This is a genomic window from Actinotalea alkalitolerans, assembly GCF_023369855.1.
In the GTDB taxonomy this organism is placed as follows: domain Bacteria; phylum Actinomycetota; class Actinomycetes; order Actinomycetales; family Cellulomonadaceae; genus Actinotalea.
On record NZ_JAMBPP010000007.1, the window covers coordinates 1 to 57,671 of the forward strand.

General features: G+C 73.6%; 47 protein-coding genes (1 of these 47 running past the window's edge). 20 read left to right on the top strand and 27 right to left on the bottom strand.

Annotated features, from left to right (window positions below; all coding sequences use genetic code 11):
• Positions 1-242: 242 nt before the first annotated feature.
• Positions 243-1,817, bottom strand: a complete 1,575-nt coding sequence (locus M1R94_RS09925) for a M20/M25/M40 family metallo-hydrolase (RefSeq protein WP_249381539.1) — start codon at positions 1,815-1,817, stop codon at positions 243-245.
• Between the two features lie 245 nt (positions 1,818-2,062).
• Positions 2,063-2,257 carry a hypothetical protein gene (locus M1R94_RS09930; RefSeq protein WP_249381540.1) on the bottom strand — a complete coding sequence of 65 codons (195 nt, stop codon included), beginning with the start codon at positions 2,255-2,257 and terminating at the stop codon, positions 2,063-2,065.
• A 141-nt stretch (positions 2,258-2,398) separates the two neighbouring features.
• On the opposite strand from M1R94_RS09930, the gene M1R94_RS09935 reads away from it, so the two are divergent.
• The gene (locus M1R94_RS09935) at positions 2,399-3,649 is read left to right on the top strand and encodes a sensor domain-containing phosphodiesterase (RefSeq protein WP_249381541.1); all 1,251 of its coding nucleotides are present in this window, start codon (positions 2,399-2,401) and stop codon (positions 3,647-3,649) included.
• 63 nt (positions 3,650-3,712) lie between these two features.
• Here the strand turns inward: M1R94_RS09935 and M1R94_RS09940 are convergent, their stop codons facing one another.
• Positions 3,713-8,266, bottom strand: coding sequence for a hypothetical protein (locus M1R94_RS09940; RefSeq protein WP_249381542.1), 4,554 nt, complete (start codon positions 8,264-8,266; stop codon positions 3,713-3,715).
• Positions 8,267-8,490: 224 nt separating this feature from the next.
• Between M1R94_RS09940 and M1R94_RS20915 the strand changes: the two genes are divergently transcribed.
• Entirely contained in the window at positions 8,491-8,739 is a 249-nt protein-coding gene (locus M1R94_RS20915) for a hypothetical protein (protein WP_374109455.1), read from the top strand.
• Here the strand turns inward: M1R94_RS20915 and malQ are convergent.
• Together malQ and M1R94_RS09955 are read right to left on the bottom strand one after the other, a co-directional pair.
• Positions 8,624-10,456: a 4-alpha-glucanotransferase gene (gene malQ / locus M1R94_RS09950; RefSeq protein ID WP_249381543.1), complete on the bottom strand. Its 1,833-nt coding sequence runs from the start codon at positions 10,454-10,456 to the stop codon at positions 8,624-8,626. The two genes, M1R94_RS20915 and malQ, sit on opposite strands and share 116 nt — an antisense overlap.
• A 387-nt stretch (positions 10,457-10,843) precedes the next feature.
• Positions 10,844-11,248, bottom strand: coding sequence for a DoxX family protein (locus M1R94_RS09955; RefSeq protein WP_249381544.1), 405 nt, complete (start codon positions 11,246-11,248; stop codon positions 10,844-10,846).
• Between the two features lie 157 nt (positions 11,249-11,405).
• Between M1R94_RS09955 and M1R94_RS09960 the strand changes: the two genes are divergently transcribed.
• Genes M1R94_RS09960 through M1R94_RS09980 form a run of 5 tightly spaced genes read left to right on the top strand, consistent with a single transcriptional unit; the run spans position 11,406 to position 17,084 of the window.
• On the top strand, positions 11,406-12,548 hold the full coding sequence (locus tag M1R94_RS09960; protein ID WP_249381545.1) for an ABC transporter substrate-binding protein: 1,143 nt from the start codon (positions 11,406-11,408) through the stop codon (positions 12,546-12,548).
• Positions 12,545-13,528 carry an ABC transporter permease gene (locus M1R94_RS09965; RefSeq protein WP_249381546.1) on the top strand — a complete coding sequence of 328 codons (984 nt, stop codon included), beginning with the start codon at positions 12,545-12,547 and terminating at the stop codon, positions 13,526-13,528. Before M1R94_RS09960 ends, M1R94_RS09965 begins: the two co-directional genes overlap by 4 nt.
• Positions 13,525-14,451 carry an ABC transporter permease gene (locus M1R94_RS09970; RefSeq protein WP_249381547.1) on the top strand — a complete coding sequence of 309 codons (927 nt, stop codon included), beginning with the start codon at positions 13,525-13,527 and terminating at the stop codon, positions 14,449-14,451. The genes M1R94_RS09965 and M1R94_RS09970 overlap by 4 nt, the downstream gene beginning before the upstream one ends.
• A gap of 9 nt (positions 14,452-14,460) precedes the next feature.
• Positions 14,461-15,531 (top strand): ABC transporter ATP-binding protein, encoded by a 1,071-nt coding sequence (locus tag M1R94_RS09975; RefSeq protein ID WP_249381548.1) that lies wholly within the window; start codon positions 14,461-14,463, stop codon positions 15,529-15,531.
• Positions 15,528-17,084 carry a metallophosphoesterase gene (locus tag M1R94_RS09980; RefSeq protein WP_249381549.1) on the top strand — a complete coding sequence of 519 codons (1,557 nt, stop codon included), beginning with the start codon at positions 15,528-15,530 and terminating at the stop codon, positions 17,082-17,084. Before M1R94_RS09975 ends, M1R94_RS09980 begins: the two co-directional genes overlap by 4 nt.
• A gap of 9 nt (positions 17,085-17,093) precedes the next feature.
• On the opposite strand, the gene M1R94_RS09985 is transcribed toward M1R94_RS09980, so the two are convergent.
• Positions 17,094-17,912: an endonuclease/exonuclease/phosphatase family protein gene (locus M1R94_RS09985; protein WP_249381550.1), complete on the bottom strand. Its 819-nt coding sequence runs from the start codon at positions 17,910-17,912 to the stop codon at positions 17,094-17,096.
• A 137-nt stretch (positions 17,913-18,049) separates the two neighbouring features.
• Between M1R94_RS09985 and M1R94_RS09990 the strand changes: the two genes are divergently transcribed.
• Positions 18,050-19,537 (top strand): AAA family ATPase, encoded by a 1,488-nt coding sequence (locus tag M1R94_RS09990; protein WP_249381551.1) that lies wholly within the window; start codon positions 18,050-18,052, stop codon positions 19,535-19,537.
• A 33-nt stretch (positions 19,538-19,570) separates the two neighbouring features.
• Here M1R94_RS09990 and M1R94_RS09995 read toward each other — a convergent pair whose 3' ends face one another.
• Positions 19,571-20,530 (bottom strand): anti-sigma factor RsbA family regulatory protein, encoded by a 960-nt coding sequence (locus M1R94_RS09995; RefSeq protein WP_249381552.1) that lies wholly within the window; start codon positions 20,528-20,530, stop codon positions 19,571-19,573.
• A 252-nt stretch (positions 20,531-20,782) separates the two neighbouring features.
• Between M1R94_RS09995 and M1R94_RS10000 the strand changes: the two genes are divergently transcribed.
• Positions 20,783-21,253, top strand: coding sequence for a dsRBD fold-containing protein (locus M1R94_RS10000; protein WP_249381553.1), 471 nt, complete (start codon positions 20,783-20,785; stop codon positions 21,251-21,253).
• 44 nt (positions 21,254-21,297) lie between these two features.
• On the opposite strand, the gene M1R94_RS10005 is transcribed toward M1R94_RS10000, so the two are convergent.
• The 4 genes from M1R94_RS10005 to M1R94_RS10020 form a co-directional block, all read right to left on the bottom strand.
• Positions 21,298-21,666: a DUF8129 domain-containing protein gene (locus M1R94_RS10005; protein ID WP_249381554.1), complete on the bottom strand. Its 369-nt coding sequence runs from the start codon at positions 21,664-21,666 to the stop codon at positions 21,298-21,300.
• An 88-nt stretch (positions 21,667-21,754) separates the two neighbouring features.
• Entirely contained in the window at positions 21,755-22,408 is a 654-nt protein-coding gene (locus tag M1R94_RS10010) for a DUF2231 domain-containing protein (RefSeq protein WP_249381555.1), read from the bottom strand.
• Positions 22,409-22,485: 77 nt separating this feature from the next.
• The gene (locus M1R94_RS10015; protein ID WP_249381556.1) at positions 22,486-23,178 is read right to left on the bottom strand and encodes a cation efflux transmembrane domain-containing protein; all 693 of its coding nucleotides are present in this window, start codon (positions 23,176-23,178) and stop codon (positions 22,486-22,488) included.
• Positions 23,178-23,594: an ArsR/SmtB family transcription factor gene (locus tag M1R94_RS10020; protein WP_249381758.1), complete on the bottom strand. Its 417-nt coding sequence runs from the start codon at positions 23,592-23,594 to the stop codon at positions 23,178-23,180. The genes M1R94_RS10015 and M1R94_RS10020 overlap by 1 nt, the downstream gene beginning before the upstream one ends.
• A 102-nt stretch (positions 23,595-23,696) precedes the next feature.
• Between M1R94_RS10020 and M1R94_RS10025 the strand changes: the two genes are divergently transcribed.
• Complete coding sequence (locus M1R94_RS10025) at positions 23,697-24,638, top strand: 5'-3' exonuclease (RefSeq protein ID WP_249381557.1); 942 nt, start codon at positions 23,697-23,699, stop codon at positions 24,636-24,638.
• Positions 24,639-24,662: 24 nt separating this feature from the next.
• On the opposite strand, the gene M1R94_RS10030 is transcribed toward M1R94_RS10025, so the two are convergent.
• Both M1R94_RS10030 and M1R94_RS10035 read right to left on the bottom strand, forming a co-directional pair.
• On the bottom strand, positions 24,663-25,322 hold the full coding sequence (locus M1R94_RS10030) for an AIM24 family protein (RefSeq protein ID WP_249381558.1): 660 nt from the start codon (positions 25,320-25,322) through the stop codon (positions 24,663-24,665).
• A 63-nt stretch (positions 25,323-25,385) separates the two neighbouring features.
• Positions 25,386-25,910 (bottom strand): flavodoxin family protein, encoded by a 525-nt coding sequence (locus tag M1R94_RS10035; protein WP_249381559.1) that lies wholly within the window; start codon positions 25,908-25,910, stop codon positions 25,386-25,388.
• An 89-nt stretch (positions 25,911-25,999) separates the two neighbouring features.
• Here M1R94_RS10035 and M1R94_RS10040 point away from each other — a divergent pair, with 89 nt between their 5' ends.
• A complete protein-coding gene (locus M1R94_RS10040) occupies positions 26,000-26,539 on the top strand; it encodes a DUF1697 domain-containing protein (RefSeq protein ID WP_249381560.1) in 540 nt (179 codons plus the stop codon).
• Between the two features lie 28 nt (positions 26,540-26,567).
• Here M1R94_RS10040 and M1R94_RS10045 read toward each other — a convergent pair whose 3' ends face one another.
• The 4 genes from M1R94_RS10045 to M1R94_RS10060 form a co-directional block, all read right to left on the bottom strand.
• On the bottom strand, positions 26,568-27,260 hold the full coding sequence (locus M1R94_RS10045) for a M50 family metallopeptidase (RefSeq protein WP_374109457.1): 693 nt from the start codon (positions 27,258-27,260) through the stop codon (positions 26,568-26,570).
• Positions 27,261-27,326: 66 nt separating this feature from the next.
• A complete protein-coding gene (locus tag M1R94_RS10050) occupies positions 27,327-29,351 on the bottom strand; it encodes a putative bifunctional diguanylate cyclase/phosphodiesterase (RefSeq protein ID WP_249381562.1) in 2,025 nt (674 codons plus the stop codon).
• A 120-nt stretch (positions 29,352-29,471) separates the two neighbouring features.
• Positions 29,472-32,888, bottom strand: a complete 3,417-nt coding sequence (locus M1R94_RS10055; protein WP_249381563.1) for an EAL domain-containing protein — start codon at positions 32,886-32,888, stop codon at positions 29,472-29,474.
• Positions 32,873-36,262 (bottom strand): EAL domain-containing protein, encoded by a 3,390-nt coding sequence (locus M1R94_RS10060; protein WP_249381564.1) that lies wholly within the window; start codon positions 36,260-36,262, stop codon positions 32,873-32,875. The genes M1R94_RS10055 and M1R94_RS10060 overlap by 16 nt, the downstream gene beginning before the upstream one ends.
• A gap of 334 nt (positions 36,263-36,596) precedes the next feature.
• Here M1R94_RS10060 and M1R94_RS10065 point away from each other — a divergent pair, with 334 nt between their 5' ends.
• Positions 36,597-38,108 carry a DEAD/DEAH box helicase gene (locus tag M1R94_RS10065; RefSeq protein WP_249381565.1) on the top strand — a complete coding sequence of 504 codons (1,512 nt, stop codon included), beginning with the start codon at positions 36,597-36,599 and terminating at the stop codon, positions 38,106-38,108.
• 64 nt (positions 38,109-38,172) lie between these two features.
• The gene (locus M1R94_RS10070) at positions 38,173-38,808 is read left to right on the top strand and encodes a 1-acyl-sn-glycerol-3-phosphate acyltransferase (protein WP_249381566.1); all 636 of its coding nucleotides are present in this window, start codon (positions 38,173-38,175) and stop codon (positions 38,806-38,808) included.
• 7 nt (positions 38,809-38,815) lie between these two features.
• Here M1R94_RS10070 and M1R94_RS10075 read toward each other — a convergent pair whose 3' ends face one another.
• From M1R94_RS10075 to M1R94_RS10085, 3 genes are all read right to left on the bottom strand, one after another.
• The gene (locus M1R94_RS10075) at positions 38,816-39,583 is read right to left on the bottom strand and encodes an anti-sigma factor (protein ID WP_249381567.1); all 768 of its coding nucleotides are present in this window, start codon (positions 39,581-39,583) and stop codon (positions 38,816-38,818) included.
• Positions 39,580-40,182 (bottom strand): ECF RNA polymerase sigma factor SigK, encoded by a 603-nt coding sequence (gene sigK / locus M1R94_RS10080; protein WP_308199898.1) that lies wholly within the window; start codon positions 40,180-40,182, stop codon positions 39,580-39,582. Before sigK ends, M1R94_RS10075 begins: the two co-directional genes overlap by 4 nt.
• A gap of 102 nt (positions 40,183-40,284) precedes the next feature.
• On the bottom strand, positions 40,285-41,574 hold the full coding sequence (locus M1R94_RS10085) for a hypothetical protein (protein WP_249381568.1): 1,290 nt from the start codon (positions 41,572-41,574) through the stop codon (positions 40,285-40,287).
• Between the two features lie 186 nt (positions 41,575-41,760).
• Between M1R94_RS10085 and msrB the strand changes: the two genes are divergently transcribed.
• Together msrB and M1R94_RS10095 are read left to right on the top strand one after the other, a co-directional pair.
• Complete coding sequence (gene msrB, locus M1R94_RS10090) at positions 41,761-42,171, top strand: peptide-methionine (R)-S-oxide reductase MsrB (protein WP_249381569.1); 411 nt, start codon at positions 41,761-41,763, stop codon at positions 42,169-42,171.
• Between the two features lie 32 nt (positions 42,172-42,203).
• Positions 42,204-42,803, top strand: coding sequence for a hypothetical protein (locus M1R94_RS10095; protein ID WP_249381760.1), 600 nt, complete (start codon positions 42,204-42,206; stop codon positions 42,801-42,803).
• 176 nt (positions 42,804-42,979) lie between these two features.
• Here the strand turns inward: M1R94_RS10095 and M1R94_RS10100 are convergent, their stop codons facing one another.
• From M1R94_RS10100 to M1R94_RS10120, 5 genes are all read right to left on the bottom strand, one after another.
• Positions 42,980-43,978, bottom strand: coding sequence for an NUDIX hydrolase (locus M1R94_RS10100; protein ID WP_308199899.1), 999 nt, complete (start codon positions 43,976-43,978; stop codon positions 42,980-42,982).
• A complete protein-coding gene (locus M1R94_RS10105; protein WP_249381570.1) occupies positions 43,975-46,389 on the bottom strand; it encodes an RNA degradosome polyphosphate kinase in 2,415 nt (804 codons plus the stop codon). Before M1R94_RS10105 ends, M1R94_RS10100 begins: the two co-directional genes overlap by 4 nt.
• 93 nt (positions 46,390-46,482) lie before the next feature.
• On the bottom strand, positions 46,483-47,439 hold the full coding sequence (gene mshD / locus M1R94_RS10110; RefSeq protein WP_249381571.1) for a mycothiol synthase: 957 nt from the start codon (positions 47,437-47,439) through the stop codon (positions 46,483-46,485).
• Between the two features lie 31 nt (positions 47,440-47,470).
• Positions 47,471-49,516 carry an acetate--CoA ligase gene (gene acs / locus M1R94_RS10115; protein ID WP_249381572.1) on the bottom strand — a complete coding sequence of 682 codons (2,046 nt, stop codon included), beginning with the start codon at positions 49,514-49,516 and terminating at the stop codon, positions 47,471-47,473.
• A 129-nt stretch (positions 49,517-49,645) separates the two neighbouring features.
• Positions 49,646-50,494, bottom strand: coding sequence for a hypothetical protein (locus tag M1R94_RS10120; protein ID WP_249381775.1), 849 nt, complete (start codon positions 50,492-50,494; stop codon positions 49,646-49,648).
• Between the two features lie 214 nt (positions 50,495-50,708).
• On the opposite strand from M1R94_RS10120, the gene M1R94_RS10125 reads away from it, so the two are divergent.
• The 3 genes from M1R94_RS10125 to M1R94_RS10135 all read left to right on the top strand — a co-directional run bounded on the left by M1R94_RS10125 (position 50,709) and on the right by M1R94_RS10135 (position 53,431).
• Positions 50,709-52,109: an L-lactate MFS transporter gene (locus M1R94_RS10125; RefSeq protein ID WP_249381573.1), complete on the top strand. Its 1,401-nt coding sequence runs from the start codon at positions 50,709-50,711 to the stop codon at positions 52,107-52,109.
• Between the two features lies 1 nt (position 52,110).
• Positions 52,111-52,284, top strand: coding sequence for an MFS transporter small subunit (locus M1R94_RS10130; protein WP_249381574.1), 174 nt, complete (start codon positions 52,111-52,113; stop codon positions 52,282-52,284).
• Positions 52,285-52,345: 61 nt separating this feature from the next.
• Positions 52,346-53,431, top strand: a complete 1,086-nt coding sequence (locus tag M1R94_RS10135; RefSeq protein WP_249381575.1) for an NADH:flavin oxidoreductase/NADH oxidase — start codon at positions 52,346-52,348, stop codon at positions 53,429-53,431.
• 37 nt (positions 53,432-53,468) lie between these two features.
• On the opposite strand, the gene M1R94_RS10140 is transcribed toward M1R94_RS10135, so the two are convergent.
• Positions 53,469-54,863, bottom strand: a complete 1,395-nt coding sequence (locus M1R94_RS10140; protein ID WP_249381576.1) for an NAD-dependent malic enzyme — start codon at positions 54,861-54,863, stop codon at positions 53,469-53,471.
• An 87-nt stretch (positions 54,864-54,950) separates the two neighbouring features.
• On the opposite strand from M1R94_RS10140, the gene M1R94_RS10145 reads away from it, so the two are divergent.
• A complete protein-coding gene (locus M1R94_RS10145) occupies positions 54,951-55,826 on the top strand; it encodes a Fic family protein (RefSeq protein ID WP_249381577.1) in 876 nt (291 codons plus the stop codon).
• A gap of 360 nt (positions 55,827-56,186) precedes the next feature.
• Here M1R94_RS10145 and M1R94_RS10150 read toward each other — a convergent pair whose 3' ends face one another.
• Positions 56,187-57,014, bottom strand: coding sequence for an HAD family hydrolase (locus tag M1R94_RS10150; RefSeq protein WP_374109458.1), 828 nt, complete (start codon positions 57,012-57,014; stop codon positions 56,187-56,189).
• Between the two features lie 144 nt (positions 57,015-57,158).
• Between M1R94_RS10150 and M1R94_RS10155 the strand changes: the two genes are divergently transcribed.
• A protein-coding gene (locus M1R94_RS10155; protein ID WP_249381579.1) for a P-loop NTPase crosses the window boundary here: on the top strand, positions 57,159-57,671 show its 5' portion. 390 nt of this gene lie beyond the right edge of the window; the window shows 513 of its 903 coding nt (coding positions 1-513); its start codon is at positions 57,159-57,161; its stop codon lies off the right edge, out of view.

Genomic DNA, 57,671 nt, shown 5'->3' on the forward strand with positions numbered 1-57,671 from the left:
GCCAGCACGCGGGAGAGGCCGTGCACGATCCGTGCGCGCTGCTCGTCGGGGATGCCGATGTCGACAGGGATGCTCATGGGTTCTCCTCGGGTGGTGTGCGCGACCGCGCCATGATCGCCACGGTACTCCGGCCGCCTCGCCGGTGAGGTGAGGACGGCCGAGGAGCCCGCCGCCCCGTGGGGACGACGGGCTCCCGACCTTCGTGCGGGCTGCTGACCCGAGGGGACGTGGTCGCCCCTGGCTCAGGAGGCCTTCTGCTCCCAGACGTGGCTCGTGCCCGGCCCCTTGCCGTGCCCGGGTCCGTGACCCTTGCCGTAGCCCTTGCCGGGACCCTTCCCATGGCCCCGACCGTGACCCTTGCCCGGACGGTCGGGGGTGGTGACGCCGTTGACGGCGGAGGTGTCCAGGCCGAGGCTGTACGTCGCGAACGCGATCGCCTTGCTCATGATGCCGAGCGCCTCAGGGTCGACGTTCGACAGGTCGTCCTGCGGGGTGTGGTAGTTCGGGTCGTACGGGATGCCCGCGGTGCCGCCGAAGAGCGCGACCTCGTCCTCGGTCTTGGACCCGTCGGCGCCCGTGAACAGACCCGAGGCCGGGACCCCGTTGACGATGAAGGCCTGATAGTCCGACCGACCCGAGAACTCGGTGTCGACCCACGGCTGACCGATGCTGTCGAGGTAGTCGGTGAAGACCGCCTCGGTCGCGATCGAGCCCTCGGGCACCTCGACCGGGGCCGGGTAGGTGGACTCGTCCGCGTCGTACACACCGATGACGTAGTTCGGCGAGCCGACCATGTCGAAGTTGAGGTAGGTCGCGATGCGGTCGAGCTCACCCTCCTGCTCGGCGAGCTCCTCGACGTACGCGGTCGAGCCGATCAGCCCGAGCTCCTCGGCGCCCCACCAGGCGAAGCGCACCGCGTTGGGCAGCTTCTTGCCCTTGGCGAGCTGGACCGCGACCTCGAGCAGCGCGGCCGAGCCCGTGCCGTTGTCGTTGATGCCCGGGCCGTCCTCGACGCTGTCGAGATGCGCCCCGAGCATCACCACGTTGTCGGCGCGACCGTGGCGGGTCTGGGCGATGACGTTGAAGCTCTCGGCCTCCTCGACGTGGAACCGGACGTCCAGGGTCAGGCTCACCGGTCCCTCGGCGGCAGCCGCGAGCACCGCCTGCCCGTCGGCCAGCGTCGTCCCGGCCACCGGGATCCCCACCACACCCTCGGCGCCCAGGGTCCCGAAGAGCATGCCCTCGGTGTTGTTGTGGACCACGACGCCGATCGCGCCCGCGGCCTCGGCGTTGACCGCCTTGTCGGCGAAGGCGCAGACACCGCGGCCGATCACGGCGATGGTGCCGACCGCGTCGACCCCGTCCCAGGTGTCGGCGGTGCAGCCCAGGCCGTCCGTCGGCGCCGAGGCGTTCCCGGTGACACCCCCCTCGGGGCTGCTGGGGGAGAACTGCATCTGGTCGACCTCGACGGTGAAGGGCTCTGCGGTGCCCACGGTCAGGCTCGCGGCGTCCACGACCTCGAGGTCGAAGGTGAAGTGGTCACGCTCGGTCCGGTACCCGGCGCGCCTGAGTGTGGTCTCGACGTACTCCGCGCTGGCCTCGTATCCCGGGGTCAGTGCCGCGCGGTTGCCGTCGTGGGTGTCGGCGATGGCCTGGAACCTCTCGAGGTGCCGCATCACACCCTGTGTGGTCACACGGTCGGCGAACCGCTCAGGTGTGTGGGGGTTCCCGTGCGCCGTCGCAGGGGATGCCATGAGGGTGCCCGCGGCCAGTGTGCTGGCGGCAACGAGGGCGACGAGGTGTCGGCGTGCTGTCACGATCTGCTCCTCCTCGGCGGGGGTGCCGGCGCCTCTTTGACACCGGATCTCCCGTCCCAATGCTGGCCAAGGTAGGCGCGGTCCGAGGAGTGAGGGAAGCCCCTGGGAGAAGTTGGTCTCTCACCCGGGTCGCAGCCGTGATGACGATCGCGCCCCGTCCTGGCCTGCGCGGACAGGTGGTTGAGGTGCGGCACGGGTCAGCACGAGACGGCTCCTGTCACGGAGCCGATGACCCCGTTGGTGGGCTAGGCGGAGATCGCGAGCTCCTCGACCTGAGCCTCCGCGGGGAGCTCGAGCGTGGTCCCGTCCTCCAGGACGACCAGGACGGCGTCGGTGCCGTCCTCCTCGACCACGTACATCGCCAGCTGCCCGCAGACGCAGGCCAGCTCCGCCTCGCCGTGGTCGTAGAAGACGCAGGTGTGGGTGTCGGTGGTAGCCATGCTCCGACGGTATGTCGCACCACTGACACGTCCGTGGTGCGACATGCGCCGCGCCGGTCCTTTCCCCGACTGCTCACCTGCGGGCCGGCGCAGCCGATAGGTCGACCGGACGGGAGACGCCGTCGTGGGCAGGAGGTGCACATGGCGCAGCGGACAGCCGCCGAGCAGCAGGTCGCCGAGCTGCTGCGCACCGCCAAGAAGGCCCTCGGGCTGAGCGTCTCCTTCCTGACCCGGATGGACGGCACCACCCAGCACCTCGAGGTGGTCGACTCCTCGATCCCGTTGCTCTTCCGCGAAGGGCTCGAGCTGCGTCAGGAGACCACCTTCTGCCAGGCGATCCACGACGGGCTGCTCCCTGCGGTGATCCCCGACGTGCGTGACCACCCGGCCGCGATGGCCCTGCCGGCCGCACGGTTCCCGCGGCTGCGCAGCTACGTCTCGGTCCCGGTCACCCTGAGCGACGGGACGTACTACGGCACCTTCTGCGCTGCGGGGCTGACCTCCGACAAGGGTCTCAACGCCCGGGACAAGGCCCTGATGGAGGTTCTCGCCTCGGCGGCCGCGGTGATCATCGAGCCCGGTGTGGTCGCCGGTGCCCTCCGCGCCGAGATCCAGGGCAGGCTCGGCCCGGTGCTCCGGGCTGGTGGCCCGACGGTCGTCCTGCAGCCCATCGTCGACCTCGCCACCGGCCGGCGGACCGGGGCCGAGGCGCTCAGCCGCTTCCCGGCGAGCTGGGGCAGGGCGCCCGACGTCGTCTTCGCCGAGGCGCACAGCGTCGGTGCCGGGCACGAGCTCGAGCTGCTGGCGCTCGAACGGGCCGCGGACCACCTCCCGGCTGTCTCGGGGTACGTCGCGATGAACGTCTCCCCCCAGACGCTGCTGACCCCGGGGTGTGCCGACCTGCTGTCCCGGCTGCCGGCGGCGCGCATCCTGCTCGAGCTCTCCGAGCACGACCAGGTCGAGGACTACCAGGCCCTGCACGCGGCCCTCGAGGGGCCGCGCGCCGCCGGCATGCGGCTGGCGATCGACGACGTCGGCGCGGGGTTCTCCTCGCTGCGCCACATCGTCCTGTGCGCTCCCGACGTCATCAAGCTCGACCGCAGCATCGTCGACGGGCTCAGCCACGACCCGGTGCTGACCACGCTGGTCGCGGCGCTGGTCGCGTTCGCCCACGGCAACGGCACCCAGGTCGTGGCCGAGGGTGTCGAGACCGCGGCCGACGTCGACGCGTTGCGCACCGTGGGGGTCGACCTCGCCCAGGGGTGGTACTTCGGGCGGCCAGGCCCACCCGAGGCGCTCGAGGAGGCCGTGCCGTCGGGCGCGGTCCTGCCCCGCCCCCGGGGGGCCGCGGCGCCGGAACCGACCTCGCACCCCGGCGTGCTCGCGACCTGACGAGGCCCGGGCCCGACAGGCGTCAGACCCGACGAGCCCAGGCCCGAAGCCACCGGGAGGGCGTCACTCCCAGCCGCGGGTCGCGTCCCGGAACCGGCCACGCGTCGAGCGGGCCGCCGCACGTCCCCGTTCGACCAGGGTGGCTGCGAGCACCGAGACGAGCCCCACCCCGGCGACCAGGAGCCACAGGCCGGCGTCGCCCCAGGCCGGGAGCAGCGCGACCAGCGGTACTGCGACCAGCACGACCGTCCCGGCCAGCACCACCAGCGCACCCGTGGCCACGCGTCGCCGCACGCGGGTCAGCACACCCCAGCCGATGACGGCCAGCCCGAGGGCCGTCGCGACCAGCGCGTGCAGCAGCGACTCGGTCACGGCCTGCACGAACGAGGCACCCACCACGAAGGCGACCCCGACGAGCTCGAGGGCGACGATCTCCCCTGAGGACGTGTCGGCGCCTCGTGCCCTGCGGTCCCGACGCCACAGCGCGACGACCGTCAGCAGGGCCAGGCCCACCGCCACCGTGTACCAGTGCGGCCCGTCGGCGAGGGCCGCCGGGACGGCGAGCAGCCAGGCGGCGCAGGCCAGGGCCGGTGAGGCCATCTGCAGCCCGACGGAACGCCACGCGACGCCGAGGGCGGCGACCTGGACCGCGGCCGTGGCCAGCACCGGGACGAGCAGTGCCGTGTCGGGCAGGTGCGCCGCACCCATGAGCGCCGCGATCACCGCGGCGGCCCCGGACAGACCGGTGGACGGTCGTGCCCAGGGACTGCCCGGTGCACGCACCGCCAGCGCGAGGGTCACAGCTGCCAGGAGGGCCGCCAGCCCGGCGAGCACCCCCACCCGCGCCGAGGCGGTGACCTCGCCGACGACGAAGGCGAGCAGCAGGGCTACCAGGACGGCGCCCGCGGCGACGTCGCGGAGCACGGGGAGCCGCAGCGGGGAGGCGGCGGTGACCAGGGCGGCGGCGACGAGCAGCACGCCGAGCACCACCCAGGGGCTCGGTGCGACCTCGACGGGTGACAGGTCGGCGACCCGCAGGCTGGCCGACGTCGCGACGCCCGTCACGGCGAGCGCCGCACCGCCCCACACCATGGGCCAGGACCGCTCGACCTGCCGCACGTGGGCCAGCCCGCCGATGAGCAGCGCCAGGCCGCCCGCACCGGCGGCCGAGACGTCGATCGAGGTCTGGGCCGACCACGCGAACCAGCCGAGCGCCACCGTCCACGACGCGAGGGCCGCGCCCACCCCGACCAGCTGACGCAGGATGTGCTCGTCACCGGTGGCCCGCACGGCCAGGGTGGTGTGCACCGCGGCCAGCCCGAGCAGGGCGAGCGCGAGCCAGCCGCTGCCGGCCTGCGCCGCACCGGCGAGGATCAGCACGGTCCCGGTCCAGCCGAGGACCTCGGCGAGTGCCCGACGGGTGCGCAGGCGCACCGCGACGACCACGGTCAGGGCGCCCACGACGGTGGACGTCGGGACGAAGGCAGGGGTGCCGAAGGCGACCAGCAGGGCGGTCAGCGCGACCGGGACGGCGGCGGCCAGCACCGGGACGTCCCAGCGGCTCCACCACAGCCGGTCGGGGGACGCCCGGTGCAGGGCCTCGGCGCACGCCAGGACGCCGGCGGTGACCAGGACGGCGATCCACGGTCGGTCCTCGATCTGGGGACCCGAGAGCCAGAGTGCACCCCACCATGCCGTGACGACGCCGAGCCCGCCGAGCAGTCCCGCGCGGGCCAGCAGCCCGACGGCGACCATCACCCCGGCACCCACGACGAGCAGCGTCCCGGCCGGGCGCGCGGGCACCAGCACGGCCGACATCAGCAGGCCGGCTCCCAGGCTGGCGCCACCCAGGGTGGCCGGGGCGATCAGGGCGCGCCGGCGGGGGATGGCGTGAGGGACCCACGACTGCCCCCGGAGGTCGGCCGCGGCAGCGCCGACCACCTGCGCCGCCCCGACCACCACGAGCGTGGCAGCGGTAGCGGTCGTGGCACCGAGCCCGGCGAACCAGGGCACCGTCTGCCAGGCCAGGAGCCCGAGCAGAGGAGTCGACGCCAGCCAGCCGACCCAGCGGACGGGCTCGGGGCGACGGTGCGCGGGGAGCAGCACCACGGTCAGCACCAGGGCGGCGAGGCCGGACACGGCAGGCCACGCCGCACCCGGGGTGGTGGCGCCGAGGACCGCTGCGACGACGGCGACCCAGGCCAGGGTGGTGCCGCGACGCACGGGGCGGTGGATGCGTGCGAGCCCCGCGTACAGCAGCGCGGTCGCCGAGACGGCGGCGGTGGCCCAGGGGCCCGAGAGCGGGACCAGGCCGGACTCGTCGAGGGCCAGTGACACGACGACCGGGAAGCCGATCGCGCCGAGGACCCACGGCAGGTGGCGTGCGAGCTCACCGCTGCGGGCCAGCGCCGCGCCCACCGGCGAGCGGTCGGAGTCGTCACGGACGGCCGTCACCAGGACGCCTGCGGTCGCCAGGCCCACCACGGCGACCGTCGACCAGCCGCCACCGGCCACCACCAGCGAGACCCCTGCGACCAGGTGGCCTGCACCACCCAGGTGGCTGCTCACGGAGCCCGGGCCGTCAGCTGCCACCCGTCGGGGGAGGTGCGCGCCCACGACCATCGCCAGTGCTGCGACGCCCAGGACGGTGCCACGCACGAGGTCCGGCACCTCGGCGGTCGAGCAGGCCAGCAGCCAGGCGGCCACGAGGGGAACGGGCACGGCCCACACCCTCACGGTCGCCGGCAGGGGTCCGACCGCCGTGGTGGCGGCCAGGGCGAGCAGGCAGCCGACGGCGACCCACTGCTCGGTCGGTGAGGCCGCCCCCAGCGTGCCGTCCAGGACGCGCGGCGCCCCCAGGAGCAGCGCGGCGGTGCCGACGACCGGGGACGCCACCCTCCACCAGGTGCGCCAGAACGCGTCGCCCGTGCCGCGGTCCAGCACAGGACGGGTCGCCAGGAGCGTGGCCAGCATCACGAGCGCCGTCGCGGCGACCACGGAGGTCATGAGGTCGGTCGCCCGGCCCAGGGCCACGACGGCAGCCACGGGCAGCACCGCGGCCGCTGCGTCGAGGGCCGTGGTCGTCTCCCGGGCGTAGGGCCGGGTGCGCCGGACCGCGGCCCAGCCGGCGACACCGGCGAGCAGGCCCGCGGCCCACGGCGCCTCCGGCCACGCAGCCACCAGGGCGATCCCCAGCCCCACCGCGGGCAGGGCGACGGCCGAGGGCGGACGGTGCCGCCGCCCAGCGACCTCCAGGAGCACGAGGAACCCCGCCGCGGACACCGTGGCGACCACGGCTCCGGGCAGACCCGGGACGAGCGCGAGGGTGACGACGGCCCACCATGCCGGCACGACGAGGTCGAGCACCTCGTCCGGGACCCGCGGGCGCAGCAGCGGCAGCGCCGCGAGGAGGAAGACCCCGGTGAGGCCGATCTCGACCGGGGGCCAGCCCTGCGCCGCCCAGGTCAGGAGGGCCAGGAGGGCGACGACGAGAGTGCCGGGCACCCCGGCGCTCACGGTCGGTCCGGCGAGACGCGCTGCAGGTCGCAGGCGTGCGGCGGCCAGGGTCAGCACGAGCGCGCCCGACAGCGCGGTGACCTGCGCGCTGCTCAGCACGGCCACCTGCTCCCCGACCGGCACCGGGCGCCCGACACCGAGCGTCGCGCCCGCGGCGGCGAACCAGAGCAGGGGGGCGACCAGGTAGCGCAGCCCGCTGGCCGGGTGCCGCTCGGACCACCAGGCGTAGGCCAGCGCGCCCACCAGGCACACCGTGGTCACCGCCACGACGAGGGACGAGCCCTGGAGGTCGGGCGGGAAAGGGTAGCCGTCCAGCACCGAGGTGATCACCATGACGGGCAGCAGCAGCCCACCGACCACCTCGAGCGCCCTGCCGACGACGGCGGCCCCGTGCCCGAGCAGGAGTCGCGCGGCGAGGAAGGGGACCGACGCGGCCGCGAGCTCGGCGACGGGGCGCATGGCCGGGGCGACGTCGGCGAAGGCGAAGGCCACCAGCCCGAACAGACCGACGAAGAGCAGCAGCACGCCCAGGTACGCGAGGCCGTGCACGGTCAGGTCGGTACCCACCACGTGGCGGGTGCGTGACCACCACCGGGCCAGCGGGGAGGGCTGTCGCGGCGCAGGGGCGCGCACCGGGGCCGGACGGCGGGCGGCGACGGGGGGCGTGGCGGCGGTGGCCGGGCGGGCGGCGACGGGGGTCGTGGCGCGGGCGGTGGCCGGGCGGGCGGCGACGGGGCGTGCGGTGGCCGTGGCGACCGCGACGGCGCCCGGCTGCGGACCGGTCCCCGTCCCACCCGCGGCCTCGGCGCGGAGCTCGGCCACCAGCGCGAGGAGTGCTGGCTGCTGGCCGACGGTCAGGATCCCGCGGGCCTGTGCCTCCGGGAGGAGGACCTCCTCGACCAGCTGGAGAGCGTCGTGGTCGGACGCGACGAGGGCACGGCGGACCGGGGTCGCGTCGGCCCAGACGGACCGACCGTCGCTGACCCACCGGGTCCAGCCCGCGCCGGACCAGAACCGCAGCGGAGCGCGCCGCATCGGATCGGGTGCCCACCACCCGTCCGTGCCGTGCTGGTCCGCCGAGCCCGGCATCCCTGGTGGCACGAGGGCTCCTCCGAGCGATGCTGGGGTGGGGTCGTGCTCCGGACGCGTCGCAGGCTACACGCACGGCGGGTCGTCGCGAGGGCGTCCTGCACAGGCCTGCGGGTGGTCGGTGTCGACGCCTCAGTCGCTCTCACCACTGCCGATCAGCAGGACGTGGACCCCGACGAGCTGCCTGATCTCGCTGCTCAACGAGATCAGGCGGCTTCGGCGGTTCGCAGGTGGTCGTGCCGGCCGCGACGAACCGGGCCGACACCCTCGACCCCGCACTGACCCGACCGGGCCGGCTCGACCGGCAGGTCCAGGTGCCCAACCCGGACCGCGCAGATCGACGCCGAGGGGTTGCGTCGAGGCGGGCCCTCAGGCCGTGCGGCCGTGCGACCCCAGGACCGCGGCGAGCTCGTGGGCGAGGGGCTCGTCCAGGACGTCCTCGACCGGTCGCGGCAGGCTTAGGCACCAGTTGGGCCACTCGGTGACGGTGCCGGGCATGTTCGGTCGTTCGGCGACCGCTCCGACGTCGTCCAGCGAGGCGAGCACGACCCGGGCCTTGCACGCCGCCAGCCGCTCGTACTGCGCGAGCACGGCACGGTGGATCTCCGCGGTGCCGATCGGCCCGTCGGGGTCGACGCCGGCTGCCGCTGCGAGCTCGCGGCGCACCCCTTCGAGCTGCTCGAAGTTCGCGGACTTGCCGATGCTGCGCAGGTCCTCCATGTCCGACCCGGTCAGCGTGCCGGCGATCGTGGCCTGGTCGTGGGTCGACGACGCGCCCATGACCGGCTCGGGGAACTGGTCGACGGGCAGTCGCAGGGCGGCGCGGTACCCGAGCATCCCGACCCGCTCCATGGTCTCGCGGACGCCCTCGGCGACGGTGCCCATGTCCTCGCCGACGACCCATGCGCCGGTCCGGTCGGCCTCGACCCGCAGGATCGCGAGCATGGCCTCGGTCGGGTAGTGGACGTAGGCGCCCTGCCCGGCCGCCGCGCCGGCAGGGACCCAGAACAGGCGCCAGAGCTGCATCACGTGGTCGATCCGCAGCGCGTCGGCGTGCCGCAGCGCCGAGCGGACCATCTTGATGAACGGGTCGAAGTCGGCGGCGACCAGGGCGACCGGGTTGAGCGGGGGCAGGCCCCACTTCTGCCCGTCGAGGTTGTGGCGGTCCGGCGGGCAGCCCACCTCGAAGTCGAAGCAGACCTCGTCCTGGTGGCCCCAGGCGTCCGCGCTGCTCGAGTCGAAGCCGACGGCGACGTCGGCGACGACGCTCGCCCCGGCGCGGCAGGCGGCACCGAACTGGGTGTCGGCGACCCACTGCGCCCACGCGTAGAAGGCGATCCGGTCGGCGTGCTCCGCGGCGAAGTCGACCGCGCCGCGGGGGTGGTGGTACTGCTCGGGCCACTCACGCCAGTTGCCGGTGCTGTAGGTCTCGGCCAGGACGCACCAGGTCGCGAAGCGGGTCAGGTCCTGACCGTGCTCGCCGACCCAGACGTCGTGCTCGACGGGCAGCTGGTACCGGGTGGCCTCCCAGATCCGCTCGAGGGCTGCCCGCTTGAGGGTCCACACGGTGTCGCGGTAGATGCGCCGCTGCTCGTTGAGCCCGCGGCCGGCCTGCGAGAGGTCGGTCAGGTCCACCTCGCTCGCGCCGGGGACGTCCTCGATCGCGATGTGCAGCAGCTGGAGCCACTGGCGTGAGGCGGGTGAGTAGGGCGAGGCCTGCTGGGCGGGCACGGGTGCGGCGGCGTGGACCGGCGAGATGAGCACCGACCGGGCCCCGGCGTGCTGCGCGGCCCGGGTGATGGTGGTGAGGTCGCCGAAGTCGCCGATGCCCCATGAGTCACGTGACCGGGCGGCGTAGAGCTGCACGGCCCATCCCCAGCCGCGCGGCGGCTGCGGGAGGCGCTCGGGGGCGCTGATCACCAGGCGGCGGGTGCCCTGCCGGGAGACGAGGTGGTAGTAGCCGGTCTCGGGGGCCAGGCCGTCCGGGGTCGCGACGACGTTCTCGTGCTGGTCGAGCAGCTCATCGGGGCCGTCGAGAGCGGGGTGGTGCTGCCCGGGGACGCACACGAGCGGCTGTTCGACGACGGGCCCGGCGCCGACAGCGGCGGCCATCGCGGCCAACGTCTGGGCGGGCGGCGTCTGGACGTGGCCGTGCGCGTCGACGTAGCTCTCCGGGATGCCGAGCTCGTCCAAGGTGTGCATCGTGCTCTCCAAGACGGGTGATGGTTCCGAGATGGTGTGCTGTGCCATGGGAGGACACACCTGACCCTTCGAAGCTGGGAGCTACGCTCGCTTGCAAGTTTCAGAAAGCGTAGACGAGTGTTGCAGACCCTGGCGGGACCTCATACCCCTGCCAGCGAAGTCGTCCAGGTGGAACCTGACCGGTGCGACCTCCGCTGCGCGGGGCCTTGTGAGGATGAGAGTCCCCGGGCGCCCAGTGATGACGCGAGCACCGGTACAACGGTCCCCGGCCAAGGGGTGTTCCCCACCAGTTCGTGATATTCGGCCCGTGCAGGGGGACCAACCTGCCACATCCACCTGGGAACGGTCTGCGACGGACCGGCGCGGGCACCCCGCCGACCCGGTCCCTCACCCCGCCCGGGGGGCCTCGGCAGCCACCCGCAGCGCCCACCGGACCAGCGGGACCTGCAGCGGGAGGCGCCCCCAGGCGACCGCCCGAACCAGCGCCGACCCGGCCCCCGAGCGTGCGCGCAGGGCCATCGTCACGTTCCCCGGGAACACCCCGACGAACAGTGCCGCGGTCGCCAGAGCACCCGCGCGCCGGGTACGGGGGATCGCCACCGCGACCGCGCAGGCGAGCTCGGCGACCCCGCTGCCGATCACCCACGGGCGCGGGTCGCCCAGTCCCCGGGGGATCAGCGACGCGTAGGCCCGGGGCGCGACCAGGTGGGTCGCACCGGCCGTCGCGAGCAGCGCGACCAGCGCCGTCGCACGGCCCTGGGCTGCGGTGGGGGACACCCGGAGGTCAGGCACCCACCGCACGCTACCGGCGGTCCCCGGGCCTCGGCGCGGATCTTCATCGAGCGATCCCTCGACGTTCACCCGCCCGGTGCGGGTGCGTCGCCCCGCCTCGCTAGACATCCCCTCGTGCCGGGACTCGCTCGGCCGCACTCCTCCCCGAGGGACTTCGATGCGCAGAACCACCCTGCTCGCCCCGCTCGCCCTGGTGGCGGTCGCCCTGACCGCCTGCAGCCCGGCGACCGCCGAGACCCCCGCCTCGCCTGCGACCGCAGGCGGGGCCTCACCTGCGGACTGCGGGACGACGATCGAGGAGATCGCTCGGGCCGCCGCCGCCGAGGGCTCGGTCAACCTCATCGCCCTGCCCGACACCTGGGCCAACTACGGCGGCATCCTGGCCGACTTCCGTGACGGCTACGGCCTGGAGGCGAAGGTCGCGAACCCCGATGCGTCGTCGGCCGACGAGATCACCGCCATCCAGACCCTGCGCGGCCAGGCCGACATGCCCGAGGTCGTCGACGTGGGTGCCTCGTTCACCCAGCAGATGATCGACGAGGGCTACGCCGAGCAGTACAAGCCGGTCGTCTGGGACGAGATCCCGGATGCCCTCAAGGACCCCGAGGGTCACTGGGTCGCGGCGTACTACGGGGTCATGGCCGTGGCGACGAACACGACCCTCGTCCCGCAGGCGCCGACCTCGTTCGCCGACCTCAAGGATCCCGCCTATCGCGGCATGGTGACCCTCAACGGCGACCCGCGCGAGGCCGGTGCGGCCTTCGCAGCCGTCATGGCGGCCTCGCTCGCCAACGGTGGCGACTTCGACGACATCCTGCCCGGGATCGAGTACTTCGCCGAGCTCAAGGAGATCGGCAACCTCCAGTCGATCGACGTGACCGAGGCCACCCTGGTCTCGGGCGAGGTCCCGATCGCCCTCGACTGGACCTACAACTTCCCCGCCATCGAGCCGATCATGCAGGACGCCGGCTTCGACATCCAGGTCACCGTCCCGCAGGACGGCGTCTACGGCGGGTACTACGCGCAGTCCGTCGTCACCGAGGCCCCGCACCCGTGCGCGGCCCGGCTCTGGCTCGAGCACCTCGTCGGCGACGACGGTGCCCTGGGGTACCTGGCGGGAGGCGCCATCCCGGCCCGGTACGCCGCGCTGGTCGAGGCCGGTCTGGTCGACGACGAGCTCGCTGCGAACCTGCCCGACGCCGAGACGATCGAGCAGATCACCTTCCCGACCCAGGACCAGATCAACGCTGCCAAGGCCACCCTGGCCGAGCAGTGGGGCCCGCTGGTCGCCGACAGGTGACCGACCTCCGGCTGGTGACCACCACCGGGTCGGCGTCCAGCCTGGACGCCGACCCGGTGGGTGGGTCGTCCCCCGAGGGCTCCAGGACGCCCGAACCGGGACGACCCGGGAGGGCGGCACGCGCCCGACGGCGATGGGCCCGACCGAGGGGGAGCACGCTCGCCCTGCTCCCCTTCCTGGCGTTCGTCGGGGTCTTCCTCCTGTGGCCGACCCTCACGGTGGTCGTGCAGTCGGTCACGCCGGACGGTGCGGTCGGGACGCAGGCGCTGATGCGGGCCATCTCGGGGCCGTACCGCAGCGCGTTCCAGAACTCGCTGACACTGGCCGCGGCGACCGCCGTGCTCGGCGGGGTGCTCGGGTTGCTGCTGGCCCTCGCGGTCCGGGGGATGAGCCGTCCCGCCTGGTTGCGTCCCGCGCTGGACGCGTGGTGCTCGGTGGCCTCGCAGCTCGGCGGCGTCCCGCTGGCCTTCGCCTTCGTCGCTGCCCTGGGTACCCAGGGGGCGCTCACCAAGCTACTCGCCGCTGTCGGGATCGACCTGGTCGGGTCGGGCTTCTCGCTCTCGACCCTGACCGGTCTGACGGTGGTGTACCTGTACTTCCAGGTGCCGCTGATGTTCCTCGTGGTGATGCCCGCCGTGACGGGCCTGCGCGAGTCCTGGCGCGAGGCGGCCACGCTGATGGGCGCCGGGCCGGTGCGCTACTGGCGCACCGTGGCCGCACCGATCCTGCTCCCCTCGACGCTGGGCGGGATGCTCCTGCTGTTCATCAACGCGTTCAGCGCCTACGCGACGGCCTGGGTGCTGAACTCGAGCGGCCAGCTCGTCCCGCTGCAGATCCGCTTCGTGCTCCAGGGCAACGTGATCACCGGTGAGCAGGACCTCGGGTACGCGTTGGTGACCTGGACCGTCGCGCTGCTCCTGGCGAGCCTGGGCCTGATGAGCCTGCTGCAGCGGCGCGCCGCCCGGTGGTCCCGCGGATGACCGCCACGACCGCGACACCGGCGCCCCCGCCGGCGGGCGCCCCAGCGCCGCGACGTGCACCGGTGGGTCGGCGCGGAGACCCGGGTGCCGGCCAGCGGCGCCCACGTCGCCTCCCGCGCGCCGGCCAGGTCCTGCGGTGGACGTACCTGGTGGCCCTGGGCCTGTTCTTCGTGGTGCCGCAGCTGGCGATGGCCCGCTTCGCCTTCCAGAACGTCCCGGTCGCCCTGCTGGACCGCGGCCGGCTGCTCGAGGGCTGGTCCCTCGACCGGCTCGGTCAGGCCCTGGGTGAGCCCGCCCTCTGGGAGGCCACTCGCACCAGCGTCGTGCTGGCCGTGCTCGCCATCGCCCTCAACCTGGCACTCCTGCTGCCGCTCGCGGTACTGGCCGAGATCAGGGCACCACACCTGCGCCCGGTGCTCACCGCGATCACCCTCCTGCCGTGGGTCATCCCACCGATCGCACTGGTCGTGGGGGTGGCGGCCACCTTCCGCGCCGTCGCACCGTGGTTCCTGGCCAGCCCGCTGAGCCTGGTGCCGTTCTACGCGCTGTGGGCGATGCCCTTCACCTACCGTGCGCTGGACGCGGGGCTGCGCAGCATCCACGCCCGCACCCTCGTCGAGGCCGCCCGCAGCCTGGGAGCGTCGTGGCCCACGGTTCTGCTGCGCGTCCTGGCCCCCAACCTCAGCGCCTCCGTCGTGGCGGCCTGCGGGCTCACCGCGGCCGCGGTGCTCGGCGAGTTCGCGTTCGCCTCGCTGCTGCTCAAGGAGACCTTGCCCACCTACCTCGTCAACTACCAGCGCTCCGCCCCGCAGGCCGGGATGGCCCTCGCGCTGGCTGTCATGGTCCTCACCGCCCTGGCCCTGGGCGCCGTCGTGCAGCTGTTGCGCCGGCGTGGGCTGGGCGTGAGCACCACCGGGATCTGAGAGGACGTCATGGCCACCATCGAGATGACCGGGGTGCGCAAGGAGTTCGGCACCACCGTTGCGCTCGCGGACCTTCACCTGCGCATCGAGACCGGTGAGCTCGTCTGCCTGCTGGGACCGTCGGGGTGCGGCAAGACGACCGCGCTGCGCCTGCTCGCGGGCTTCGAACGACCCGACGTCGGACGCATCACCGTGGACGGCGAGGACGTCACCGGGGTCTCCCCGCGGCGTCGTCGGTTCGGCATGGTCTTCCAGGAGTACAGCCTGTTCCCGAACCTCACCGCCCGGCAGAACATCGAGTTCGGGCTGCGGGTGCAGCGCAAGGGGGCCCGCGAGGTCGCCGCAACGGTCGACCGGCTGCTCGAGGTCACCCGCCTGGAGAAGCATGCCGCGAAGTACCCGCACCAGATGTCCGGCGGGCAGAAGCAGCGGGTCGCGCTCGCGCGGGCGATCGCCACGGCTCCTCGGCTGCTGCTGCTCGACGAGCCGCTCTCAGCGCTCGACGCGCAGGTCAGGGAGCACCTGCGCGAGGAGATCCGTCGGCTGCAGCGTGAGGTCGGGGTCACGACGGTCTTCGTGACCCACGACCAGCACGAGGCCATGGCCGTGGCCGACCGCGTCGCGGTGATGCGTGAGGGAGCCGTCGAGCAGATCGACCCACCACGGGTGCTCTACAGCCGTCCGGCCTCGGCCTTCGTCGCGGGCTTCGTCGGCACGGTCAACCGCCTTGCCGCGCAGCGCGGGACCGACGGCACCTGGCGGGTGCTGGGGTCCCCGGTGGATGCGGTGGTCGGCACCGTGGTCTCGGCAGGCCGCTCCTTCGGAGAGGCGACCGCCGTCGTGCGTCCCGAGCAGGTCGGGGTGAGCCGGGTGGTCCTGACGGCGCCCGACGGCGCGAGCGACGCGGCCCGGGTCGTGGGGGTGACCTTCCAAGGGGCGCTGACCCGCCTGACCCTGGACCACCCGGTCGAGGGTCTGCTCACCGCCGACCTGCTCGGCGAGACCGCGGGCGGCCTGGAGACGGGCGACCACGTGACGGTCTCGGTCCGCCCCGGCGCAGGGGCGGTGATGCTCCAGTGAACCGCGCCTCGACGACCCGCAGCACCCCGCCGGTGCGCAGCGCGCCGTCCACCGTGGAGCGGACGCTCGACCGGGGTCCCCAGGGCCCGCTGGGCTGGGCCGACCTGGTCGACGCCCCCGGCGAGGGCCATCACGGTGAGCCGCTGCACCGGGGTGCGGCCGTGCTGGCGAGCGTGGTGCACCTGACCGACCTGCACCTGTGCGACGCCGAGTCGCCGGCCCGCCTCGAGCACCTCGACCACCACGGCGACCCCGGGGCGCCCTACGCCGACCACCTCGGTCTGGTGGGCACCTATCGCCCGCAGGAGATCCTCACCGTCCAGGTCGCCGCGGCCGCCCTGGGTGCCGTGCAGCGCCTCGCGGCGGCCCCGGTCACCGGGGTCGACCTGGACGCCGTGCTGGTCACCGGGGACGTCACCGACAACGCCCAGCGCAACGAGCTGCGGTGGTACACCGAGCTCATGGCCGGGCAGCCTGTCGCGCCGTGGAGCGGTCACCCGCACCGCAGCGCATGGGTCGGGTCCCGTGGGGCGGGTGGCTGGTGGCCGCACTTCTGGCACCCCGACGGCGCCCCGGCCGGCTGCGCCGACGACCACCCGACCGCCCGTTACGGCTACCCGCGCGTGCCGGGTCTGGTCGAGGCCGCCCGGGTCGCGGTGACCTCCCCGGGTGCGGGTCTGCCGGTCCTGACGGTCGCGGGCAACCACGACACGCTGCTCCAGGGGACCGTCGCGGTCACGGCACCGCTCCGTGCCCTGGCCACCGGCGCGGAGCGGGTGGTGGGCCTGGCCCCCGGGCAGACACCGCTGGTCGTACGCGAGGCCACCTCGCCCGTGGGCCCGGCGCGCTACACCCACGCCCCGACGTCGCCCCGGGTGGCGGTCCCGGCCGACGGTGAGCGTGACCCGGTCGACCCCGTCGGTCCGGGGTACTGGGCGCGGGACGTGGGCCAGGTCCGGTTCGTGGCCCTGGACACCGTGAACCCGTTCGGCGGATGGCAGGGCTCGGTGGACGCGCCCCAGCTCGCGTGGCTCGCCGAGGAGCTCGACCGGTCCGCGGGCCGGTACGTGGTGGTGACCTCGCACCACCCGTCGTGGACGCTGACCAACGGCTACGCGCCGTCCGGGGCGCCCGAGCGCCATCTCGGTGCGGACGTCCTGGCGCTGCTCCTGCGCCACCGCGGCGTGGTGGCCTGGGTGGCGGGGCACGTCCACGCCCACTCCCACCGGTGGCACCAGGCTCCCGACCGCGCGGGCGGGCTGTGGGAGGTGACGACGTCCTCGTTGGTGGACTGGCCGCAGCAGCTGCGGGTCCTGGAGCTCGCACGTGAGCCGGGAGGGACCCTCGCGCTGGTCAGCACGGTGGTCGATCACCTCGGACCGGCCACGTGGTCCCGGGACCGGCTGGGGGACCCGGCCAACCTCGCAGCGCTCTCGCGAGCGCTGGGGGGCAACGACTACCGCGGTCGTGGCGGTGCTGGTTCCAGGGCACGCCCGGCCGGGCGTGCCGGTGACCGCAACGCCGTCTGGCGGCTGCCCGACCCGCACGTCTGAGCAGCCTGCCTACCTCGGCGCCTCGTGGCCGCCCACCCGGACCTCGACGACGAGCGCCCGGTGGTCCGAGACGCCCGTGTCGTGGACGGTGCCGGCCGAGGTGACCCGCAGGTCACCCTGGGCCAGGACGTGGTCGATCTGACGGTCGGGTGCGCCCACCGGGAAGCTCGGGGCGGTGACCAGCGGCCGCCAGCCGGTCAGCCGGGCGGCGCGCGGCGCCCGGATGTTGAGGTCGCCCATGAGCACCGCCGGGCGGGGGGACCGCCGCACGGCACGGAGTAGGCGCCGGAGCTGGACGACGTTCCAGCCGGGCACGAAGGTCAGGTGCGTCGCGATCACGGTCAGCTCCCCGTCAGGGGTGTCGACCACGGCGGCCAGGGCCGCACGGGGCTCGTCGTGCACCAGGCGGGGGCGCAGGCTGTCCGCATGGAACGCCGGGGCGCGGAACGGCAGCGGCGCGAGCCGGAGCGCACGCCACGACAGGACGGGGTGGCGGCTCAGCAGCGAGATCCCGTAGGCGGGTGCGTCCGCCGCGTGGTCGTCCGCGGCAGGGTGCCACTGGCCCGGCGTACCGGTCATCGTCGCCATGAACCGGTGGTCGGTCGCCCCCATCGCCTCGGCGGCCAGCCGGGTGAGGTCCGCGCCGTGCGAGCGGGGCTGGGAGCGGTCCACCTCCTGGAGGGCCAGCACGTCGGCGTCCAGGCCCGCCACCGCCCCGGAGAAGCGGTCGAGGTCGACCTCGTGGTCGACGAAGGACCGTCCGTGCAGGATGTTGAAGGTCGCGAGCCTCACGCCAGGCAGCACGGCAGGGGACCGGCCAGCAGTCATGTCCACCCATCGTCGACGAGGCCGCCGTGCGCAACCACCTTCGGCCACCAGGCTAGCGAAGTGCGCCCCGGCCGTTGTCCGCGTCTCACCCGCCGGGTCCCGGCCGGGGTCACCCACCCACCGGTAGATTGCCCGCCGTGACCACCCACGACTCGCGGCGCGACCTCGAGGCGCTGCTCGCGAGCCGGGTCGCGCTGATCGTCATCGAGACCCGTGACGAGGAGCGTGCCCGCCGGCTGCTCCTGGACCTCGCCGCCACCGCCAGACCCCCTCAGCCGGTCTTCGAGTGGCTGGTGACCGACGGGCTGCGGCGGGCCGACGTCGACCTGGGTGGCCCGCAGAGGTTCAACGCCGAGCCCGGCCAGGTGCTCTCCTCGATCCGTGACGGCGGGCTGCCCGGCATCTACGTGCTGATCGACTTCCACCCCTACCTCGCCGAGCCGGTCAACGTCCGGCTCCTCAAGGACATCGCCCAGCGGTACGACCAGTCACCGCGCACCGTGGTGCTGATCAGCCACGAGGTCGAGCTCCCGCCCGAGCTCGCCCACCTGGCCGCGCGCTTCGAGATGGCCTTCCCCGGGAGGCAGGAGCGGCGCGCGATCGTCGACGAGGTCGCTCGGGAGTGGGCCCGCCTCAACGGTGCGCGGGTGCGTGCCGACGAGGCCTCGATCGGCCTGCTGGTGGAGAACCTCGCGGGCCTGTCGGTGACCGACACCCGCCGGCTCGCCCGCACCGCGATCCACGACGACGGCGCGGTGACCGCTCAGGACGCTCCGGCGGTGATGGAGGCCAAGTACGCCCTGCTCAACCGGGGCGGGGTGCTCGGCTTCGAGTACGAGACCGCCGCGATGGCAGAGCTCGCCGGGATGTCGCGGCTCAAGGAGTGGCTCGCCCGTCGACGGCCCGCGTTCGACGGGACGGCTCCGGGCCTCGACCCGCCCAAGGGGGTGCTGCTCCTCGGTGTCCAGGGGTGCGGCAAGAGCCTCGCCGCGAAGGTCGCCGCGGGTGTCTACGGTGTGCCGCTGCTGCGGCTGGATCTCGCCGCGGTGCACGACAAGTACGTGGGCGAGTCCGAGCGCAAGCTGCGTGAGAGCCTCGCGACCGCGGACGTCATGGCGCCGTGCGTCGTGTGGATCGACGAGATCGAGAAGGGGCTCGCGACCTCCGACAACGACACCGGGTCCTCGCAGAGGTTGCTCGGGACCTTCCTGACCTGGCTGGCCGAGAAGCGCAGCAGGGTGTTCGTGGTCGCCACCGCGAACGACATCTCGCGGTTGCCGCCCGAGCTCGTCCGCAAGGGGAGGTTCGACGAGATCTTCTTCGTGGACCTCCCGGCACCGGCGGTCCGCGAGGAGGTGCTGCGCATCCACGCCGCTCGGCGCGAGGTCGTTCTCGAGCCGCACGAGGTCGCCGGCCTGGCGCGGGAGTGCGACGGGTTCTCGGGCGCCGAGATCGAGCAGGCCGTGGTGTCGGCCGCCTACGCGGCCCATGCCGAGGGGCGTCCGGTGGCCGCGGCGCACGTGCTGACGGAGATCCGCGGCACCCGGCCGTTGAGCGTGGTGATGTCCGAGCGGATCGCGTCGCTGAGGGCGTGGGCGGCGCAGCGGACCGTCGCCGCGGACTGACCTGCGGGCATCCTCGCGTCGGGCCGGGGACGTCTACAGCCAGGTGACGACACGGACCACCGTGCCCTGCTCGGTGGTCCGGATCTGCATCAGGTCGCACAGCTGGTTGACGATCCACAGGCCGCGACCGCGGGGTTGCGCGGGGCTCGGGGGGATGCGCCCGACGAGGAGGTCGTCCACGCGGCCCGCGTCACGCACCTCGAAGACCAGGGCGCCGGGTTCCGACCAGGTCCGCAGCAGCCCGCGGCCACCCCCGTGGTCCAGGCTGTTCGCCGCGACCTCGTTGACGCCCAGGACGAGGTCACCCGCACGGGCCGCGTCGATCCCGGCGTCGACGGCCCGGCCGTGGACGAGCCGCCGGAGGTCGCCCAGGCTGCCGCGTCCGAACAGGAGGTCGTGCGTCGGGGCACCCGGGGCAGGGAGGTCTCGGGCCGAGAGCCGGTGGGCATGGTCGTCGCCGGCGTACCGGGCACTCACGCCGGAGCCGTCGGCGTCGGTGAACGTGGGATGGCTGCGCAGCGCCTCGTCCAGGACGCCCTGGCCCAGCGTCTCGGTGTCGTAGGGGCACAGCAGCCACAGCGGGGCGTGCGCGGGGATCACGAGGTTGAGCATGGCCTCGTGGATCTGGCACTCGGAGATCTCTGCCTCGCGCCGGCCGTCCCAGATGGGCTCGCCGATGCAGCGCAGGGGGATGCCGCTGGAGGCGTGCCGGGCGATGAAGTCGAGCCACGCCGGGATGATCCGAGCAGGGTTGCGTCCGAGCTCGGCCATGTCAACGAACTCGACCCGTGCGCCGTCGGGCGGATCCAGGGCGGTGCGCAGGGCGTCGGCGAGGGGCGCGGTGACAGCCACCAGGACGGGAGAGCCCGCATCCAGTCCTTCGGTCACGAACGGGACCGCGCTCGCGAGGAAGGAGTCGATCCCGTGCCAGAGCAGGGCCTCGTGGCAGTACCCGACGCTCGACGGCAGGAGCGGGGTGTCGGCCAGTGTCACGGCGACCTCTCCTCACTCCTCGTCGGCCGTCGCCCCCCGGCGTCCGCTCCTGCGTGCCCGTCGTCCTGTGGACACGTGACCACGGTATCCGGTGGAGGGCGGGGTCGCCCGGGTGGTCGTGGGTGATTCCTCCGGCGATGCCGGCCCCTGGGCCAGGGGCCGGGTCCGGGCGGTCCGTGGGGAGGAGCCCTGGGCATCTCGCGGTCCGGCGAGCATGATGAGGAGAGGGGGCCGCAGGAGAGGAGAGAGGCGATGAAGGCGACCGTGGGGGACCGGTTGGTGCTCGCGTCGAGCGTGGTCGACGGCGTGGTCCGCGACGGGAAGGTGGTCGAGGTCAGAGATCCCGGTGGCGCTCCGCCGTACCTGGTCGAGTGGTCCGACACCGGTGAGCGGACACTGGTGTTCCCTGGCCCGGACGCGCATGTCGAGCACGGTGGCCCGGACGACCGGCCGCCCCCCTCCACGGTGCGTACCTGGCGGGTGCAGGTGTCGCTGAGCCATGACGGGGACGAGACGACCGCACGGGCCGTGCTGGTCACCGGGAGCCCGGAGCACCTCGGTGCGGTGGGTCGGGCGCGGAAGAACCCGCACGACCCGGACGCGCCGGTGATCGGCGACGAGGTCGCCGTGGCACGCGCTCTGCGTCGCCTGGCGGACCAGATCACCGAGACGGCTCAGGAGCAGATCGAGGACGCGACGGGCCGGCCCGCACGGCTGCACTGAGCGTCGCCGTGCGGCGTCGCCTCGTCACCTCAGGGCGGCGCCGCTCAGGTGCGCGGCCCCGGAGTGACCGGTGCCCCGGGGTTCATCATGTCGCCGGTCTGCGGCGGCACGGGTGGCGGTCCCTGGGTCTGCGGGCTGACCTTGCTGCCGCCGGCGGCGCCCCCCGAGAGCTCGGGAGCCACGTCGGCGGCATCCCCGCCGGACGGGTCGGCCCCGTCCGCGAGGGCCTTGAGGCGTGCACGCAGCACCTCGACCACGGGCAGCCGGTCACCGTGCTGCTGCTCGTAGCTCAGCAGGGTCTGGACCTGGTCGCGGTCCAGGGACCGGATGCGGTGGCCCAGGCCGGTGACCGGCAGGTGGTCGTAGTCGGGGATCGGCAGGTCGTCGCGGGACACGGGTGCGTGGTCGGTCATCGAGCCTCCTCGGTCGTCTGCGGTCCTCATCGACTGTAGGTCGGGACGTGCCGCCTCGCAGGCCGGGAGCGGGACCCGTCCGGCCGGCTCAGGCGGGGTCGTCGGGTGCCGGGCCGACGGTCCGCTGGTCGCCGGGGATCGACTCGGCGAACGCGACGTCGCGGCTCGCGACGTTGCGGGCCAGGGCGAGGTGCGCACCGAGGAACCCGCCGATCCCTGCGGTCAGCGCCCCGGCGAGTCCCCAGGCCGTGCCGAGCGCGTGGCGCTCGCGTCGTCGGGCGAGGTAGGAGGCGCCGTACAGCGCGAGCGTGAGGGTGTTGCTGACGGCGTGGACGACGCCCACGCGGCTGTCCCGCTGCCCGGTGTGCGCCCACTCGGCGAGCCCGGTGAGCGCGGTGGGGACAGCGCTGAGGACTCCCAGGCCGACGAGCCGGCGGGCCGCGGGCCGTGCGGCGTCACCCCCGACGACGTCGAGCGCGGTGGCCGACATCCACGCACCCAGCGGTGCGTCGGTGAGCAGGGGGTGCAGCGCGTGACCCAGCGGCCGACCCTGCAGCAGCGCACGCCGGGCACGCCCGGCGACGAGCGCCTGGGCGGCAGGGCGCAGCGCCGCGACGGCGCCGTCGAGACGCTCGTCCTGCTCGATCCGCTCGGCGATCCGGACCAGCGCGGGGGACTGCGCGCGGTGCGCGGGGCGCTGGTCGTCGAGGGGTGCGTGCTGCGGTGCGGGGGTGGGGCTCATGGTTCCTCCGTCAGGTCCGGGCGGATCCCACGAGTGTGCGACGGGCTCGGGGCGTTCGCGCGTCGAGCCCGCGCCCCTCAGTCGGCCGCCGCGGCGGTGTGCTCCGCGGTGGGCTGCCCGGCGGAGGTCTCGGCCACGGCGCAGGTGCACGTCTCCCCGCGCCAGGCCTCGAGCCCCTCCCGCACGGCGACCGCGGCGATCACCAGGCCCGCGACCGCGTCGGCCCAGGACCAGCCGAGGGTCGCGTTGGCGACCAGCCCGAGCAGGAGGACTCCCGACAGGTAGGTGCACAGCAGTGTCTGGGTGCCGTCGGCGACGACGGCCTGCGAGCCGAGGGCACGTCCGGTGCGTCGCTGCGCCCAGGACAGGAACGGCATCAGGGCCAGGGACACGCAGGCCAGGACGATGCCGACCGTCGAGGGCTGGGGCTCCACGCCCGGCAGCGCCAGCGCCCGGGCGGACTCGACGCCCACGAACGCGGCCAGGGCGAAGAACGCGAGGGCCATCAGGCGCAGGGCCTGCTTCTCGCGCTGCTCGGGCAGGTGCCGGCGGAACTGCCACAGGATGATCAGTCCGCTCGAGACCTCGACCATCGAGTCCAGGCCGAAACCGATCAGTGCGATCGACCCGGCGACCATCCCGGCGGCGATCGCGATGACCGCCTCGAGGACGTTGTAGGCCACGGAGGTCGCGGCGAGGAGCTGGGCCCGCCGGCCGAGCCGCGCCCGTTCGGCCGGAGCGGTGACCCCGTGCCCGTGCTGGCGTGCCATCAGCTGGCCGTCCGACCGTGCACGGTCGGCGCCGTCGCGGCGCCGTAGGTGGGGCACAGGGCGACGGACTCGCCGGTGACGGCGAGCAGGCGCTCAGCCGCGCCGAGGACATCCACGATCTGGGGTGCGGCGGTCAGCGACCACATCGAGGCGCGGCCCTCGGGGCGTGAGGTGACCAGCCCGCAGTCACGCAGGCACGCGAGGTGGGCCGAGACGGTGGACTGCGCGAGGTCGAGGTGCGCCGTGAGCTCGACGACCTTGTGCTCGCCCAGGCAGAGGTGGCGCAGGATCGCCAGGCGCGCGGGGTCGCCGAGGCTGCGGAAGAGGGCGCCGGCGACGGCCAGCGCCTCGTGCTCGGCGGTCGCGTCGCGTGGATCGACCTCGTGGCGCACGACATCGTCACCCGTAGGTTTCATCGACATGCGGCGATGATAGCCACGATGTGCGTTCGGAGTCGGCCTTGGCACGACGGCGTGCCAGCCGGGAGACTCGACCCGGCAGGACACCGAGAGGACACCATGACCCACGCCGGACACCCGTTGCTCCTCCTGGACACCGCGACCCTGTACTTCCGGGCCTACTTCGGTGTCCCCGACTCGGTGCGGTCGCCGGACGGCACCCCGGTCAACGCCGTCCGCGGGCTGCTCGACATGACCGCCCGGCTCATCACCGCTCGACGCCCGGACCGCCTGGTGGCCTGCTGGGACGATGACTGGCGCCCGGCCTTCCGGGTCGACGCGATCCCCAGCTACAAGGCGCACCGGCTCTCGGCCGACGGCGGGGAGGAGGTCCCGGACACCCTGGCCCCTCAGGTCCCCGTGATCGCCGAGGTGCTGGCCGCCCTGGGCCTGGCGAGGGTCGGCGCACCCGGCTACGAGGCCGATGACGTGATCGGCACCCTCGCGGCCCGCGAGGCGGCCCGCCCCCGCCGCGAGCGCAGCCCGGTGGAGATCGTCACCGGCGACCGCGACCTGTTCCAGCTGGTCGACGACGACGTCCCCACCACGGTGCTCTACACCGCGCGGGGCATCTCCGACCTGGACGTCATCGACCAGACCCGGCTGGCGGAGAGGTACGACGTGCCGACCGGCTCGGCCTACGCCGACATGGCCGTGCTGCGCGGGGACCCCAGCGACGGGCTGCCCGGGGTCGCCGGGATCGGCGAGAAGACCGCCGTCACGCTGCTGCGACGCTACGGGGACCTCGACGGCGTGCTCGCAGCCGTCCAGGCCCACGACGACCGGCTGACCCCCGCCCAGCGGCGACGGCTCACCGAGGCGCTGCCCTACCTCGACGTGGCCCCCGGGGTGGTGCGCGTCGCGCTGGACGTGCCCGTCGGGGAGGTCGACGACCAGCTGCCACGGACCCCGGCGCACCCCGAGCGGCTGGTCGAGCTCGCCACCCGGTGGGGGCTCACCTCGAGCGTGACCCGGATGGTCGACGCGCTCGCCGCACGCTGACAGCGCCGCCGGCGGGTCGAGCGATCAGGAGGACGTGGCGACCTGGGGGCCCTCGGAGGCCTGGACGACCACGAAGCCCTGACCGGCGAAGCCGAGCTGGAAGGCCTCGCCCGAACCCCGCCCGATCAGCGAGCCGGCCGTCATCGACCGCTTGACGCTCGTCTGCAACGAGGTGGACCAGGCGATCGCGGCCTGCATGTCCGCGTAGGTGGGCGCGTCGACGTCGAGCACCACCGGGGTGCCGTGGGACGAGATCGCGAGCTGGCCGTGCCCGGTGAAGACCGTGTTGAACAGGCCCCCCGAGAGCATCGAGGCACCCTCGACCCGCCGGACGTCCCACTGGAGGGTCGACTCGAACGCCAGGACGTTGCGCCCGTTGATCGTCACCGAGTCACCCTCGAGGGTGATGATGTGGATCTCGCTCGCGTCGTCGGCCAGGAACAGGTCCCCCTGCCCGGTGACCCGCATGAGCGGGACTCCCTCACCGGTCAGCGCCTTCTTGAGGAACTTCCCCAGCCCCGCGCCCTGGAAGGCGAAGTCCATCTGACCCTGGTAGGCGACCATCGACCCCTGGCGCGCCATCACGTCACCGTTGAGCTGGACCCGCAGCATCTTGGGGTTCTGCAGGGCGAAGCGGTCGCCCGTGGCGAGCTCCATGTTGGTGCCGAACATCTGGCTGCGCACAGCGGTCGTCCTCCCGGTCGTGACCCGCGCCGCGCGGGTGGTCGACGACAGCGTGGCAGGTGCTCAGTGCACGACGGCCGACGACCCGCCGAGCTCACGTCCCCAGACGGCCGCGGCCTCGAGCTCGCCCTCGACCAGTCCGCCGTTCTTCCCGTGCACCCGGAAGCTGCGGGCCGGAGCGACCCGTCGGCCACCCGCGCGGCGCAGCATCTTGTCCGCGACCTTGGCCGCCGAACCGGGGATGTTGGGCTTGAGGACCTTGGTGTCGAAGGCCGCGAACGGCAGGCCGACGGCACTCAGCCCCTCGAGCCACTCACGCAGGCCCGGCCCCGCGGACACCAGCCCGTCGGGGGCCTCGAGGGCGGCGTCCTCGCGGGTCGACGCCCGGCTCATGCCGAGCGCATGGGTGGGCCCGCCGACCACGAGCAGGCTCACGTCGTCAGGTGGTCGGACGGTGTGGCCCTCGCCGATCAGCTCGCCGACCTCGACGACGCGGACCGGACCGCACTCGCGCAGACCCTCGCCGACGGCCTCGGCGACCGCCCTCGTGCTGCCGAACATCGACTCGTAGACGACCAGTGCGCTCATCTCTCCACCGTCCTCAGAGGCCTGGGGTGCCGCCAGGGTCGTTGGTCCCGGCCCCCCGAGGGGGCCGTCCGGGCGCCTACCCTGAGGCGGTGACGAGGTACGCGATCTTCCTCCGCGGGGTCAACGTCGGTGGTGTGACGGTGCGGATGGCCGACCTGCGCGAGGTGCTGGGCCGGCTGCCGCTCGAGGGCGTCGCGACCCTGCTGGCCTCGGGCAACGTGGTGTGCCGCTACGACGGTGACGCCGGCGCCCTCAAGGCCCTGGTCGAGGGTGCGCTGCGAGAGGCCTTCGGCTACCAGGCCTGGGTCGTGGTGGTCACTGCCGAGCGGCTCGGCGAGCTGATCGACGCGTGCCCGTTCCCCGCGGACTCGGCCAGCACCCACACCTACGTCACCCTCTGCTCCGCGCCGCACGTCCTGGACGAGCTCGAGGCCGCGGTCACCGCCGCCGACCACGACGCGCAGGAGGTGCGCCTCGGTCCTGAGGCGACCGCCTGGGTCGCCCCCCGCGGAGGCACGCTGGACACCCCGCGCAGCGTGCTCGCCGCCGCGAACCGCTACAAGCAGTTCCTCACCGACCGCAACCTGCGGACCCTGCTGCGGGTACGCAAGGCCCTGGACGCCCTCTGAGCCGACGCTCGCGGTCGCCGCGGGTCGCTCAGAGCACACCCGGCAGCAGCCAGGTCACCCCGAGGGCTGCCGCACCCAGCGTGACCGCAGCGAAGACCATCACCCAGAGGATCCCGGGAACGCGGGTCAGCCGGGCGAGCTGGTCGGCGTCGGAGGTCCGTGCCTGACCGCGGCTGCGCTGGACCTGCAGCTCGAGGACCGGTCGAGGGGCCGCCAGGAGCAGGAACCAGGTCACCGCGTAGGCCACCGCGGACTGCGTCGTCGGCCCGGCCCACCACGTGACGGCGAAGACCGCCGTGCCGCACACCAGCACGACCCACAGCCCGAACAGGTTGCGGATCTGCACGAGCATCAGGGCCAGCAGCACCAGCAGCGCCCACAGCAGCCCCACGGCGTACCCCGCGCCGAGCAGCGCGGCCGCCCCCAGCCCGATGAGGCCAGGGCCCACGTAGCCCGCGAAGAGCGTCAGCACCATGCCGACGCCTCGCGGCCGTCCACGCGAGACGGTCAGCCCCGAGGTGTCCGAGTGCAGCCGGATGCCGGTCAGCCGCCGACCGGTCAGCACGGCCGTCACCGCGTGCGCGCCCTCGTGCGCGACGGTCACCACGTGCCGGGCCACCGGCCACAGGCCCGGGAGCAGCACCACGGCCAGCGCCACGGCTGCGGTCAGCAGCACGGTGCCCGACGGCGGGACCGGTTGGGTCTGCGTGACCGCGGACATCGCCGAGGAGAGCTGGTCCCACACGTCAGTCAGCACGGGCACATCGTCCCAGCCCCAGGGGCATGCTCAGGCCGTGGCCCCGAGGTCGTGGTGCGTGCGCGTCCGCCGTCGAGCGGGGTCGTCGACCGCCTCGTGGGCGGCCACGGCGGGCGAGTACCAGAAGCCCTGGGCCAGGTCCACGCCCAGGGCGAGCAGGCGGGCCGCGGTGTTGCCGTCCTCGACCCCTTCGGCGACCACCTGCATCCCGAACGAGTGCGCAAGGTCGACCATCGCCTTGATCACCGCCTGCGAGCCGGGGCGGTCGGTGCCCTGGCTCAGGTCGGAGACGAAGAGCCGGTCGATCTTGAGCACCCCGACGGGCAGGTCGCGCAGCTGGGCGATCGAGGTGTTGCCGATGCCGAAGTCGTCGATCGCGACCCGCACCCCGATGGCCGCGAGCCGGCGGAGCACGGGCACCACCCGCGTCGGGTCGCGCACCAGGGCCGTCTCGGTGATCTCGACCTCGAGCCGGCCGGGTGCGACACCGTGCTGGGCGAGCAGGCGCTGGATCTGCACCACGACGTCGGCCGAGGAGACGCTGAGCGCCGACAGGTTCACCGCGACGGGGGCGGGGTTCACCTCGGTCCACTCACCGAGCTGGGCGATCGCGGTGCGCAGCGCGAAGGTCGTCAGGTCGTCGATCAGGCCGGACTGCTCGGCCAGCGGGATGAACACCGACGGCTCGACCTCGCCACGGGTCGGGTGGTGCCAGCGCATGAGCGCCTCGAAGCCGACGGTCGCGCCCGTCATCAGGTCGATCTTCGGCTGGTAGTGCAGGGCGAGCTCGTCGGTGCGGGTCAGGGCGCGGTGCAGCTCGCCCTGGAGGACCAGCCGGGCGGGGCTCGAGTCGTCGTCGGCCGCGGAGTACACGGCGACGCCCCTGCGGTGGTGCTTGGCGGTGTACATCGCGACGTCCGCACGTCGCATCAGGGTCGGGGCGTCGTGGGCGTGGTCGGGGATCGTCGCGACGCCGATCGAGGTCGCCACGTGCAGGCTCATCGCACCCAGCCGGTACGGCTCGGCGAACACCGCACGGGCACGCTGCGCGAGCGCCTCGGCCGCCTCGACCGACTCCACGCCCGGCAGCAGGACCGCGAACTCGTCGCCGCCGAGCCGCGCCACGACGTCCTGACCGCGGAAGGTCTCGGTGAGACGACGCGCGATCTGGACCAGCAGCTGGTCTCCGTGGTCGTGCCCCAGCGAGTCGTTGATGTCCTTGAAGCGGTCGATGTCGAGCAGGAGCAGGCCCACGCCCCCACCCCCGGCCTGCGAGGTGCGGACCGACCGGGCGAGGCGGGACATCAGCATGCGCCGGTTGGGAAGGCCGGTCAGCGCGTCCTGCATCGCCAGGCGGGCGTTCTCGCGGGCGGTCTGCTGGAGCCGGCGCGAGGCGGACCGGACCGTCCGGAACAGCACGACCCAGAGCAGCACCAGGCCCGCGACGACGACCGCGGTGACCCGCGCCAGCGCGCTGCGCTCGGTCGCGAGCGCCTCGGTACGGTCCAGGACCACCTGGGCGGCGCCGACCGTCCGCCCGGCGTAGGAGACCGGCACGTGGACCTCGAGCGCCGAGATCTGCCCGGGGTCCTGCGCGGCGGGGTCGGCGCCCGAGGGAGCATGGGTGCGCAGGGTGACGCCGGGGATGCGGTCCTGGGTCGCCCGGGCGAGGCGCTCGGTGTCGACCTGCGCCGGGTCGCCGGCGCCGGTCGAGTCGAAGACCTGGGTGCCGTCCCTCGCCCAGAGACGGACCGAGACGACCCGCTGGTCGGCGTCGGCCAGGACGGACCGCAGCGCGGTGCGTTCCGGCAGGGTGAGCTCACCGGTCTCGTACGCGGACTCCGCGACGGTGGCGCGGGTCGCGGTCGCGACGGCCTCGGCGGCCGCCACCGCCTCACGGAGCGACTGGCTGCGCAACGCGTACGAGGTGGTGGTGACCAGCGCCGAGCCGACCAGGGCCATCCCGACCAGGCTGATCAGCGCGAAGCGTCGGGTCAGCGAGAGCGGGCGCCTGGTCGGCGCGGTCCGTTCCCTCGGATCCTCGTGTGGGGGCATCGGCCGTCCCGTCGCTAGCGCTGGACAGGCCCCGGTGGGGGAGCGGGAACCTGTCAGGAGTCGGACGCTAGGCGCCGCCCGGGCGTCGGACAAGCGGACGGACCCTCGGGATGCCGAATTTCACCCCAATGGGGGGGATCCGGGCGAACCAGACACGGCCGGACGGGTGACGGGGTCGAGACGGGTGCCCAGCAGCGCTCCTACGTCCGACCCGGGCAGTGCCCGTGCATACAGCCACCCCTGGGCGTTCGCGCATCCCATCGCGGACAGCTGGTCGGCCTGGGCGGCCGTCTCGACGCACTCCGCGACCACGTCCAGACCCAGGGTGCGGCCCATCGCGACGATGACCCGGACCAGCTCGGTCGCCTGCTCGACGTCACCGAGCTCACGGACGAACGAGCCGTCGATCTTCAGGGCGTCGACCGGGAAGGAGCGCAGCGCGTGCAACGACGACTGGCCCGTGCCGAAGTCGTCGATGTGCAGACGGACCCCCAGGGCCCGCAGGTCGGCCATCCGACGGCGGGCTGCGGCGGGGTCGGCCATCATCACCGACTCGGTGATCTCCACGACCAGGCACCCCGGGTCGACCCGGTGCCGGGCGAGCGCGTTCGTGACGGTGGGGATCATCGCCTCGGACCAGAACTCGCGGTGCGAGACGTTGACCGAGACGGTGAGCGGTCCGTCGTAGTCGAGCTGCCACGTGGCGATCTGCCGGCAGACCTCGTCGACGAGCCACTGCCCCATCGAGACGACGGCGTCGTTCTCCTCGAGCACGGACAGGAACTCCCCGGGCAGCAGCAGACCTCGCTCGGGGTGCTGCCACCGCACGAGGGCCTCGAGCTGCCGCAGGCACTCACCGGCCAGCGAGACGATCGGCTGGTAGTGCACGACGAACTGGTGCTGGGCGAGCGCGGCGCGCAGCTCGCCGCGGGCCCGGAGCCGCCCGGTCGCTCGCGCGTGCATCTCGGGGTCGAAGACCGACGCCGAGCCGCGGTCGGAGCCCTTGGCGTGGTACATCGCGATGTCGGCGTCGCGCAGCACGTCCTCGGGGTCGTCGTAGCCGGTGAGCGAGGTGGTGATCCCCACGCTCGCGGTGACCGAGACCTCGTGCTCGCCCAGGGTGATCGGGGCGGCGACGGCGGCCTGGATGCGATCCACGACGTCCAGCACGCTGTCGGGCCGCAGGCCGAACAGCAGGACCGCGAACTCGTCCCCGCCGAAGCGCGCCGCGGTGTCGACCGCCCGAAGGTCCGCCCGCAGCCGGTCTCCCACGGTCTGCAGCAGCTGGTCGCCCATCAGGTGCCCGAGCGAGTCGTTGACGAGCTTGAAGCCGTCGAGGTCCATGAAGACCACGGCGTACTGGGCCCGGGGGTCCCGTTGTGCCTGCTGGACCGCCCAGGTGAGCCGCTCCAGGAAGAACCGCCGGTTGGGCAGCCCCGTGACGGTGTCGTACAGCGCGCCCCGGCGCAGCTGCTCCTCGAGCTCCTTGCGCGGGTTGACGTCGGACAACGAGCCCACGAGCCGTTCGACCGGGCCCGCCCCGGGGGCCACGCCCATGCCCCGCAGCTGCACCCACCGTTCGGTCCCGTCGGGTCGCCTGACCCGGTACTCCACCTCGACCGGCTCGTCGTGCCGGGTGGTCGCGGCGACCATGGCACCCTGCATCGCGGCGAGGTCGTCGGGGTGGATCACCTCCATCCACCGGTCGAGGCTCACCATGGTCCCCTCGGGCTGCCCCAGGATGTCGCTGCACCGCTGCGAGAGGTAGAACGTCCCGGTGGCCAGATCCCACTCCCACAGGCCGTCGTTCGTGGCCCGCGCCGCGTAGGCGTACCGCTCCTCGCTGGCCCGGACGGCCCGTTCGAGGGCCTCGCCCTCGAAGGCCGAGCAGAGCAGCGCCGCCCAGTGGTGGTAGGTGTCCCGTGAGGACGTCGTGTCGATGTCCCCCACCAGGGCGAGGAGCCCCCAGTCGGCTCCCCGGTTGCGGACCGGCACCACGAAGCAGGCCTCGCGGTCGTGGGGGTCGGCCAGGTCGATCAGGTCCCGGGGCGGGAACTCCTCGACCCGCGTCGTCGGGTCGGTCCGGCGATGCACCGTCCCGGTCGTGTCGTAGGTCCCCACGACGCGCAGCAGACCGTCCTCCGGTGGTCCCTCCCACATCGCGAGCACCCCTGCGCGCACGTGGGTCGAGCCCAGCCAGGCGAGGTTGCGGGGGTCGAGCGCGGAGGGGTCCAGCAGGCTCGAGGCGACCTCGAACTGCTCGGTGAGCGACCTCTCCTGCGCCTGCGAGCGGCGCAGGTAGGCGCCCGACTGGAGCTGCCACAGCGCTGCGGAGATCCGTGCCGCGTTCGGCGTGACGGTCTCGGCGGCCTCGTGGCCCACCGCCCGCTGGACGTACTCGGTGATCGAGTTCGCCACCCGGTGCAGCGCGTCGGGTCGCCGTCCGAGCCGGTTCAGGGTGTCCAGGAGCCCGCGCAGCGCGTCGGTCGAGAGACGGTCAGCGGTGCCCAGCAGCCTGTCCACCTCCATGACGGCCTCGGGGATGCCGTCACCCGCGAAAGGGTCTACGTCGCTGCCGCCCGAGTGGAGCGAGCTGCGCAGCAGGTCCCCGAGCTCGGACCGCAGCACGGCCAGGGGGACGTCGATGCCACGGACGGCGACGTCGGGGGACCCCAGCAGGTCGGTGGTGCATCCGCACGAGCCGCGTGCCGCGACCACGACCGCTGGTGGGGTGTGGGGCCGGGGTGCCACCTTCTCCCCGCGCACCCGGGCGATCAGGAGGCGCGCGGCGAGACCACCCACCTCGTCGAACCGCTGGCTCACGCTCGACAACGACGGGGAGGAGAACCCGCTCGCCTCGATGTTGTCGAAGCCGACGACGGCGAGGTCCTGCGGGATGCGTCTCCCGGCGGCGCGCAGCACCTCCATCAGTCCCAGGGCGTTGCGATCGGTGGCCACCATGAGGGCGGTCGGCGGGTCGGGGTCGGCCAGCACCGTGCGGGCCGCCGCAGCCCCGCCGGGCTCGGCGTTGTCCGGGGTCCGGTAGTGCAGGTGGTCACCGTGCTCGAGACCGTGCTCGAGGAGCGCTTCGCAGTAGGCGGCGTACCGCTCCTGCATGTCGGTCTGGACGAGGTTCCCGACGAAGCCGATGCGGGTGTGGCCGTGGGCGATGAGGTGCTCGACCGCGGCGTAGGCGCCGCCGTGGTTGTTCGGCAGGGCCAGGGGCTCGTCGATGCCCTCGACGCGGGTGCTCGCGAGCACCACGGGGATCCCCGACCCCCGGAGCCGGTCGAGGAACGGTGCTGCGGCAGCCAGCGAGACGGCGATCGCCCCGTCGACCTGGTCCCAGGCGACCGGGAGGTCGAAGCGCGGGGTCTGCACGACGGCGTCCGCCACGTCGCCCGGGTCGAGGGTCTGGATCACGACCAGGCGCCCACCCGCGGCGGCGACCTCGCTGGAGATCCCGGCGAGAAGCTCCCCGAAGTAGAAGCCGCTCGTGCTGCGCGCGAAGGCCAGCACGGTCATCGGGTGCGGCACAGGGTCCCCTCGGAGGGTCGGGTCGCGGCGGTGAGGTCGTCGCCGAGCAGACGCCCGGCCTCCACGCCCGGCACAGCCCGTGCGTAGAGCCAGCCCTGGACGGTGGTGCAGCCCATCGCGCCGAGCTGCTCGGCCTGCGCCGTGGTCTCGACGCACTCGGCGATCACCTCGAGGCCCAGCACCCGACCCATGTACAGGATGATCCTGACCAGCTCGGCGGTCTGCTCGCTCGCATCGAGCTCACGGATGAACGAGCCGTCGATCTTGAGAGCGTCCACCGGGAGGGTCCGCAGGGCGGCGAGCGAGGACTGGCCGGTGCCGAAGTCGTCGATGTGCAGCCGTAGACCCGCGGTCTGCAGCCGTGACATGACCTCACGGGCCAGGGTCGTGTCGGACATCACCACCGACTCGGTGATCTCCAGGACGAGGCACTGCGCAGGGACCTCGTGCCGCTCGAGCGCCCCGGTCAGGGTGCGCAGCAGGTCGGCCGACCAGAACTCACGGTGGGACAGGTTGACCGAGACCACGACCTCCCCGGTGTACCCGCGGCGCCACTCGGCGATCTGCCGGCACACCTCGTCGATCGCCCAGCGACCGAGCGACACGATGGTCGACTCGTCCTCCATCGCGGCCAGGAACTGCCCCGGGAGCAGCAGCCCCCGCTCGGGGTGCTGCCAGCGCACGAGGGCCTCGAAGTGGGCGACCGCCGATCCGTCCAGCGCGACGATCGGCTGGTAGTGCATGACGAACTGGTGGTCGGCCAGGGCCGCACGCAGCTCGCCCCTGGTCCGCAGCCGGCTCGTGGCGCGGGCGTGCATCTGCGGGTCGAAGACGCACGCCGTCCCGCGTTCGGTGCCCTTGGCCTCGTACATCGCGATGTCGGCGTCGCGCAGCACGTCCTCGGCGTCGGTGTAGACGTTCTCGCAGGTCGCGATGCCGATGCTCGCGGTCACCGAGACCTCGTGCTCGCCCAGCGTGATCGGGGCCGCGATGCCCTCCTGGATCCGCTGCGCGATGACGAGCAGCTCCTCGGGGAGCGGGTCGGCGAGCAGCACGGCGAACTCGTCACCCCCGATGCGTGCGGCGGTGTCGGAGGACCGCAGGTCGCGGCGCAGCCGACCGGCGACCACGGTGAGCAGCTCGTCCCCGCGCAGGTGGCCCAGCGAGTCGTTGACGAGCTTGAAGCCGTCGAGGTCCAGGAACACCACGGCGTACTGCGAGCCGCGTCGTCGCCGCGACCGGTCCAGGGCCAGCCGGAGGTGGTCCAGGAAGAGCCGGCGGTTGGGCAGCCCGGTGAGCTCGTCGTAGAGGGCGCCGTGACGTAGCTGCTCCTCGAGCTCCTTGCGTGGTCCGATGTCGGAGACCGAGCCGACCAGCCGGGTGACCGGGCTGCCCACGGGTCCGTCGCCGAGGCAGCGCATGAGGACCCAGTGGTACCTGCCGTCGGCGTGGCGCAACCGGTGCTCGACCTCGAACGGCTCGCTCCGCAGGGACATCGCCCCGGCGAGGGTGTCCCGCAGCGCGGTGACGTCCTGCGGGTGTGCGAGGTCCGTCCAGGAGTCCATGGTGATCTGCTCGGCACCGGTCCCCAGGATGTCGCGGCAACGCTGGGTCAGGGTCAGCCGCTCGCTGCGCAGGTCGAGGTCCCACAGCCCGTCGTTGGCCGCCCGGGCGGCCAGTGCGTAGCGCTCCTCGCTCGCGTGCACGGCCCGCTGGAGGTCCTGCTGCTCGAGCGCCGAGGCGAGGAGGGTCGCCCAGTGGTGGTAGGTCTCGCGCGCCGAGGCCGTCTCGATCGTCGCGACGACCGCCAGCACTCCCCAGTCCCGCTCCCTGGTGCGGACCGGGACCACGAAGCAGAGCTCGCGGCGTGCGGGGTCGGCCGAGCGGACCAGCGCGGCGGGAGGGAAGGCCTGAGCCGTCGTGGTCGTTCCGACCAGGCCGTCCAGGAGGTGCTCGGGATCCCAGGTGCCCGCCACGACCAGCTCGTCGGTCGCCGGCGCATCCCCCTGGACGCGCTCGGACCACAGGGCCAGGGCCCCCGCGGCGACGTGGGTCCCGGCGAGCCAGGCGAGGGTGCAAGGGGTCCCGCTCGCGGGGTCGAGCAGGCCGGAGTCGACCGAGTACTGCTCGTCGAGCTTGGTCTCGAAGATCATCGACTGATGCAGCAGGGCCGCCACCTGGACGTCCCGCAGGAGCGAGCCCAGGACGTGGGCGACGTGGTCCGGCCCGGCTGCACGGATGTGCTCGGCGAGGACGCGGGTGACCTGCCGCAGCACGTCCGCGCTCGGCGTGACGGCGCGCACCGCCGCCGCGAGCTCGATCTGGTCGGCCGTCGAGGGCGCGCCGTCGTGCGTCAGCCGGGTGACCCGGTCGAGCAGGGCGTCCACCTGGGTCCGGACGGCGACGTCCTCCCGGACCCGGCCGGTCAGCAGCGCCCGGTGGAGCTGGGCGACCGTCTCGGCGCGCAGGTCCGCCTGGCCGTCGGAGGGCAGGGCGGAGGTGCAGCCGCACGAGGCGCGCACCACGAGCCGCGCCGTGGCGTGGTGCGGCACGGGTGCCACCTCTGCCCCGGTGACCTGTGCCAGGACGAGCCGGGCCGCGAGCGCGCCGACCTCGTCGAACGGCTGGTCCACGGTCGTCAGCGGTGGGGAGGCGAAGCCCGCAGCCTCGGTGTTGTCGAACGCGACCACGGCGAGGTCGTGCGGCACCCGGACCCCACCGGCGCGAACGGTCTCGAGCAGCCCCAGGGCGTTGCGGTCCGTCGCGACCATGAGCGCGGTGGGCCGGGACGACGCGAGGTAGGCCGTGCCGGCGCGCACCCCGCCGGGCTCGCCGTTGTCACCGGCCTCGAACGTCAGCGCGGGGTCGACCTCGAGGCCGTGCGCGGCCAGCGCCTGCCGGTAGGCGTCGTAGCGGTCCTGGATGTCCTGCTGCACGAAGTTCCCCACGAAGCCGATCCGGGTGTGCCCGTGCGCGACGAGGTGGTCCACAGCCGCTGTCGTCCCGCCGTGGTTGTCGGGCAGCGCGGTCGGTGCGGTCAGCCCGTCCAGCAGGTTGCTCGCGACGGCGACGGGGCGTCCGGACGCCTGCAGGTCGGCCAGGTAGTCGCTGCGCACCGCGGAGGTGATGCAGACCGCGCCGCGGCTCTGGTCGCGGGCCAGCGGTGTGCGGAAGTCGGGTGCCCGGCCCTGCTGGTCGCTCTGGACCCCGGGCTCGAGGGTCTGCACGACGACGGCGTGGCCCCCGGCAGCGGCCACCTCGCGGGCGATCCCGCTGAGCACCGCCCCGAAGTAGTACCCGCCGGTGCTGGGCGTCAGGATGAGCAGGGTGTGCGAGGAGTCGGCCTCGTCCCGGCGCCCGGGCCCGTCGTCCATGTCGCCCTCTCGGCTCGTGGCGGTCTGCGGTGACCGCCTCAACTGCCCATCGGCAGGTCACGCCCGGTCCTGAGGGAAGGCACCCCACGGACCTCGACGAGGCGGTCGGGATCCTCGCCGGACGCAGGGGACGAGGCGGTCGGGATCCTCGCCGGACGCAGGGGACGAGGCGGTCGGGATCCTCGCCGGACGCAGGGAATGCCGGGATAGGGCACACTGTTGTCCGAGAAGGCGTGCATCCTGCATGCCTCTACGTCGTGGAGCACCGGCGGGAATCCCCCGCGAAAGCCGCCGCGAGCCCCGACCCATCCACCGCCGGAAAGGCGATGTCACCATGTCCAGCTTCACTTCTCTCGGCGTGCCCGAGAACCTTGCCCGCTCCCTCGCAGGAGCCGGCATCACCGCCCCCTTCCCCATCCAGACCGCGACCCTGCCGGACACCCTGGCCGGCCGCGACGTCCTCGGCCGCGGTCGTACGGGGTCGGGCAAGACGCTCGCCTTCTCGCTGCCGATGGTCGTCCGCCTCACCGCCGGGCGCACCCCGCAGGAGATCACCTCGGCCCGACGGGCGCGTCGTCCGCGCGGACTGGTCCTCGCCCCGACCCGTGAGCTCGCGACCCAGATCGCCGCGACGCTCGAGCCCCTGGCCACGGTCGCCGGGCTGCGCGTGACCACGATCTTCGGTGGTGTCTCGCAGCACCGCCAGGAGGTCGCGCTCGCGGCCGGTGTCGACATCGTCGTCGCCTGCCCGGGCCGGCTCGAGGACCTGCTCAAGCAGAAGGTCCTCACCCTGGACGGCATCGAGATCACCGTCCTGGACGAGGCCGACCACATGGCCGACCTGGGCTTCCTGCCCGGTGTGCGCCGGATCATGACCGCGACCCCGGCCAAGGGCCAGCGCCTGCTCTTCTCGGCCACCCTCGACAAGGGCGTGGACCAGCTCGTGCAGCGCTTCCTCGACCGGCCCAGCACCCACTCGGTGGACTCGGCCGAGTCGCCCGTCGCGGCGATGACCCACCACGTCTTCACCGTGGACGGGGCCGAGACCAAGCGTGCGGTCGTCCAGCACCTCGCCTCGGGCACCGGCCGCCGGCTGCTCTTCACGCGGACCAAGCACCAGGCCAAGAAGCTCGCCAAGCAGCTCACCGCCGCGGGGATCCCTGCGGTGGACCTGCACGGCAACCTGAGCCAGAACGCCCGCGAGCGCAATCTCGACGCCTTCTCGACCGGGGGTGTCCGGGTCCTGGTGGCCACCGACATCGCCGCGCGCGGCATCCACGTCGACGAGATCGAGCTGGTCGTGCACGTCGACCCGCCGGCCGAGCACAAGGCCTACCTGCACCGCTCGGGTCGGACGGCCCGTGCCGGGTCGGGCGGTGACGTGGTGACGCTGGTGCTCCCCGAGGAGACTGGCGACATGCGAACGCTGACCCGCCTGGCGAAGATCTCGGCCCGTCCCCAGTCGGTCCGTGCCGGCGCCCCGGCCCTCGAGGCCCTCGTCGGTGAGCTGGCCCCCGTGGTCGCCCCGACCGCACCCCCCGTCTCGGTGCGCACCAGCAGCGGCTCGGGCGGCGGGTCTCGCGGGCGCGGGCCGTCCCGGTCGGCCGGGTCGGGCCGTGCCGCCGGTGCGGGCCGTGCCACGGCAGGTGCCGGACAGGCCGGGGAGTCGTCCTCGGCGGGGGGTGGGCGTCGTCGGCGCACCGCGGCCGCGCCGGCCGCGAGCAGCTCGCAGGGCCGTAGCGGGATCTCGCAGTTCCCCGCGCAGGGTGGCGGGGCCGCACCGCGGCGCAGCGGCGCGGTCGAGATGTCGCGTGGCGGTGGCGCGGGGCGTCGCCGTGGGCACTGAGCCCTCACCCGATCAGTCGTCGCCGGTCCCTGACCGGTCCACGGGCGAGCGTGCGCGTCACCGGATGCCGGTGCGGCGCGCGCTCGCCCGCGCGATGTTCCGGGTCAGCGGCTGGCGCAAGGTCGGCACGCTGCCGCGCACGGGCATCTTCGTCGGCGCACCGCACACCTCGAACTGGGACTTCGTCCTGACCCTGATGGTGCTGTGGGCCGACGACGTGCCGCCCAGGGTGCTGGTCAAGCGCGAGGCCTTCCGCGGCCCGCTGGCGTGGTTCTTCGCCTCGCTCGGCGCGATCCCCACGGATCGCCGTGGCGGCGCGGGCCTCGTGCGGAGCCTGATCCACGAGGCAGGCGCGTCCGAGGGCTTCGTCCTGGTCCTGGCGGCCGAGGGCACCCGGGCGCGGACCGACCACTGGAAGTCGGGGTTCTACCGCATCGCCCTGGAGACGGGTCTGCCGCTGACCCTGGGCTTCATCGACGGGCCGACCCGGACCACGGGCAGCGGCGACACCTTCGTGGTGACGGGTGACGTCCGGGCCGACATGGACCGCATCCGTGCCTTCTACGCCGACAAGCGCGGCGTGCGCCCCGAACGGGTCAGCACCCCGCGGCTGCGTGAGGAGGACGTGCTCGACGGTGAGCCGCTCACGGACCCGTCCGGCCCGCCTCAGGACCCGCAGGACGACACCCCGCCCCGGTGAGGGTGCGTCACCCGGGGATGAGGACCAGCACGGGGTCGGTGGTGGGCTGCGGCGAGCCCCCGGCGGGCTCGACGGACACCGCCAGGCCGTCACCCGGCAGGTAGCCCTCCTCGGCGAGGGCCTGCACCGTGCCGTCGCGCACGTCGAGCAGGCCCGCGGGGACGGGGACGCCGTCGCGCATCGCCCAGAGCTGGTAGACGAGGTCGCCGTCCAGGGCGGGCAGCCCTTCGGCGAGCAGCACGGCGCCCTCGGCGCCGAGCACCGCGACGGCCTCGCCGCCACCGGTCGCCTCTCCCCGCAGCACGACGCTCGCCGGGTCGGTCAGCAGGTCGCTCAGCTGCTCGGCGCGGATCTCGGCCTGCACGGCCCGCTCGTGCTGCTGGATCGCGACGGCTCCCGGCACGGCCAGGGCGGCCACGACGGCTGCGGCGATCCCGAACCGGGTGAGCCTGCGGCGCCGTTCACGACGCTCGCGCAGGTCGTCCCGGACCGCAGGACCCTCGTCCGGCACCGGTACCGGCACCGCTCCTGCGGGCAGGTCGCGACCGGTCTGCGGGGTCCTGGCGACCTCGGCCAGGACCGTGGCACGCAGGGACGCGGGCGGCTCGGCGCTCGTGGCCGCGCCCAGCTCGGCCGCGACGGCCTGCAGCGTGGCGAGCTCACGCGCGGCGGCCTCGTCCTGGACGACGAGCCGCTCGACCGCGCGCCGCTCGATGTCGTCCACGGCGTCCAGGGCGTACGCGCCGAGCAGGTCGCGGACCTCGTCGTCGGTCATGCCGCCACCCCCAGGCAGTCGCGCAGCCGGAGCAGCCCGTCGCGGATGCGGCTCTTGACGGTCGGCAGGGGGGCGGCGAGCTCCTCGGAGACCTCGCGGTAGGTGCGGCCCCCGTAGTAGGCCAGCACGACGGCGTCACGCTGGGTGGCGGTCAGGCTGGCCAGGCACTGGCGCACCCGTCGGTGTTCCATGGTGTCCTCGACCTCCTCCGCGACGACGTCGAACGGGGCGTGGTGCTCACCGTCCAGGTTCCGTTGGTCCCGGTCCCGCTGGGCCTGGACCGACCGCACCCGGTCGACCGCCCTGCGGTGCGCGAGGGTCACGGCCCAGGTGCGGACCGATCCGCGGTCACGGTCGAACCGGGCCGCGGTGCGCCACACCTCGAGCATGACCTCCTGGGTGACCTCGGCCGCGTGGTCGGGGTCCCTCAGCACCCTCCGCGCGGTGCCGTGCACCGCGGGGGAGAGCAGGTCGTAGAGCTGGGCGAAGGCCTGCTGGTCTCCCTGGGCGACCGCCGTCATCAGCTCCTCCGGCGTCGGGGCCGGGGGCCCGTCCGAGGACGGGGGTACGGCCGCGGTGCCGCGGGGGGAGCTCGCCACGTCGCTCAGTCTGCCCCAGACCGGGCCGACCCGCGGGCCGGCCCGGTCCGGGACGGCGCCGACCCGACGGGCCGGCGCCGTCCGCAGGGCGACGGGTGGGGCTCAGCCGACCAGTGCCGCCTTGAGCGAGTCGATCGCCCCGGCGAGGGTCTCGACGTGGTGGGTGAGCGACTCGGCGACCGCGTCGGCCGGGAGCTCGCCACCGCTGACCTCCTCGAAGAAGGCACCGGCCTGCGGGCGGTAGCCGTCCAGGTTGCGCAGGGCGTCACTCATCCCCTCGGTGTCCTCGCCGGCCGCGGCGACCGCGTAGTCGACGAAGTAGCCGATGTGCTCGCGCCACAGGTCGAGGAACGCGGCGCCGTTCTCCTCACCCGCGAGGGAGGCGACGGCCTCCGACAGGGCGACCGAGTTCTCGTCGAGCACCGCGGCGGCAGCGGCGAAGGCCTCCGACTCCGGGCCGCCCTCGGCGGTGTACGCGGTGAACACCGCGATCGAGGCCAGGTAGACGTGCTCCTGGGTGAGCTCGGTCAGGCCTGCCCGCAGGGTCGAGGCCGGGTCCGCCGGGTCGCCCTCGAGGTCCAGCGCGGCGTCGAGGCCACCGGCGATGGTCGCGCCGGCCTCGCCGACGTGCGCCGCGGCCGTCTGGAGCTTGGCGTAGGCGGTCGGGTCACCCGCGGCGAGGGCGTCGATCGCCGCGGTCAGCGTGGTGATGTGCATCCCGAGGGACTCGCTGATCGCCGCGGCCGGCAGGTTGCCGGCGCTGATGTCCTCGAAGAACAGGCCCGCCTGCGAGGTGTAGCCCTGCAGGTTCATCACCGCCTCGTCGGTGCCGGCGGTGTCGCCGCCCGCCTCGGCGACGGCGTAGTCGACGAAGAAGCCGACGTGCTCGCGCCACAGGGTCAGGAAGGCGTCGCCGTTCTCGTCACCGGCGAGCGAGGCGATGGCCTCGGAGAGGTCGACCGAGTTGCCGTCCAGGGACGCGGCAGCGGCCTCGAACTCGCCCGAGTCGGGCCCGGCCGTGTATGCGGTCGCCACGGCGATCCCGGCGAGGTAGACGTGCTCCTGGAGCAGCGCGGTCAGCCCGGACCTCAGGTCCGCGGCAGCCGAGTCCACCTGGCCCTCGGTGCCGGTCGCTGCGACCAGACCGGTCGCCAGCACGAGCGCGGTCTCGGGCATGTGGGCGGCGGCGGTGCGCGCGTCGGCGAACGGGTCACCGGTGCCCATCGGCATCAGGGTCGGCATCTCCATGTCGGTGCCGGACTCCTCGGGGGTCGTGTCCTGGGTCGCGGCCGGCGGTGCCTCGGGTGTGGTGTCGGCCGAGCAGGACGTCAGTGCCAGTGCTGCGGCGACGGCGGCGACGACGGCGGCGGTGTGCCTACGGGTGGGACGCATGGTTGCTCCTCGTGCTTCGGTTCGGGCGATGTCGCAGGAGGTTCGGAGCGGTCTGCTGCCCGGATGGGTCGGGTCTCGCCCGATCCGCCGGACGGCCCGTGGCGGGTCCGGTGGGCCGATGCGCGGCCGGTGGCGCAGCGGACGTAGTGTCGGTCGGGTGCAGGGGCACGGCGGATCGGAGGAGCCATGACGTACGAGGTGAGCAAGTCCCAGGAGCAGTGGCGCGCAGAGCTGTCGCCCGAGGAGTTCGCGGTGCTGCGCCAGGCGGGCACCGAACGGCCGTGGACGGGTGAGCTGCTCGAGGAGCAGCGGGTGGGCACCTATGCGTGCCGGGCCTGCGGCGCCGAGCTCTTCCAGGCCGAGACGAAGTTCGACTCCCACTGCGGGTGGCCCAGCTTCTACGCTCCGCGTGAGCAGGACGCGGTCGAGCTCATCGAGGACCGCAGCCTGGGCATGGTGCGCACCGAGGTGCGCTGCGCGCGCTGCGGCTCGCACCTGGGCCACCTGTTCGACGACGCGCCGCAGACGCCGACCGGTGACCGGTACTGCATGAACTCGGTGTCACTGACCTTCGCCGCACAGGAGGGTGCCTCCTGATGGTCGAGGGACGACGACCCCGACGCCCGGCGATGCTCGACCCACGTGCGGCCGACGAGCTCCCCGGCGATGTCGACCCTGCGCTGCGCTCGGAGGTCGCGCACACCACGGCCAACGCGATCGTCCACCAGGGTCGCGCCGCGGAGGACCCCGAGGTCGTCGAGCGCCTGGTGCGTCTGGTCGAGGCCGAGGGGCTGGACACCGTCGCGAGCATGTGGGCGGACAGCCCTCCGACGACGCTCCCGGGTGCGTTGTGGCGTCTGTACGTGCTGCGCGAGTGGGTGCGGCGCGATCCCCGCACCATCGCCGAGCGGTACCGGATGGGGGTGTCGGTGGCCCAGGTGCACGACGTCGTCGCGGGGGTCGCGAGCCCTCCCGGGCCGAGCGACGTCTCCCGGGTCGTCGACGCGGTGCTGTCAGGGGTCTTCGCGGGTGACCTGGCGGTCACCCTGGAGCGTGGCGCGGCCTTCTGCCGGGTGCTCGCCACGGGGGCTGCGCACGACGCCGACTTCGTCGAGGGCACCGACACCGATCTCGCGCACCGGATGACCCGTGGCGCCTCAGGGCTGGTGCGGACCGCGGAGGAGCTCGAGGTCGCGGCCGGGCTGTGGCGCGCGGGGCGCCTGGACTGAGCCGCGGCGGGGCGTATTCCACCCGACGCCGTGAGGGTCCTCACCCTGTGCACGGGTACCGCGGAGTGGTCGGCTGGGTAAAATAGAGCCTGACGCCGGGTCGCGGCAGCCCCGGGCTCCACACAAAGCCGCTTCGAGCGGCCCTCGCGCCGACAGGCGCTCCCGGCCCGGCGTCATCAACACCCCCCGCGGACGATCGACGAGGGCGGGCGGTGTCGTTCCACGGCCACCACGCGGGCCGACGTCCCCCGGCCCGACACGTGGCTGACCAGCACCTCGCCGGTCCGCAGGTACGGGTCCTTGCCGGGCAGGGCTCCCGCCGTCCAGCGCCGGGTGGCGTCCCCGACCGCGTCCATCACCGAGGGCAGCACGGGTCGGTGCGTCGAGACCGCGGCGTCCCGCGGTCGCTGGATCAGCTCGTTCACGAGCTCCGCGGCACGTTCCGGCTCCTCGTCGTGGGCGGCCTCGGTCAGCTCGTCGACCAGCTCGGCCACCAGACCCGCGCGCTTGGCGTAGGGCTCGACGGTCCGCAGGCACCGCTCCCACGGGCTGGTGAGCACCTCGCGCACGCCGAAGGCGGCCAGCACCGGCACCAGCGCCTCGGCCTGGGAGACGCCCTTGGGGGTCAACGGCCGGGTGGCCTCGCCGCGCGACCACGCCGATCGCCGTCGGGCACGGCCGTGGCGGACGACGACGAGCGGCCGGGTGTCCAGCCGGCCGCGGTCCCATGCCTGACGCAGGAGGTCCAGCGGGAGCCGGTCGGTGCGCTGGGTCAGCATCTGCTCGGCCGTCGCGACCCCGACCCACACCACCTCGTCGATCTCGTCGAGGCCTGCGGTCTGGACCGGGGTGCGTGCGCTCATCGCCGGGGCGTCGTCCTCCTCGGTGGCGCGCGCCGCCCAGTAGTGCACCTGCTTGATGCGTCCGTCGGCGAGCGCGTAGCGCCGACCTGGCAGCGGGATGCCCAGGACGACCGGCATCCCGGTCTCCTCCTCGACCTCACGGACCGCCGCTGCGGGGACGGACTCGGCCGGGTCGAGCTTGCCCTTGGGCCACGACCAGTCCTTGTAGCGCGGGCGGTGGACCAGGACGACCTCGAGCCGGCCGTCGCGCTCGCGCCACAGGAGGGCCCCCGCCGCGTGGACGACGGCTGACGGGGCTGATCGCACGGTCACCGTGAGCGGGCTGGACGACGGCGCTGACGCGTGATCAGCAGCTCCTGCAGGTCGACCAGCGGCTGCCCCTCGTCGTCGAGGTGGTGCCGCGTCCAGGATCCGTCGGCGTCCAGGTGCCACGAGGCCGTCCCCGGGTCCATCGACACGTCGAGCAGCTCGACCAGCTCCGCGATGTGGTCGGGGTCGCCGATGCGGATCAGCGTCTCGACGCGTCGGTCGAGGTTGCGGTGCATGAGGTCCGCGGAGCCGATGAGGACCTCGGGCTCCTGACCCCCGTTGGCGAAGGCGAACACGCGGGCGTGCTCGAGGAACCGTCCCAGGATCGAGCGCACCCGGATCGTCTCGCTCAGATCGGGCACCCCGGGCCGCACCGCGCAGATGCCGCGGATCACCAGGTCGACCGGCACCCCGGCCTGCGAGGCCCGGTAGAGAGCGTCGATGGTGGCCTCGTCGACCACAGAGTTGACCTTGAACTTGATCCACGCGGGCTTGCCGGCCTGGTGGGCCTCGACCTCGCGCTCGATCCGGTCGATCAGGCCCGAGCGCACCGAGCGGGGGGCCACCAGCAGGCGGTGGAACCGGGTCTTGGGCGCGTAGCCGGAGAGCTGGTTGAACAGCCGCGTGAGGTCCTGGCCGACGTCCGTGTCGCAGGTCAGCAGACCGTAGTCCTCGTACAGCCGTGCGGTCTTGGGGTTGTAGTTGCCCGTGCCGACGTGGCAGTAGCGGCGCAGCCCGTCGCTCTCCTGGCGCACCACGAGGGACAGCTTGCAGTGCGTCTTGAGCCCGACGATGCCGTAGACGACGTGGACGCCGGCCTGCTCGAGCTTGCGCGCCCACGAGATGTTGGCCTGCTCGTCGAACCGCGCCTTGATCTCGACCAGGGCCAGCACCTGCTTGCCGGCCTCGGCGGCGTCGATCAGCGAGTCCACGATGGGGGAGTCCCCCGACGTGCGGTAGAGGGTCTGCTTGATGGCCAGGACGTCGGGGTCCGCGGCGGCCTGGGCCAGGAAGGTCTGCACCGAGGTCGCGAACGAGTCGTACGGGTGGTGCAGCAGGATGTCGCGGCGTCGGATCGCGGCGAAGATGTTCGTGGGGTTGGCGCTCTCGACCTCGGCGAGGTGGCGGTGGGTGCCTCCCACGAACCGCGGGTAGTGCAGGTCCTGCCGGTCCAGGTCGGCGATGAGGTTCAGACCCGTGAGGTCGAGCGGGGCGGGGAGCTCGTAGACCTCGGAGGCGTCGACGCCGAGCTCGCGCACGAGCAGCTCACGCACCCGGGGGGCGATGTCCGAGGCGAGCTCGAGGCGCACCGGAGGACCGAACCGTCGGCGCAGCAGCTCCTTCTCCATGGCCTGGAGGATGTTCTCGGCGTCGTCCTCCTCGACCTCGACGTCCTCGTTGCGGGTCACCCGGAACGAGTGGTGGTCCACGACCTCCATCCCCGGGAACAGCGTGTCGAGGTGCACCGCGATGATGTCCTCGAGCGGGACGAAGGAGGTCGGGCCCTTCTCGGGGTCGGCGGTCTGGGTGCTCGGTGCGCTCGGACGGCCGCGTGCGTCGACGGCGATGAAGCGCGGCAGCAGCGGCGGGACCTTGACCCGCGCGAAGTGCTCCTTGCCGGTCGACGGGTTGAGCACCACGACCGCGAGGTTGAGCGACAGGCCGGAGATGTAGGGGAACGGGTGCGCGGGGTCGACGGCCAGCGGCGTCAGCACCGGGAAGATCTGCTTGCGGAAGAACTTGTGCAGGCGCTCCTGCTCGGCCAGGGACAGGTCGTCCCAGTGCGACAGGGTGATGCCCTCGGTGGCCAGGGCCGGCTGCACCGAGTCGGTGAAGACCAGGGAGTGACGGGTCATCAGCTCCTGGGCGCGGGCGTCGATGGCCTCGAGCACCTGCCGGGGGCTCATCCCCGACGCAGCGGTGACCGCCATGCCGGTGGCCATGCGCCGCTTCAGTCCCGCCACCCGGACCATGAAGAACTCGTCGAGGTTCGAGGCGAAGATCGCCAGGTACCGCACCCGCTCGAGCAACGGCAGTGAGGCGTCCTCGGCGAGCTCGAGGACCCGCTCGTTGAACGCCAGCCAGTCGAGCTCGCGGTCGATGAAGCGGTCGTCGGGCAGCGGGGCGGGCTCGCTCGGCTCGGCGGTCGACGCCGGACCCGAGACCGCTGGGGTGGTCGCGGTGTCGTCGGTCGCTTCCCCGGGGGTGCCGGCGGCGGCGGAGCTCGAGGTGCCCTCTGGCTGCGTCGCCCCGCCCCGGCGCGTCGTGCCGTTGCGCTGCGCGGTGCTGGTCCGCTCCGTGCTGGTCTGCTCCACGGTGGCGTGGTCGGAGGAGTCGTCCCGGGTGCCGGTGCCGCCGGTGGGCGCGCTGGCGCCACCGCCGGTGCGGGAACGGGCCTGGGGCTGCGCTGTCATGCCGCCCATCGTCGCATCACCGGATGCCCTGTGTGCAGGTGCCCGCGGAGGTCTGTCGACCGTGGGCCTGGCGGTCCCGTCGGTCGGGAGGCGTCAGCTGTACTGGACGTCCACGCGCGACCTGCGGAACCCCGCGCGCGTGTAGGTGCGGACGGCCGCGGTGTTCGAGGCCTCGGTGTACAGCATCGCCTCCCGCAGACCGAGCCGTCGCAGGTGGTCGACGGTCAGCGCGGTCAGCAGCCGGCCGAGCCCTGATCCCTGCGCCTGCGGGTCGACCCCGAGGGCGTAGAGCTCGCCGCTGTCGGACCCGGGCTCGACCTTCATCCAGGTCGAGGCGAGCACCGTCCCGGCGCGCTCGGCGAGCAGCAGGTCCCGGGGGTCGAACCAGGGCTCCCGCTGACGGGCCCGGAGGTCCTCCAGGGTCATCCGGCCCTGCTCGGGGTGGTCCGCGAAGGCCCGGGAGTTGACGTCGAGCCAGGCCTCCTCGTCGAGACCGGGCACGAACGGGCGGACGGTCACGCCGCCGGGCACCTCCGGGGTCTCGGTGCCGGAGGTCGAGGAGAGGTCGAGCGTCATCTGCCACAGCTCACGGGTCGGCACCAGGCCCGAGCGTGCGGCGAGGGCGCGCGCGCCGGGCAGGTCTCCGTGCGCCCAGACCGACGGACGGGGCGCGCCCCGCTGGGTGGCGAGCTCCCGCGCCGTGGCCAGCAGGCTCCGACCGAGGCCACGGCGCCGGGCCTCCGGGGCGACGACGAGCTCGATGGTCGCGCTGCCGGTCGCGACGGCTGAGAGATCGACCGAGGCGTACCCCAGGAGCCCGCTCCCGGGCGTGCGGGGCTCGGCCGTGCCGGGGCCGTCCGGAGAGGGCTCGCCGGTGCCGGGAGGGGCCAGGACGTGCCGGACGTCCGCCCCGGGTGCGGCGAGGTGGAGCAGGGTCTGCTCCCCGAGCGCCTCGATCCCGTCGTGCTCGCGCGCCCGGTCGGCCAGCAGCCGGACCGCCGTCCCGAGCTCGGGGGTCAGCGCGCCGTCGTGCACCTCAGGTCCGGGCATGCGTCCATCCCACCACGCCAGCGCCGCGGGCTCAGGTGCTGGTCGGCCGGTCCAGCCCGGACGCGATGAGGTCCATCACCGAGGAGTCGGCGAGGGTCGTGACGTCGCCCACGGTCCGGTGCTCGGCCACGTCGCGCAGCAGCCGTCGCATGATCTTGCCCGACCGGGTCTTGGGGAGCTCGGTGACCACCAGGATGGTGCGGGGCTTGGCGATCGGCCCGATCTCCTTGGCGACGTGCGCGCGCAGCGTCGTCGCGACGTCGGGCTGCGGGTCCGTCCCGGGCTCGGCCGGTTCGGCCACGCGGTCGAGCCACTCGGCCCGCAGGATGACGAACGCCACCACGGCCTGCCCGGTCGTCTCGTCGCTCGCCCCGACGACGGCCGCCTCGGCGACCATCGGGTGCGAGACGAGAGCCGACTCGATCTCGGCGGTCGAGAGCCGGTGGCCAGAGATGTTCATCACGTCGTCGACGCGACCGAGCAGCCAGATGTCGCCGTCGTCGTCCTTCCTCGCACCGTCCCCCGCGAAGTAGATGTCCGCGAACCGGGACCAGTAGGTGTCCCGGAAGCGTTGCTCGTCCCCCCAGATGCCGCGCAGCATCGCAGGCCACGGCTCGGTGAGGACCAGGTAGCCGCTCGCCCCGTCCGGGACGGGATGGCCCTCCTCGTCGACGACCTCGGCGGCGATGCCCGGCAGCGGGGTCTGCGCCGAGCCGGGCTTGGCCGCGGTCACCCCGGGCAGGGGCGAGATCATGATCGCTCCCGTCTCGGTCTGCCACCACGTGTCGACCACCGGGGTCCGGTCGCCACCGATGACCCGCCGGTACCAGGTCCACGCCTCGGGGTTGATCGGCTCACCCACGCTGCCGAGCACGCGCAGGCTCGACAGGTCGTGACCGGCGGGGATGTCCTCGCCCCACTTCATGCAGGTGCGGATCGCCGTCGGCGCCGTGTAGAGGATGGTGACGCCGTACCGGGCGACGAGCTCCCACCAGCGACCCTTGTGCGGGGTGTCGGGCGTGCCCTCGTAGACGAGCTGGGTCGCGCCGTTGAGCAGGGGCCCGTAGACCACGTAGCTGTGGCCGGTCACCCAGCCGACGTCGGCCGTGCACCAGTAGACGTCCGTCTCGGCCTTGAGGTCGAAGACGTTGAGGTGGGTGAACGCCGTCTGGGTCAGGTAGCCACCCGTGGTGTGGAAGATGCCCTTGGGCTTCCCGGTGGTCCCCGAGGTGTAGAGGATGAACAGCGGGTGCTCGGCCTCCACCGCGACCGGGGTGTGCTGGTCCGAGGCCGCTGCCAGCGCCTCGTGCCACCACACGTCGCGGCCCTCCGACCACGCGACGTCCTGCCCGGTGCGCCGCACCACCAGGACCTTGCGGACCGTGGTCGTGGTGCCCGACGGCGGGTCGACCGGGCCCAGGGCGTCCGAGGTCGCCCCGAGGGCCTCGTCGACCGCGGGCTTGAGGGCGCTCGCGGAGCCGCGCCGGTAGCCGCCGTCGGCCGTGATGACCAGGACGGCCGAGGCGTCGTCGATCCGGGAGCGCAGGGCCTCGGCCGAGAACCCACCGAAGACCACCGAGTGCACAGCGCCGATCCGGGCGCAGGCCAGCATCGCGATGACGGCCTCGGGGATCATCGGCAGGTAGATCGCGACCCGGTCGCCGGTCCTCACCCCCAGGTCGAGCAGCACGTTCGCGGCTCGGGAGACCTCCTGCTGGAGCTCGGCGTAGGTGATCCGCCGGGTGTCGCCCGGCTCCCCCTCGAAGAGCAGGGCGACCCGGTCACCGTTCCCGGCCTCGACGTGGCGGTCGACCGCGTTGTAGCAGGCGTTGAGCGTGCCGTCGGCGAACCAGCGGGCCACCGGGGCCCCGGACCAGTCCAGGACCTCGCTGAACGGGCTGTCCCAGGTGAGCAGCTCGCGGGCCTGCTCGCCCCAGAACCCCAGCCGGTCGGCGGCCGCCCACGAGTACAGCTCGGCGTGCGCGTTGGCCTGGGCCGCGAACTCGACCGTCGGTGGGAAGGCGGGGCTCGCGGTGCTCAGGCTCTCGAGCGGTGTGCTCTGGGCGTCGTCAGTCACAGTTCCTCCGGGCGCAGCAGCGGTGGTGCGGTCGGTCAGGCCGGGCGTGCCGGTCTGCTCGGATCGTAGACGCACGGCGACGTGACCGGGACGTTCGTCCGTCGACAGCCGGGCGTCGGCGTGCCCGGCTCACCCCGTGGGGTCTCCCGCGGTGGTGTCGAGACGGGCCTGCTCGGACCGGGCGGCGTGGGCCGTAGCGACCGCCTGGGCCCATCGGCGGCCGGCGCGGCGGGCGAAGGCGGTGGCCAGCCCCGCGCCGAGCAGCAGCAGGCCGGTCACCAGGAGCTGCCCGCTCATGGCTCCGGCGGCGAGCTCGTCGACGGCCGCCGGGACGCTCCGTCCGTCCGAGAGCTGGTCGACCACGGACTCCATCGTTCCCGGGACCACGAGGTAGGCGACCCCCAGGGCCACCCCCCAGACGAGCCCACCGGTGATCGGGACCGCGGGAGACCAGACGCCCAGGAGCACCACGGCGAGCAGCAGCACGGCGCCCACCACGAGCAGGGTCGCGCCCAGGACGTCGGTGTCCGTCCCGGTGCCGGCAGCATCCGACAGCCGGGCCGTGCCGATCCCGACCAGGAGCACGGCGACCGGGGTCAGGACGAGCCCGAGGAGGACACCCAGGACGTGCCGCACCACCCCGGGCCTGGACGGTGGTTCGGGGACCTCGCGCCGCGTGGTGCGCCGCGCCTCGCGACGGTCGGCGGGCGGCGGGCTGGTCTCGGGCGCAGGGATGCTCCCGGGAGGTGCCGTGGGCTGGGCCGGGGGGTCGGAGGCAGGCGGGGCCGGCGCCGTGGGTGGAGCGACCGGCGCGGACCCACCCTCGGGGGGTGCGGAGGCGGCCGCCGGGGCCGGCCGGTCGTCGCCCGTGGCCGCGGGAGGTGCGGGCGGGTAGGGGCGAGGGGCCGCGTGCTGCCCGGTGGTCGGGGCCGTGGTCTCGCGGTCGGGCTCGTTGTCGGGCTGCACCGGAGTGGACATCTCGGCTCCTGTCGCTGGGGTGGTCCGCCACAACGTAGCGCCCGCCCTCCGGGGCCGCGCGGGGTGACCGGTGCGTGCCGGGCGGTTCGCCACCCGGATCCCGGCAGTTCACCACCCGTCGCGCCGTGACAAAGGTCCCCCGCAGACGGCGATATGTGTCGAGACCATTGTGTAACGAACAGGCCCACCTCGGCCGTACCTGGGAAGGCATCTGATGAACCTGCTCGACCGCAGCCGCACGATCGCGCCTGCCGGCTACAACCGGTGGCTGGTCCCGCCAGCAGCCCTGGCCGTCCACCTCTCCATCGGGCAGGTGTACGCGTTCAGCGTCTTCAAGAACCCGCTCATCGACCGCTTCGAGTCGAGCCACACCTCGATCGCCATCATCTTCTCGATCGCGATCGTCATGCTCGGTCTCTCGGCCGCCTTCGGCGGCAAGTGGATGGAGCGCAACGGGCCGCGCAAGGCGATGGCGCTGTCCGCGACCTTCTGGGTCTCGGGCTTCCTGGTCGCCTCGCTCGGGGTCTCGCTGGGTCAGCTGTGGATCGTCTACCTCGGCTACGGCTTCCTGGGCGGGATCGGCCTCGGCATCGGGTACATCTCCCCGGTGTCGACCCTGATCAAGTGGTTCCCCGACCGTCCGGGCCTCGCGACGGGCCTGGCCATCATGGGCTTCGGTGGTGGCGCGATGGTCGCCTCGCCGCTGACCGCCCGGCTGCTCGACACCTACGCCGCGACACCGGCCGAGGCGATCGTCCCGACCATGCTGACCCTGGCCGCGATCTACGCGGTGCTGATGACGGCCGGCGCCGTGGTCATCCGGGTGCCTGCCCCGGGCTGGAAGCCCGAGGGGTGGATCCCTTCGGTCAAGAAGAAGTCGATGCAGACGCACGCCGACGTGTCGGCGACCAAGGCGATCCGCACCCCGCAGTTCTACCTGCTGTGGATCGTCCTGTTCGCCAACGTGACCGCAGGCATCGGGATCCTCGAGCAGGCCTCGCCGATGATCCAGGACTTCTTCACCTCGGTGACCCCGGCCACCGCCGCGGGCTTCGTGGGCATGCTCTCCCTGGCGAACATGGCCGGCCGGTTCGGGTGGTCCACGTTGTCGGACAAGCTGGGTCGCAAGCGCACCTACATGATGTACCTCGGTGTCGGTGCCCTGCTCTACGGGTCGCTCGCGGCCTTCGGCGGCAGTGCGATCGCCCTGTTCGTGACGCTCACCTTCTTCATCGTGAGCTTCTACGGCGGCGGCTTCGCGACCATCCCGGCGTACCTCAAGGACCTCTTCGGCGTCCTGGAGGTCGGCGCGATCCACGGCCGCCTGCTGACCGCCTGGTCGGCCGCCGGCATCGCTGGTCCGCTGATCGTCAACGGCATCGCCGACTCGCTCAGCGCACGTGGGGTCGAGGGCGCGGCCATGTACCTGCCGTCGCTGATCGTCATGTCCTGCATCCTGGTGGTCGGTTTCATCGCGAACATGCTGGTGCGGCCGGTCCACGAGCGGTTCCACGAGGTCGTCGTCCCACCCCACCAGACGGTGCCCGACCCGGCCGTCGCCGACCAGTCCCTCCCCGACCAGCCTCTGGTCGCGGCCGCCACGAAGGAGTCCTGAGATGGCCCCGTCCCTGAAGACCGAGGCGGCGCAGCCCGGACCGGTCACACCTGCGGCCCCGGCCGGTGTCGTCATCCGCGGGATGGCGATGGGTCTGTGGCTGGTCGTCGGAACCCTGCTCGGGTACGGCGTGCTGCAGACCGCCCTGAAGGCCACCGCGCTGTTCGGCGGCTGAGCCAGAGACCTTCGCCGAGGGGCGCGCGGAATGGCCGCGCCCACCACGTCGTTGCGCTGCCGTGACCTCCCGCATCCTCGAACCCCTGACCCTGCGCGGCACCACGCTGCGCAACCGCATCTGGCTCGCCCCGATGTGCCAGTACTCGGCTGTCGACGGCATGCCGTCCGACTGGCACCTGGTGCACCTGGGTGCCCGGGCCTCGGGAGGCTTCGGCCTGGTCCTGACCGAGGCGACAGCCGTGCTCCCGGAGGGGCGCATCTCCCCTCAGGACACCGGGATCTGGGACGACGAGCAGCAGCGCGCCTGGTCGAGGATCGTCGACTTCGTCCACGACCAGGGCGCGCACATCGGCATCCAGCTCGCCCACGCGGGCCGCAAGGCGTCGACCTCCCGGCCGTGGGAAGCGACCCAGGGGACGGTCGCCCCGCAGGACGGCGGGTGGGAGCCGCTGGCTCCCTCGCCGATCCCCTTCGAGGGCTACGTCACGCCCCAGGAGCTGACCGCGGCGCAGATCGGTGCGGTGGTCGAGGCCTTCGTCGAGGCCACCCGCAGATCGCACCTCGCCGGGTTCGACGTCGTCGAGGTGCACGCAGCGCACGGCTACCTGCTGCACCAGTTCCTCTCGCCGTTGTCCAACCGCCGGACCGACGGGTACGGCGGTTCCCTGGCCAACCGGTCGCGGCTCCTGCTCGAGGTGGTGACCGCGGTCCGCGAGGAGTGGCCGCAGGACAAGCCGCTCCTGGTGCGGGTCTCGGCCACGGACTGGGCGCCGGACGGCGTGAGCGTCCAGGACGTCACCGAGGTCGCCTCATGGCTCGCCGGGCTCGGCGTGGATCTGGTCGACGTGTCGTCAGGAGGCAACGCGCCCGCGGACATCCCCGTCGGCCCCGGCTACCAGGTCCCGCTCGCACGCGCGGTCCGCGCCGGGGGCGGCATCCCGGTCGCGGCCGTGGGACTGATCACGACGGCCGAGCAGGCCGAGCAGGTGCTGGTCGACGGTGCCGCGGACGCGGTGCTGATCGGGCGGGCGGCCCTGCGCGACCCCATGTGGCCCCTGCGCGCCGCCCACGAGCTCCGTGCGCCGGTCGCCGCAGGCTCCGGGGTGTCGTGGCCCCCGCAGTACGCGCGCGGAGCGTGGCGCTGAGTCGTCGCGCTCGGCACCCGGTGCTGACCGGTCGTGGTCAGACGCCGGTCGCCCGCGCTGCCTGCTCCACGGCGGTCGCCACCCGGGTCGTGACCTCGGGGTTGAAGACGCTCGGGACGATGTAGGTCGGGTTGAGCTCGTCCTCCGACACGACCGCCGCGAGCGCCTGGGCGGCTGCGAGCAGCAACGTCGTGGTGACCCGGTGGGACTGCGCGTCCAGGAGCCCGCGGAACACCCCGGGGAAGGCCAGCACGTTGTTGATCTGGTTGGCGAAGTCCGACCGGCCGGTGCCGACGATCGCCGCGTGCGGAGCGGCGTCGTCGGGGTCGACCTCGGGCCGCGGGTTGGCCATCGCGAAGACGATCGACCGCGGCGCCATGGTCGCGATGTCCGCTCCGGTGAGGATGTCGGGCGCCGAGAGCCCGATGAAGACGTCGGCCCCGGCCAGTGCGGTCCGTAGCGACCCGGTCTCGCCGCGGGGGTTGGTGTTCTCGGCCGTCCAGCGCAGCGACGGGTCGAGCCCGACCCGGCCGGTGTGCACCACTCCCTCGACGTCCGCGACCACCACGTCGCGCGCCCCGGCGGCCAGCAGCAGCTTGAGCACCGCTGTGCCTGCCGCGCCCGCTCCCGACATCACGATCCGGACCGAGCCGAGCTGCTTGTCGACCACCTTGAGCGCGTTGGTGAGCGCGGCGAGGGCCACGATCGCGGTGCCGTGCTGGTCGTCGTGGAAGACCGGGATGTCCAGGCGCTCGCGCAGGCGACGCTCGATCTCGAAGCACCGCGGCGCGGAGATGTCCTCGAGGTTGATCCCCGCGAAGACCGGCGCGATGGCGCACACGGTCTCGACGATCTGGTCGACGTCGGTGGTGTCCAGCGCGATCGGGAAGGCGTCGATGTCCGCGAAGCGCTTGAACAGCGCGGCCTTGCCCTCCATCACCGGGAGCGCGGCGAGCGGGCCGATGTCGCCGAGCCCGAGCACGGCCGTGCCGTCGGTGACCACCGCGATGGTGTTGCGCTTGATCGTCAGGTTGCGGGCATCGGCGGGGTGCGCGGCGATGGCCTCGCAGACCCGGGCGACCCCCGGGGTGTAGACCATCGACAGGTCGTCGCGGTTGCGGATCGGGACCTTGGACTCGATCGACAGCTTGCCGCCCAGGTGCATGAGGAAGGTGCGGTCGCTGACCCGTCCGACGCTCACGCCGGACATCTCCCGCAGCCGGTCGACGATCTCGTCGGCGTGCTCCTGACCGCGCGTCGCGCACGAGACGTCGACCACGATCTGCTCGTGGCCCGACCGTGTGATGTCGAGCGCGGTGACGATGCCCCCGGCGTGCTCGACGGTGGTCGTGAGCTCGCTGATCGCGGTCGGGCGGGCCTGGACCTCGAGGCGGACGGTGATGGAGGACGACACACTCGGCGCTGAGCTCATGGGACCCCATTGTGCAGGCCCCGGATCCGTGGACGGCGCAGGGCGGGAGCCCGGGGTCCGGCGGGGCACCGCCACTAGGGTTGGTCGGTGCCCGACCACCCGCTCCGACCGCTCACGGACCTGCCGGGTGTCGCCGACGCGGTCGCCCGGGCGCGCGCCGCCTGCGAGGCCCTGCGGTGGCACCGGGCCCTGCGACGGCAGTGGGCGGTCGTGCGTACCGAGGCGGGGGTGCGGTGCGCCCGGGCCGGTGCGGTCGTGGACGGGATCCGGGTGCCGCTGACCGTGGTGCGCGACGTCGCGCGCGGGGCCGACGACGCGGCGTCGGGCCCCGAGGGCAGGGCAGTGGTGGGGGCGTTGCGGGTCCAGGCCGAGGTCGAGCGGCTGATGCGTGCACCGGGGGCGACGGGTGTGCGGGGCGCGATGCCTTTCGGGCAGCTGGCGGCCAGGCTGCACGCCCTCGGCGTCGGGGAGGACGTCGGTGACGGGGTTCCGGGACGACCACGCTCCGGCGGGCAGCCGCTGGACCTGCGTGGTCTCGGGCCGGCCCCTGTCGCGGGCGAGCTGGACGCCCGGCTCGCGGCACTGGGTGCGTTGGCCGGCGCGCCGCTGCCACGGGAGGTGCCTGCCCTGGTCCTCTCCGCGGTGGTGCACGGGGAGATGCTCGCGCTGCGGCCGTTCACGCAGGGCAACGGGGTCGTGGCACGTGCCCTGTTCCGGCACCAGGTGACCACCGGCGGGGTGGACCCGGTGGGCGTGGTGGTCCCGGAGGCGGTGTGGGCGCAGGAGCCCAACGTCTACCTGTCGGCCGCGGCAGGCTTCGCCACGGGCTCGCCCGAGGGTGTCGCCCGCTGGCTGCGCTACTGCGCCGAGTCGGTGACGCAGGGGGCCGCGGAGGGCACCGCGATCGCTGACGCGGTCCTGGCGGGTTCGCTCACGGGTGCGGGGGGACCGGCGGGCGGGTGAGGGCCCACGCGAGCTCGGTGGGGCTCGCGGGCGGGTTGCTCGGGTGGCGCACGACAACGGCGCCCCCTGGGGGACGCCGTCACCGTCAGCACGGGTAGCGAGGTATCAGGCGTGCACATGACTGCCTTGAACGGGAACGCCCGTCCATGCAGGTCCGCTCGTGGACTGGTCGCGCGTGGGTTCTCGCTGCCCGCTGTGCTGTTGTGATTCCTTTGTACGCCTGTTACGACCCCAGGGGAAGGGACCAGAGGTCCCGGTGTGGCGGCCCGTGCTCAGCATCTCGCTGGGTGGATGGTGCGTCCCGACCGATGGACGCGCCCGTCACCGCCGGGACGGGCGACCCGGACGCCATCGAGCGGGTCAGGCCCGGGACCGGCGGCGGGCCAGGAGGATCCCTGCGGCCACCGCCGCCAGGACCACGAGCAGGGTGGGCACGGAGCGGCGCGGTGCCGGGAAGCGGGTGCGCAGGGCCACCGGGCGCTGGAAGGTCAGGACGTCCCAGCCCCTCTCGCCCGCCAGGCGGCGCAGCGCCCGGTCCGGGTTGACCACCGCGGCGATCCCCACGCTCGCGAGCAGCGGGACGTCGGTGACCGAGTCGGAGTAGGCGTAGCTCGCGTCGAGGTCGTATCCCTGCTCCTCGGCGAGGGCGCGCACCGCCGAGGCCTTGTGCTCGCCGTAGGCGTAGTAGGCGATCTCGCCGGTGTAGCGACCGTCCACGATCTCCATGCGGGAGGCGATGACGTGGTCCGCGCCCAGGAGCGCGGCGATGGGGGCGACGACCTCTGATCCTGAGGCCGAGACCACCACGACGTCGCGCCCCGCGGCGTGGTGCTCGTCGATGAGCGAGACGGCCTCGGCGTACACGGTCGGCTCGATGTGCAGGTGCAGCGTCTCGGCGACGATCGACGAGACCTGGGCGACGTCCCACCCGGCCACCATGGTCGACAGGTGGGCGCGCATCCGCTCGGTCTGGTCGGCGTCGGCGCGGCCCAGCAGGAACAGGAACTGCGCGTACGCGGTGCGCAGCACGTCCTTGCGGGTGATCAGGCCCCCGGCGTAGAAGGGGCGGGAGAAGGCTGTGACCGAGGACGTCGCGATGATCGTCTTGTCGAGGTCGAAGAACGCCGCTGCGCGTCCCGTGCCCACTCGTCCTCCCGGAGGTCGCCGTGCGCCCGTGCCGTGGCGCATGACGTCCGAGGCTATCGGCCGGCGTGCGGCGTCGGTGGGACGGGAGCCTGCACGTCTGTCCACAGGGACTCCTCGGGTCGGACGGACCACGGTCCGTCGATGCCCCCTCATGTCCCGGGGCGCGCCGGGCGGCACGGTCTCCCCGTGAGACGACACGGTGCTCAGAGAGCCGACCCGGTTTCCCGGGGGACCGGCCGACGCGCCCTGGCGCACCGGGGCCGGTCTCCCGAGCCCGGTGGTGTCGTCGGTGCGGGCGGTGTCGTCGGGGTGCTCGGTGCGTGCGGCGGGGTCGGCGCCTCGACCTTCGCTGCGCTGCTCGCCGCACGGGTCGCGCAGGACGGCGACCGGGTGGCTCTCGTCGACCTGGACGACACGGGAGGCGGCCTGGACGTCCTGCTCGGGCTCGAGGGCGGGCCAGGGGTCCGATGGGTCGACCTCCGGCAGGTCCAGGGGGCGCTCGAGGCGACCGACATGACCGGGGTGCTGCCGTCCTGGCAGGGGGTCGAGGTACTCAGCGGTGGCGCCAGGGACGGTGAGCACGGCCCGCCCCGCGCGGCCCCCGCAGTGGTCGCCGCGCTCGCCGCAGGATGCTCGTGGGTGGTCGTCGACCTCCCCGTACGCTGCGTGGCCTCGGCCGGCGACGTGCTGATCCCGGTG

Bases quoted from the DNA above. Each gene is read 5' to 3' on its own strand.
- M1R94_RS09930 (WP_249381540.1), bottom strand. From the start codon at position 2,257: ATGGCTACCACCGACACCCACACCTGCGTCTTCTACGACCACGGCGAG.
- M1R94_RS09935 (WP_249381541.1), top strand. From the start codon at position 2,399: ATGGCGCAGCGGACAGCCGCCGAGCAGCAGGTCGCCGAGCTGCTGCGC.
- malQ (WP_249381543.1), bottom strand. From the start codon at position 10,456: ATGCACACCTTGGACGAGCTCGGCATCCCGGAGAGCTACGTCGACGCG.
- M1R94_RS09960 (WP_249381545.1), top strand. From the start codon at position 11,406: ATGCGCAGAACCACCCTGCTCGCCCCGCTCGCCCTGGTGGCGGTCGCC.
- M1R94_RS09970 (WP_249381547.1), top strand. From the start codon at position 13,525: ATGACCGCCACGACCGCGACACCGGCGCCCCCGCCGGCGGGCGCCCCA.
- M1R94_RS09975 (WP_249381548.1), top strand. From the start codon at position 14,461: ATGGCCACCATCGAGATGACCGGGGTGCGCAAGGAGTTCGGCACCACC.
- M1R94_RS09985 (WP_249381550.1), bottom strand. From the start codon at position 17,912: ATGACTGCTGGCCGGTCCCCTGCCGTGCTGCCTGGCGTGAGGCTCGCG.
- M1R94_RS10000 (WP_249381553.1), top strand. From the start codon at position 20,783: ATGAAGGCGACCGTGGGGGACCGGTTGGTGCTCGCGTCGAGCGTGGTC.
- M1R94_RS10005 (WP_249381554.1), bottom strand. From the start codon at position 21,666: ATGACCGACCACGCACCCGTGTCCCGCGACGACCTGCCGATCCCCGAC.
- M1R94_RS10010 (WP_249381555.1), bottom strand. From the start codon at position 22,408: ATGAGCCCCACCCCCGCACCGCAGCACGCACCCCTCGACGACCAGCGC.
- M1R94_RS10015 (WP_249381556.1), bottom strand. From the start codon at position 23,178: ATGGCACGCCAGCACGGGCACGGGGTCACCGCTCCGGCCGAACGGGCG.
- M1R94_RS10020 (WP_249381758.1), bottom strand. From the start codon at position 23,594: ATGAAACCTACGGGTGACGATGTCGTGCGCCACGAGGTCGATCCACGC.
- M1R94_RS10025 (WP_249381557.1), top strand. From the start codon at position 23,697: ATGACCCACGCCGGACACCCGTTGCTCCTCCTGGACACCGCGACCCTG.
- M1R94_RS10035 (WP_249381559.1), bottom strand. From the start codon at position 25,910: ATGAGCGCACTGGTCGTCTACGAGTCGATGTTCGGCAGCACGAGGGCG.
- M1R94_RS10045 (WP_374109457.1), bottom strand. From the start codon at position 27,260: ATGTCCGCGGTCACGCAGACCCAACCGGTCCCGCCGTCGGGCACCGTG.
- M1R94_RS10050 (WP_249381562.1), bottom strand. From the start codon at position 29,351: ATGCCCCCACACGAGGATCCGAGGGAACGGACCGCGCCGACCAGGCGC.
- M1R94_RS10060 (WP_249381564.1), bottom strand. From the start codon at position 36,262: ATGGACGACGGGCCCGGGCGCCGGGACGAGGCCGACTCCTCGCACACC.
- M1R94_RS10065 (WP_249381565.1), top strand. From the start codon at position 36,597: ATGTCCAGCTTCACTTCTCTCGGCGTGCCCGAGAACCTTGCCCGCTCC.
- M1R94_RS10070 (WP_249381566.1), top strand. From the start codon at position 38,173: ATGCCGGTGCGGCGCGCGCTCGCCCGCGCGATGTTCCGGGTCAGCGGC.
- M1R94_RS10075 (WP_249381567.1), bottom strand. From the start codon at position 39,583: ATGACCGACGACGAGGTCCGCGACCTGCTCGGCGCGTACGCCCTGGAC.
- M1R94_RS10085 (WP_249381568.1), bottom strand. From the start codon at position 41,574: ATGCGTCCCACCCGTAGGCACACCGCCGCCGTCGTCGCCGCCGTCGCC.
- msrB (WP_249381569.1), top strand. From the start codon at position 41,761: ATGACGTACGAGGTGAGCAAGTCCCAGGAGCAGTGGCGCGCAGAGCTG.
- M1R94_RS10095 (WP_249381760.1), top strand. From the start codon at position 42,204: ATGCTCGACCCACGTGCGGCCGACGAGCTCCCCGGCGATGTCGACCCT.
- M1R94_RS10105 (WP_249381570.1), bottom strand. From the start codon at position 46,389: ATGACAGCGCAGCCCCAGGCCCGTTCCCGCACCGGCGGTGGCGCCAGC.
- mshD (WP_249381571.1), bottom strand. From the start codon at position 47,439: ATGCCCGGACCTGAGGTGCACGACGGCGCGCTGACCCCCGAGCTCGGG.
- M1R94_RS10120 (WP_249381775.1), bottom strand. From the start codon at position 50,494: ATGTCCACTCCGGTGCAGCCCGACAACGAGCCCGACCGCGAGACCACG.
- M1R94_RS10125 (WP_249381573.1), top strand. From the start codon at position 50,709: ATGAACCTGCTCGACCGCAGCCGCACGATCGCGCCTGCCGGCTACAAC.
- M1R94_RS10130 (WP_249381574.1), top strand. From the start codon at position 52,111: ATGGCCCCGTCCCTGAAGACCGAGGCGGCGCAGCCCGGACCGGTCACA.
- M1R94_RS10140 (WP_249381576.1), bottom strand. From the start codon at position 54,863: ATGAGCTCAGCGCCGAGTGTGTCGTCCTCCATCACCGTCCGCCTCGAG.
- M1R94_RS10150 (WP_374109458.1), bottom strand. From the start codon at position 57,014: ATGCGCCACGGCACGGGCGCACGGCGACCTCCGGGAGGACGAGTGGGC.